The sequence below is a fragment of the Thalassospiraceae bacterium LMO-JJ14 genome, from assembly GCA_021555105.2.
Taxonomy (GTDB): domain Bacteria; phylum Pseudomonadota; class Alphaproteobacteria; order Rhodospirillales; family Casp-alpha2; genus UBA4479.
The window spans coordinates 2952501-3009653 of record CP134604.1; the positions used below are offsets into that span (position 1 = coordinate 2952501).

General features: G+C 58.9%; 61 protein-coding genes, 1 rRNA gene and 1 other RNA gene (2 of these 63 running past the window's edge). 21 read left to right on the top strand and 42 right to left on the bottom strand.

The window, feature by feature from the left end:
• Positions 1–191, bottom strand: a 16S ribosomal RNA gene (locus tag L2D14_13945); it reaches 1311 nt to the left of the window's first position.
• 729 nt (positions 192–920) lie between these two features.
• On the opposite strand from L2D14_13945, the gene L2D14_13950 reads away from it, so the two are divergent.
• Both L2D14_13950 and L2D14_13955 read left to right on the top strand, forming a co-directional pair.
• On the top strand, positions 921–2285 hold the full coding sequence (locus L2D14_13950; GenBank protein ID WNJ98966.1) for a peptidoglycan DD-metalloendopeptidase family protein: 1365 nt from the start codon (positions 921–923) through the stop codon (positions 2283–2285).
• Between the two features lie 15 nt (positions 2286–2300).
• On the top strand, positions 2301–3077 hold the full coding sequence (locus L2D14_13955; GenBank protein ID WNJ98967.1) for an alpha/beta fold hydrolase: 777 nt from the start codon (positions 2301–2303) through the stop codon (positions 3075–3077).
• Between the two features lie 6 nt (positions 3078–3083).
• Here L2D14_13955 and L2D14_13960 read toward each other — a convergent pair whose 3' ends face one another.
• From L2D14_13960 to L2D14_14000, 9 genes are all read right to left on the bottom strand, one after another.
• Positions 3084–4487: an SHOCT domain-containing protein gene (locus L2D14_13960; protein ID WNJ98968.1), complete on the bottom strand. Its 1404-nt coding sequence runs from the start codon at positions 4485–4487 to the stop codon at positions 3084–3086.
• Positions 4488–4686: 199 nt separating this feature from the next.
• Complete coding sequence (locus tag L2D14_13965) at positions 4687–5274, bottom strand: hypothetical protein (GenBank protein WNJ98969.1); 588 nt, start codon at positions 5272–5274, stop codon at positions 4687–4689.
• Positions 5275–5338: 64 nt separating this feature from the next.
• On the bottom strand, positions 5339–5827 hold the full coding sequence (locus tag L2D14_13970) for a GNAT family N-acetyltransferase (GenBank protein ID WNJ98970.1): 489 nt from the start codon (positions 5825–5827) through the stop codon (positions 5339–5341).
• On the bottom strand, positions 5824–6606 hold the full coding sequence (locus L2D14_13975) for a PhzF family phenazine biosynthesis protein (protein ID WNJ98971.1): 783 nt from the start codon (positions 6604–6606) through the stop codon (positions 5824–5826). The genes L2D14_13970 and L2D14_13975 overlap by 4 nt, the downstream gene beginning before the upstream one ends.
• A 3-nt stretch (positions 6607–6609) precedes the next feature.
• Positions 6610–7680: a tartrate dehydrogenase gene (locus tag L2D14_13980; protein WNJ98972.1), complete on the bottom strand. Its 1071-nt coding sequence runs from the start codon at positions 7678–7680 to the stop codon at positions 6610–6612.
• A gap of 26 nt (positions 7681–7706) precedes the next feature.
• On the bottom strand, positions 7707–8423 hold the full coding sequence (locus L2D14_13985; GenBank protein WNJ98973.1) for an alanyl-tRNA editing protein: 717 nt from the start codon (positions 8421–8423) through the stop codon (positions 7707–7709).
• Between the two features lie 122 nt (positions 8424–8545).
• Positions 8546–9508, bottom strand: coding sequence for a threonine dehydratase (locus L2D14_13990; GenBank protein WNJ98974.1), 963 nt, complete (start codon positions 9506–9508; stop codon positions 8546–8548).
• A 1-nt stretch (position 9509) separates the two neighbouring features.
• Positions 9510–10451 (bottom strand): DMT family transporter, encoded by a 942-nt coding sequence (locus L2D14_13995; GenBank protein WNJ98975.1) that lies wholly within the window; start codon positions 10449–10451, stop codon positions 9510–9512.
• Positions 10452–10493: 42 nt separating this feature from the next.
• Positions 10494–10679 carry a DUF1127 domain-containing protein gene (locus L2D14_14000; GenBank protein ID WNJ98976.1) on the bottom strand — a complete coding sequence of 62 codons (186 nt, stop codon included), beginning with the start codon at positions 10677–10679 and terminating at the stop codon, positions 10494–10496.
• Positions 10680–10828: 149 nt separating this feature from the next.
• Between L2D14_14000 and L2D14_14005 the strand changes: the two genes are divergently transcribed.
• Complete coding sequence (locus L2D14_14005) at positions 10829–12232, top strand: PLP-dependent aminotransferase family protein (protein ID WNJ98977.1); 1404 nt, start codon at positions 10829–10831, stop codon at positions 12230–12232.
• Between the two features lie 10 nt (positions 12233–12242).
• Here L2D14_14005 and thiD read toward each other — a convergent pair whose 3' ends face one another.
• The 21 genes from thiD to L2D14_14110 all read right to left on the bottom strand — a co-directional run bounded on the left by thiD (position 12243) and on the right by L2D14_14110 (position 30330).
• Complete coding sequence (gene thiD, locus L2D14_14010; protein WNK01686.1) at positions 12243–13049, bottom strand: bifunctional hydroxymethylpyrimidine kinase/phosphomethylpyrimidine kinase; 807 nt, start codon at positions 13047–13049, stop codon at positions 12243–12245.
• A gap of 18 nt (positions 13050–13067) precedes the next feature.
• On the bottom strand, positions 13068–14411 hold the full coding sequence (gene glmM, locus L2D14_14015) for a phosphoglucosamine mutase (protein ID WNK01687.1): 1344 nt from the start codon (positions 14409–14411) through the stop codon (positions 13068–13070).
• A gap of 140 nt (positions 14412–14551) precedes the next feature.
• Positions 14552–15391 (bottom strand): dihydropteroate synthase, encoded by an 840-nt coding sequence (gene folP, locus L2D14_14020; protein ID WNJ98978.1) that lies wholly within the window; start codon positions 15389–15391, stop codon positions 14552–14554.
• Between the two features lie 78 nt (positions 15392–15469).
• Positions 15470–17407, bottom strand: coding sequence for an ATP-dependent zinc metalloprotease FtsH (gene ftsH / locus L2D14_14025; protein WNJ98979.1), 1938 nt, complete (start codon positions 17405–17407; stop codon positions 15470–15472).
• A gap of 131 nt (positions 17408–17538) precedes the next feature.
• On the bottom strand, positions 17539–18831 hold the full coding sequence (gene tilS, locus L2D14_14030) for a tRNA lysidine(34) synthetase TilS (protein WNJ98980.1): 1293 nt from the start codon (positions 18829–18831) through the stop codon (positions 17539–17541).
• A 16-nt stretch (positions 18832–18847) separates the two neighbouring features.
• Entirely contained in the window at positions 18848–20020 is a 1173-nt protein-coding gene (ybgF, locus tag L2D14_14035; protein WNJ98981.1) for a tol-pal system protein YbgF, read from the bottom strand.
• Between the two features lie 174 nt (positions 20021–20194).
• Positions 20195–20716, bottom strand: coding sequence for a peptidoglycan-associated lipoprotein Pal (pal, locus tag L2D14_14040; protein WNJ98982.1), 522 nt, complete (start codon positions 20714–20716; stop codon positions 20195–20197).
• A gap of 196 nt (positions 20717–20912) precedes the next feature.
• Complete coding sequence (gene tolB / locus L2D14_14045; protein ID WNJ98983.1) at positions 20913–22253, bottom strand: Tol-Pal system beta propeller repeat protein TolB; 1341 nt, start codon at positions 22251–22253, stop codon at positions 20913–20915.
• A 9-nt stretch (positions 22254–22262) separates the two neighbouring features.
• Entirely contained in the window at positions 22263–23216 is a 954-nt protein-coding gene (locus L2D14_14050) for an energy transducer TonB (GenBank protein WNJ98984.1), read from the bottom strand.
• A 48-nt stretch (positions 23217–23264) separates the two neighbouring features.
• Positions 23265–23744 carry a protein TolR gene (gene tolR / locus L2D14_14055; protein WNJ98985.1) on the bottom strand — a complete coding sequence of 160 codons (480 nt, stop codon included), beginning with the start codon at positions 23742–23744 and terminating at the stop codon, positions 23265–23267.
• A gap of 9 nt (positions 23745–23753) precedes the next feature.
• Complete coding sequence (gene tolQ, locus L2D14_14060) at positions 23754–24470, bottom strand: protein TolQ (GenBank protein WNJ98986.1); 717 nt, start codon at positions 24468–24470, stop codon at positions 23754–23756.
• Between the two features lie 52 nt (positions 24471–24522).
• Positions 24523–24966, bottom strand: a complete 444-nt coding sequence (gene ybgC, locus L2D14_14065; GenBank protein WNJ98987.1) for a tol-pal system-associated acyl-CoA thioesterase — start codon at positions 24964–24966, stop codon at positions 24523–24525.
• Positions 24959–26014 carry a Holliday junction branch migration DNA helicase RuvB gene (gene ruvB / locus L2D14_14070; protein WNJ98988.1) on the bottom strand — a complete coding sequence of 352 codons (1056 nt, stop codon included), beginning with the start codon at positions 26012–26014 and terminating at the stop codon, positions 24959–24961. Before ruvB ends, ybgC begins: the two co-directional genes overlap by 8 nt.
• Positions 26015–26662 (bottom strand): Holliday junction branch migration protein RuvA, encoded by a 648-nt coding sequence (ruvA, locus tag L2D14_14075; protein WNJ98989.1) that lies wholly within the window; start codon positions 26660–26662, stop codon positions 26015–26017.
• Entirely contained in the window at positions 26659–27165 is a 507-nt protein-coding gene (gene ruvC, locus L2D14_14080; protein ID WNJ98990.1) for a crossover junction endodeoxyribonuclease RuvC, read from the bottom strand. The genes ruvA and ruvC overlap by 4 nt, the downstream gene beginning before the upstream one ends.
• A gap of 13 nt (positions 27166–27178) precedes the next feature.
• On the bottom strand, positions 27179–27922 hold the full coding sequence (locus tag L2D14_14085; GenBank protein WNJ98991.1) for a YebC/PmpR family DNA-binding transcriptional regulator: 744 nt from the start codon (positions 27920–27922) through the stop codon (positions 27179–27181).
• A 183-nt stretch (positions 27923–28105) separates the two neighbouring features.
• Complete coding sequence (locus tag L2D14_14090; protein WNJ98992.1) at positions 28106–28921, bottom strand: TIGR00282 family metallophosphoesterase; 816 nt, start codon at positions 28919–28921, stop codon at positions 28106–28108.
• Positions 28918–29523, bottom strand: a complete 606-nt coding sequence (locus tag L2D14_14095; GenBank protein WNJ98993.1) for a 5-formyltetrahydrofolate cyclo-ligase — start codon at positions 29521–29523, stop codon at positions 28918–28920. The genes L2D14_14090 and L2D14_14095 overlap by 4 nt, the downstream gene beginning before the upstream one ends.
• Positions 29524–29560: 37 nt before the next feature.
• Positions 29561–29719, bottom strand: a non-coding RNA gene (gene ssrS, locus L2D14_14100) — 6S RNA.
• A 10-nt stretch (positions 29720–29729) separates the two neighbouring features.
• Complete coding sequence (locus tag L2D14_14105) at positions 29730–30065, bottom strand: cell division protein ZapA (GenBank protein WNJ98994.1); 336 nt, start codon at positions 30063–30065, stop codon at positions 29730–29732.
• A 1-nt stretch (position 30066) separates the two neighbouring features.
• The gene (locus L2D14_14110) at positions 30067–30330 is read right to left on the bottom strand and encodes a hypothetical protein (protein ID WNJ98995.1); all 264 of its coding nucleotides are present in this window, start codon (positions 30328–30330) and stop codon (positions 30067–30069) included.
• Between the two features lie 269 nt (positions 30331–30599).
• On the opposite strand from L2D14_14110, the gene gap reads away from it, so the two are divergent.
• The 12 genes from gap (at position 30600) to L2D14_14170 (ending at position 42066) form a co-directional block, all read left to right on the top strand.
• Positions 30600–31604 (top strand): type I glyceraldehyde-3-phosphate dehydrogenase, encoded by a 1005-nt coding sequence (gene gap / locus L2D14_14115; protein ID WNJ98996.1) that lies wholly within the window; start codon positions 30600–30602, stop codon positions 31602–31604.
• Positions 31605–31617: 13 nt separating this feature from the next.
• The gene (locus L2D14_14120; protein WNJ98997.1) at positions 31618–32061 is read left to right on the top strand and encodes a hypothetical protein; all 444 of its coding nucleotides are present in this window, start codon (positions 31618–31620) and stop codon (positions 32059–32061) included.
• Complete coding sequence (gene thiE, locus L2D14_14125; protein ID WNJ98998.1) at positions 32058–32708, top strand: thiamine phosphate synthase; 651 nt, start codon at positions 32058–32060, stop codon at positions 32706–32708. Before L2D14_14120 ends, thiE begins: the two co-directional genes overlap by 4 nt.
• Before the next feature lie 125 nt (positions 32709–32833).
• Positions 32834–33403 (top strand): elongation factor P, encoded by a 570-nt coding sequence (gene efp, locus L2D14_14130; protein ID WNJ98999.1) that lies wholly within the window; start codon positions 32834–32836, stop codon positions 33401–33403.
• A gap of 16 nt (positions 33404–33419) precedes the next feature.
• Positions 33420–34226, top strand: a complete 807-nt coding sequence (locus L2D14_14135; protein ID WNJ99000.1) for an inositol monophosphatase family protein — start codon at positions 33420–33422, stop codon at positions 34224–34226.
• A 92-nt stretch (positions 34227–34318) separates the two neighbouring features.
• Complete coding sequence (locus tag L2D14_14140; GenBank protein ID WNJ99001.1) at positions 34319–35326, top strand: OmpA family protein; 1008 nt, start codon at positions 34319–34321, stop codon at positions 35324–35326.
• A gap of 71 nt (positions 35327–35397) precedes the next feature.
• Positions 35398–36558: a flagellar motor protein MotA gene (locus L2D14_14145; protein ID WNJ99002.1), complete on the top strand. Its 1161-nt coding sequence runs from the start codon at positions 35398–35400 to the stop codon at positions 36556–36558.
• Between the two features lie 11 nt (positions 36559–36569).
• On the top strand, positions 36570–37826 hold the full coding sequence (locus L2D14_14150) for a peptidoglycan -binding protein (protein WNJ99003.1): 1257 nt from the start codon (positions 36570–36572) through the stop codon (positions 37824–37826).
• Between the two features lie 3 nt (positions 37827–37829).
• Positions 37830–39008, top strand: a complete 1179-nt coding sequence (locus tag L2D14_14155) for an MFS transporter (GenBank protein ID WNJ99004.1) — start codon at positions 37830–37832, stop codon at positions 39006–39008.
• An 82-nt stretch (positions 39009–39090) separates the two neighbouring features.
• Positions 39091–39315, top strand: a complete 225-nt coding sequence (gene rpmE / locus L2D14_14160) for a 50S ribosomal protein L31 (GenBank protein WNJ99005.1) — start codon at positions 39091–39093, stop codon at positions 39313–39315.
• A gap of 226 nt (positions 39316–39541) precedes the next feature.
• On the top strand, positions 39542–41338 hold the full coding sequence (locus L2D14_14165; GenBank protein WNJ99006.1) for an adenylate/guanylate cyclase domain-containing protein: 1797 nt from the start codon (positions 39542–39544) through the stop codon (positions 41336–41338).
• Between the two features lie 272 nt (positions 41339–41610).
• On the top strand, positions 41611–42066 hold the full coding sequence (locus L2D14_14170; GenBank protein ID WNJ99007.1) for an Hsp20 family protein: 456 nt from the start codon (positions 41611–41613) through the stop codon (positions 42064–42066).
• Between the two features lie 64 nt (positions 42067–42130).
• On the opposite strand, the gene L2D14_14175 is transcribed toward L2D14_14170, so the two are convergent.
• The 3 genes from L2D14_14175 to L2D14_14185 all read right to left on the bottom strand — a co-directional run bounded on the left by L2D14_14175 (position 42131) and on the right by L2D14_14185 (position 43781).
• On the bottom strand, positions 42131–42574 hold the full coding sequence (locus tag L2D14_14175) for a thioesterase family protein (protein WNJ99008.1): 444 nt from the start codon (positions 42572–42574) through the stop codon (positions 42131–42133).
• Positions 42571–43017, bottom strand: coding sequence for a thioesterase family protein (locus tag L2D14_14180; protein ID WNJ99009.1), 447 nt, complete (start codon positions 43015–43017; stop codon positions 42571–42573). Before L2D14_14180 ends, L2D14_14175 begins: the two co-directional genes overlap by 4 nt.
• A gap of 581 nt (positions 43018–43598) precedes the next feature.
• On the bottom strand, positions 43599–43781 hold the full coding sequence (locus tag L2D14_14185) for a DUF1192 domain-containing protein (protein ID WNJ99010.1): 183 nt from the start codon (positions 43779–43781) through the stop codon (positions 43599–43601).
• A gap of 110 nt (positions 43782–43891) precedes the next feature.
• Between L2D14_14185 and L2D14_14190 the strand changes: the two genes are divergently transcribed.
• On the top strand, positions 43892–44890 hold the full coding sequence (locus tag L2D14_14190) for an NAD(P)H-quinone oxidoreductase (protein ID WNJ99011.1): 999 nt from the start codon (positions 43892–43894) through the stop codon (positions 44888–44890).
• A 117-nt stretch (positions 44891–45007) separates the two neighbouring features.
• A complete protein-coding gene (locus L2D14_14195) occupies positions 45008–45661 on the top strand; it encodes a DUF1013 domain-containing protein (GenBank protein ID WNJ99012.1) in 654 nt (217 codons plus the stop codon).
• 76 nt (positions 45662–45737) lie between these two features.
• Here L2D14_14195 and L2D14_14200 read toward each other — a convergent pair whose 3' ends face one another.
• From L2D14_14200 to L2D14_14215, 4 genes are all read right to left on the bottom strand, one after another.
• Positions 45738–46115 (bottom strand): c-type cytochrome, encoded by a 378-nt coding sequence (locus L2D14_14200; GenBank protein ID WNJ99013.1) that lies wholly within the window; start codon positions 46113–46115, stop codon positions 45738–45740.
• 128 nt (positions 46116–46243) lie between these two features.
• Positions 46244–47521, bottom strand: coding sequence for an aminotransferase class I/II-fold pyridoxal phosphate-dependent enzyme (locus L2D14_14205; GenBank protein ID WNJ99014.1), 1278 nt, complete (start codon positions 47519–47521; stop codon positions 46244–46246).
• 22 nt (positions 47522–47543) lie between these two features.
• The gene (locus L2D14_14210) at positions 47544–48314 is read right to left on the bottom strand and encodes an SDR family NAD(P)-dependent oxidoreductase (protein ID WNJ99015.1); all 771 of its coding nucleotides are present in this window, start codon (positions 48312–48314) and stop codon (positions 47544–47546) included.
• 183 nt (positions 48315–48497) lie between these two features.
• Entirely contained in the window at positions 48498–50408 is a 1911-nt protein-coding gene (locus L2D14_14215) for a propionyl-CoA synthetase (protein WNK01688.1), read from the bottom strand.
• A 131-nt stretch (positions 50409–50539) separates the two neighbouring features.
• Between L2D14_14215 and L2D14_14220 the strand changes: the two genes are divergently transcribed.
• Positions 50540–52171: an acyl-CoA synthetase gene (locus L2D14_14220; protein ID WNJ99016.1), complete on the top strand. Its 1632-nt coding sequence runs from the start codon at positions 50540–50542 to the stop codon at positions 52169–52171.
• Positions 52172–52318: 147 nt separating this feature from the next.
• Here L2D14_14220 and L2D14_14225 read toward each other — a convergent pair whose 3' ends face one another.
• Positions 52319–52486 (bottom strand): YdcH family protein, encoded by a 168-nt coding sequence (locus L2D14_14225; protein ID WNJ99017.1) that lies wholly within the window; start codon positions 52484–52486, stop codon positions 52319–52321.
• Positions 52487–52609: 123 nt separating this feature from the next.
• A complete protein-coding gene (locus tag L2D14_14230; GenBank protein ID WNJ99018.1) occupies positions 52610–53692 on the bottom strand; it encodes an ATP-dependent 6-phosphofructokinase in 1083 nt (360 codons plus the stop codon).
• A 96-nt stretch (positions 53693–53788) separates the two neighbouring features.
• Here L2D14_14230 and L2D14_14235 point away from each other — a divergent pair, with 96 nt between their 5' ends.
• Positions 53789–53995, top strand: a complete 207-nt coding sequence (locus L2D14_14235; protein WNJ99019.1) for a DUF465 domain-containing protein — start codon at positions 53789–53791, stop codon at positions 53993–53995.
• Positions 53996–54026: 31 nt separating this feature from the next.
• Here the strand turns inward: L2D14_14235 and L2D14_14240 are convergent, their stop codons facing one another.
• Positions 54027–54752 (bottom strand): GGDEF domain-containing protein, encoded by a 726-nt coding sequence (locus tag L2D14_14240; protein ID WNJ99020.1) that lies wholly within the window; start codon positions 54750–54752, stop codon positions 54027–54029.
• A 138-nt stretch (positions 54753–54890) separates the two neighbouring features.
• Between L2D14_14240 and purE the strand changes: the two genes are divergently transcribed.
• Both purE and L2D14_14250 read left to right on the top strand, forming a co-directional pair.
• The gene (gene purE, locus L2D14_14245; GenBank protein WNJ99021.1) at positions 54891–55391 is read left to right on the top strand and encodes a 5-(carboxyamino)imidazole ribonucleotide mutase; all 501 of its coding nucleotides are present in this window, start codon (positions 54891–54893) and stop codon (positions 55389–55391) included.
• Between the two features lie 10 nt (positions 55392–55401).
• The gene (locus tag L2D14_14250) at positions 55402–56490 is read left to right on the top strand and encodes a 5-(carboxyamino)imidazole ribonucleotide synthase (GenBank protein WNJ99022.1); all 1089 of its coding nucleotides are present in this window, start codon (positions 55402–55404) and stop codon (positions 56488–56490) included.
• Between the two features lie 44 nt (positions 56491–56534).
• On the opposite strand, the gene L2D14_14255 is transcribed toward L2D14_14250, so the two are convergent.
• Positions 56535–57153, bottom strand: the 3' portion of a protein-coding gene (locus L2D14_14255) for a hypothetical protein (protein ID WNJ99023.1). It continues 203 nt past the right edge of the window; only the last 619 of its 822 coding nucleotides appear in the window; the start codon falls outside the window, past its right edge; it ends in the stop codon at positions 56535–56537.

Genomic DNA, 57153 nt, shown 5'->3' on the forward strand with positions numbered 1-57153 from the left:
TTTCCTCCGTAGAGCGTATGCGGTATTAGCCTTCGTTTCCAAAGGTTGTTCCCCACTCCAGGGCAGGTTCCCACGCGTTACTCACCCGTTCGCCACTAGGCACCCGGAGCAAGCTCCGGACCTCGTTCGACTTGCATGTGTTAGGCATGCCGCCAGCGTTCGTTCTGAGCCAGGATCAAACTCTCAAGTTGATTTGCCGATGCCCTGCAAGCAAGACACCGAAAACCGACAAGAACCTGTCCTCGCACAATCGTGGCTGCTCAATACCGCCATCACTCCAATAAAGAAGCAACAACGCCAAAAAGCAGTTCCGATACGTGAGAAGACAAACTCCATAAGATGTCCTCGATGAACAACAAGCCGCCGCCCACGTATCTCTTCCGTATTCACAATGTATATCAGCGTGCGCCTGGATTTAAGCCCGAAACGCTCACGAGAAAGCCTAGAGCGGCACTCTCGCGTCTCGCGGGGCGTCGGAAGAAGATCCAACGCCCCGCGAGAGACGGGGTTATAGGCCCTCAGCATCGATACTGTCAAATCTTTTTCATATTCCCCAAAATACGCCTTAACTCATTGATAATAAATATTTTAATCCGCATCGAGATGCACTGGAAGCTGAAATAATAAAAGTTTTCCTTAAAAAAAATCAACAAGCGCCCCGCCGTACTCGAAAGAACGCCCCCCGATCTTGCGCAACTGTTTGTTAATCTGAACCCGATATAGTTGATTCCATTGACAGAATCGCCCTGAAACCGCTTGACAGGCAGGACCGGGGCGGGTCAATTTGGTGATAATCAATAAGGCGGGCCCTGGGCAAATACACGCAACAGCAAGATACGGCCTGTAAATAGTACGGCACACCGCTTCGGTGAGGCGGCTGATATGATTCTTGAGGGATTCTTGGGGCAAAAGCATAAGCTATGAAGAATAAAGGCATTTTCATCCTTGCAGCGGCCTCCAGCGTCGCCTTGCTGTTCGCATTGAATGTGCTTCAGCTCGATATCGGCGAAGATCTGACGGAAGCCGACACCATGTCCATGGCGCCGATCTCGCTCGGCAACCCGGCTGCCGCGGCAACACTGCAGACCCGCCGCCCGGTCGCACCGCATCGCGCCAGCATCGTCCCGGCGCAGCCGGCGATCTATAACCAGCGTATTGAAATCGGCCGTGGCGACACTCTTGCGGAATTGCTTGTCGGCGCCGGCGTCGAACGAACCGACGCGCATTACGCGATTAAGGCGCTGTCCGAATATTATAATCCACGCCGCATCCGCCGCGGCCAGGATGTCACTTTGACGTTCGAGAGCGCGCCGCTCTCCGTCGATGCCCGCACACAGACCAAGAACGACACCTTCATCGGCTTCGCCATCGAGCCCGATTACAAAACCGAAGTTCGCGTTGCCCGCACCGCCGACGGCGATTTCCGTGCCGAGCAGCACGCCAAGGAACTTGAACGGACACCGGTACATGCCGAAGGCAAAATCGAAAACAGTCTATATGTCGCCGGTCGCGATGCAGGAGTGCCCGCCGTCATTATTGCCCGCATGATCCGGCTGCTATCCTGGGACGTCGACTTCCAGCGCGATATCCGTACCGGCGACAGCTTCGAAGTTATGTACGAGCGCGTTCTCGATCAATCCGGCAAATCCGTCTACAACGGCGCCGTGACCTATGCCGCCCTGACGTTGAGCGGCAAGCGGATCAATATCTACCGCCATGAACTCAATGACGGCACCGTCGATTATTTCGACGAATCCGGCAAGGCGTCCCGAAAGGCGCTGATGCGTACCCCGATCGACGGCGCGCGCCTGTCGTCGACCTTCGGCAAACGCAAACACCCGATTCTCGGCTATACCCGGATGCATAAGGGCGTCGATTTCGCAGCCCCCACCGGCACACCGATCTACGCTGCCGGTAACGGCACCGTTGCCTTTGCCGGACGCAAGGGCGGTTATGGCAATTACATCCGGATCCGCCACAACGGCACGTTCGAGACCGCCTACGCACACCTCAAGGGGTTCGCGCGTGGCGTCCGCAGCGGCAAACGCGTCGAGCAGGGGCAGATTATCGGTTATGTCGGCACCACCGGGCGCTCGACCGGCCCGCACCTGCATTACGAGGTCCTGAACGGCGGCAAACAGGCCAACCCACTGCGCGTCAAGATGCCGTCCGGGCGCACCCTGGAAGGGAAAGAGCTTGCCAAGTTCCTTGAGCACCGCAAAGTGCAGGATCGTCTTCTGGCATCGCTCAAAGGCACCGAAGTCGCCGCCTCAAACAGCAATTAAGCGATCTCCCTTCTGATGCGCGCCCTTGCACTTTCCACCAGTGACCTTGGCGACGGCACACCTGTCATTATTGTGCACGGTCTGTTTGGTCGCCGCCGCAACTGGCAGGCGATCCAGAAACGTCTGGCCGAAAGCGCGCGCATCGTAACCGCCGACATGCGCAATCACGGCGATAGTCCCTGGGACGATGAAATGACCTACCCGGCCATGGCCGGCGACCTGGCGCGGCTCATCGGCGATCTGGATGCCGGTCCCTGCGTGGTCGTCGGCCACTCCATGGGCGGCAAGGCGGCAATGACGCTGGCGCAGAGCGAGCCCAGCCTTGTGCGCGGCCTGATGGTCGTCGATATCGCCCCGGTTGCTTATGGACATTCGCACCGTCCCTATATCGATGCCATGCGAGGCGTGCCGCTTGATGAACTGGCGCGCCGTTCCGAAGCCGAAAAGTACTTACAGGACGCCATCCCGGACCCCGGTATCCGCGCCTTTCTTCTACAGAATCTGGGGCAGGACGAGACAGGTATGAAATGGCAGGTCAATCTGGATGCCATTGAAAACGGTCTCGCGGACATTCTGGATTATCCGCAAGGGCTGGGAGCCCCCTACGACGGCCCGACGTTGTTTCTGCGCGGCGGCAAATCAGATTTCGTCTCGGAAGCGCACATGCCGATCATCGACAGCCTGTTTCCAATGGCGGTGCACGCTGAAATCGCCGATGCCGGACACTGGGTGCACGCCGAGAAACCGGAAGACGTCATCCGTCACATCCGCGACTTCGTGAAAAGCACCTAGACCCGGTCAGCCGTCGTTCATCACCGTGGTGTCACAGAACTGACGGCGCTTTTTCAACTGCGAGCAAAGCGACTTCGCTTCGGAAACCGACGGCAACGGCCCAGCCTTGAGGCGGTAATACGTGCCCTTGCTGCCGAGCGTCACGCGGCTGACCTCGTGATCGAGGCTCCCCAGCACATTGCCGTGCGCCCGCTTGATCTGCAGCCAGCCGCTCTCCGCCTGCTTGGCCGATCTGTAGGACGCCAGGTGCACCGCGGGTTGCGGCCCCGACGGCTTGGGTGCTGCCTTGGCCGCCATCGGCTGAGCCTCGGGCGCCGGTGCAGCCTTGGCCATTGTCCCCGCGGGCTGTCCCGGACCGGCTGCGGATTGCACGGAAAGTTCGATGGCCTGACGCTCACGGGCATATTCATCCGCCGTGATGTAGCCCGCATCGCGCAGCTTTTCGAGACGGCGGATAGCGTCCGCCCCTTCCATCAGCCCACGCGGCGGCGCCGTCGGCTCGGCAACCATAACCGGCGCCGAGGGCATCATCGCATCAAGGATCATGTTCCGCTCGGCGGAATGCTGCGAAACGCTGATCGCACGCATTTCAAGCGCACGGCCGATGGCCCGCAAGCGTGCAGAAATCTGTTCGGTTGTCGGCACCGGCCGGTCCAGTCCCGCCGCCGGCGGCGGTGATGTCAACGGCAGCAACGCGCCGATGCTCGACTGGCGGCGCTGATTATATTCATCCTGTGTGATAAGCCCCTGATCACGTAGCGCCTTCAGCGTCGCAAATCGGGACATGACGTTCGAATCGCCCCCCTGGAAACCGCCGATCATGCTCGGCGATTCCATCTGCATGCCGCCCTGCGCAGCGGGTGTGTTCATCGACATCGGCGTCGATGCGACTTCGGTGCTGGTACGGCCCAGCATCACGTCACCCTGCGGTGCGGCGCCGATCGGCACGCTGTTCATACCGGACCTCATCGCCGCTTGCGCCGTGCCGCCGGTTTCCAGCAGCGACAAATTGACGCTCGCCACCTGCGACGCAGGGCGCGTTGTCAATTCATTCCAGACCACGAACTGCTCGCTGTCATCGGGGCGGATCGCCAGAACGGCTTCATACATTTCACGCGCCTTCACCAGTTGACCGGTGTTCTGGTAAAGAATGCCCGATCCGAGAAGCGCATGGATATCGCGGGAGTTGGCCTTGAGAGCGCGCTGGAAAAATCCTTCGGCAGTGACGTAATTCCCCTTCGCCATCTCAGCGAGGCCGAGTTCCGCCTGATCGTTTTTCTTGAACGGGCTCGAAGCCCAGAAAGATTCTTCGAACACATTGCCGTCGAACACGGCGCAACCGCTCAGGAGACCGGCAGCCACACACAATGGCACGATCTTCTTGATTAAGCGTCCTGTTCTCTTGGTCATGCCGCCCCCTATTCGTAACCGGTCGTATACCCGGACGTATTTTGGCGGGCCGACGCGCGTTATGCGCAAATAGCTTCAAGCCCACAATACCTAGCGGCCTCCACCAGATATAGCCGTGGAGGCAGTACTAAAATACTAATCTTTGGTTAAAAAATCACAAGAAAAATGTATTAAGCGGTATTTTTCGGTGATTGTTCCGTTAGTGGGACTTTTTCGGTTCTTCCGCCGGCGCGCTGTTCTCAAGCTCCGCACAGCCGAGCAAGCTGGCAAACGGCAGCTTTGACATCGCACCGCCGCCCATTTGGCGGGTTCCTTTGATCACCAGAATATCGGTGATCAATTCATCGCCGAGCGCCTGGTTAATGGCATCGATCAGGCGCTTATCCTCGGCCTGCTGCTCGGTCGTCTTGGAAATCCGGTATATCTTTTCCTTGGTTTTATCGGGGTCGAAAATATAGCTGATGACCATCGGCTTTTCGTACCATGCACGCAGCAACGCATCACTGATGCGCGGCCCCAGAGTGCAAACATAGCCGACCTTGTCCTTGGAGATCACGGTGAGAACCGGTGTCACGGGAATATTGGAGGTGGACCGGCTTTTGGCGCTGCGTTTGACCGGCGCCAGCATGGACCGCATCTGAACATGCGATTCGCCACTGCCCCGAAGTCCGAAAGTGCGCTTCAATTTCAACTGATCGGCAATCGCTGTTGCCGGCTGAGCCGCTATCACAACGGCAACAGCCACAACGGCACAAAGTGCCGATTTCAAAAACCCATGATATTTCATAAATACATCCTTGGAGCACAATACGGCAATTTAATGATGCCGTTTATTCGTATTAGTACGGAGCTTAGAGGATTTTTTCCATGTAAACCACGCCTGGCAGCGGATTATCATAATAAGCTTTGGTTTCCAAAAAGCCCATGCGCAGATACATGTCCCTGGCCGTTTTCAATTGCGACAGGGTATCCAGGACCATGCGCCGGTAGCCGGCATTTTCAGCGAAGCTGAGCGCCAGTTCGGCAAGCGTGCGGCCCAGCCCCTGACCGCGCCATTGATCGCGTACATAAAGGCGCTTCATTTCGCAAAGCTTGTCATCCTGGTTTCCCACCGGCCTGACGGCAACGATGCCGGCAACGTCACTGTTATCCCGTGCGATAAATATATCGCCGCCCGGCGGCGCGTATTTGCCCGGCAGGTTCGCGATTTCATTTTCGAAATCCTGAAAGCACAAATCAACGCCCAGCCATTGCTGGTATTCGACGAACATTTCGCGCGTGTGCGCCATGTCCGCATCGGACCGGGCAGGCCTGATGTCGAACGATGCCTTGGTGCTCACAATCGGAACGTCCCCTCGACCACAAGCCGCGCCTTGCCGCCGATTTCCACCCGCGCGCCGGACATACGGCAGTAAAGATCGCCGGATCGGGCCGAGACCTGCCGGGCATGGATTGTATCCTTGCCCAGAATATCCGCCCAATACGGCACGATGGTGCAGTGCGCCGAGCCGGTCACGGGGTCTTCGTTGATACCGGCGTGGGGTGCGAAATAGCGCGATGCACAGTCAGAACTGTCGCCCGGCGCCGTGATGATCAGACCCATACCATCCATCTGCTTGATGAAATCGAAATCCGGCCGGATGGCCAGCACGTCCGCCTCTTTTTCGAATACAGCCATATTCTTGACCGCACGGAGAAACCGTACCGGGCTCGCGCCAAGCGCCTCTTCCAGGCCATCCGGCACAGGGGCATCGCTGGCCGCAAGGGCCGGGAAGTCCATCACCAGCATGTCGCCGTTTCGCCTAACGCCGAGTGTGCCGCTGCGGGTCTCGAACGCGACCTCTTCACGCGCCGTATCCAGTTTCTCCAGGATCAAGGCGCCGGTCGCCAGCGTCGCGTGACCACACAGATCGACCTCGATCTCCGGGGTGAACCAGCGCAGTCGAAACCCGTTTCCCTCCGGCACATAGAACGCGGTTTCCGACAGGTTGTTTTCAAGTGCGATCGACTGCATGACGTCATCGGGCAGCCACTCGTCGAGCGGACACACCGCCGCCGGATTGCCGCCGAACGGCCGGTCGGTGAAAGCATCGAGCTGATACAACGGGATCGTCGTCATCTTTTAGTTCCCAAGCTCCGCCTCGAGGGCGCGGCACATATCCTCGGTCGAAGCATTGCCACCCATATCCGGGGTTTTCGGCCCGTCACCCTTGAGCAGGTTTTCGATGGCCCGGATCATGTCCGCCGCCGCCTCTCCATGCCCCAGGTGATCCAGCATCATGGATGCGCACCACACCGTACCGATGGGGTTGGCGATCCCCTGTCCGGCAATATCCGGGGCCGAGCCGTGCACCGGCTCGAACATCGACGGATGTTCACGCTCGGGATTGATGTTCCCGCTGGGCGCGATCGCAATCGTACCTGTAATTCCCGGCCCAAGATCGGAAAGAATATCGCCGAACAGGTTCGAGCCGACGACGACGTCAAACCAGTCCGGGCTGGTGACGAACCGTGCCGCCAGAATGTCGATATGGAATTTCGCCGTTTCGATGTCCGGGTACTCCGCCGAGATCGCCTCGAAGCGTTCATCCCAATACGGCATCGAATGGATGATTCCGTTCGATTTCGTCGCCGACGTCACATGCTTGCGGGGCCGTGTGCGGGCCAGTTCAAACGCATAGCGCATGATCCGGTCCGTCCCCTTGCGGGTGAAGATCGACTGCTGCGAGACGAATTCGTCTGCGGTGCCGCGATACATGCGCCCGCCGATTTCCGAATACTCGCCTTCATTGTTTTCACGCACGATGACCATGTCGATATCGCCCGGCTTGCGTCCGGCAAGCGGACACGGCACGCCCTCGAACAGGCGCACGGGACGCAGTGAAACATACTGCTGATATTCGCGGCGGATCGGAATCAACAGCCCCCACAACGACACGTGATCCGGCACGCCGGGATAGCCGACGGCGCCCAACAGGATGCTGTCATGACCGGCGATATCGGCAAGGCCGTCTTCCGGCATCATGGCGCCTTCCTTGTGGTAGCGCTCGCAGCTCCAGTCCTTCTCGTCGAAGCTGAAGGCAATGTCATGCTTACGGCCGACGGCTTCGAGAATCCGGCAGGTCGGCGGAACGACTTCGTTGCCGATGCCGTCACCCGGAACGACTGCGATCTTGTATGCGTTGGTACTCACGTATTTTTCCCCTCAGGTTTTTTTATTCACGGATTGATAAGGTGCACATTGATGCGCCGGTTATGCTTGCCCTTGTTCTCGATCTTGCCGACGCGCAGCGCACCGATCTCTGATGTATTGGCGACGTGCGTCCCGCCGCACGGCTGCAGATCGACACCATCGTCGATTTCCATCAGCCTTACCCGTCCCGCGCCCATCGGCGGTTTGACGGACATGGTGCGGACGAGATCCTCGTTTGCCGCCATTTCATCGTCGGTGATCCAGCGATGGCCCATGGCGTGCGCTTCGTCGACCAGCTTGTTGAGATGCGCCTCAATGCCTTCCTTGTCGATATTGGTATCCGGCAAGTCGAAGTCGAGACGGCTTTTTTCCTCACCGATCTGCCCGCCGGTGACACCGCCGTCGACGACGGCGCACAACAGGTGCAGGGCGGAGTGCATCCGCATCAGACGATAGCGCCGGTCCCAGTCGATTTCGCACGTCACTTTATCGCCGGCAACAAGCGCCGGGGCGCCTTCGTCCGGGATATGCAGATGCCTGCCGCTCTCGCGGTCCTTGACGGTGTTCTGAATCGCCACTTCACGTCCATCGGCTGTTCTGAGCACGCCTGTATCGCCGGGCTGACCGCCCCCCATGGCATAAAAGATCGTGCAGTCGAGTTCGATACCGCTGTCATCTGCTGCTATGACCATGGCGTCACAGGTTCTCAGATAAGAATCTTCGCGGAACAGTTCTTCGGTCATTGAATTCCCTTTGTCGTAAACCCCTACTCGTCATCCTCGCGAAAGCGGGGATCCAAGGCATCCGTAATCCTGGGTTCCCGCGTGCGCGGGAATGACAATATAGAATGGCTGCATGTGCCGTGTCATTCCCCGGCCATCGCCTGCAGAAATTGCTCTTTGTCGGCGTTGCCGCCGCTAAGAATCACGGCGACTTTCTTGCCGGCCATCTTGTCCTTTTCCTGCAGCAAACCGGCAAGCGGTCCGGCCCCGGCACCTTCGGCAATATTGTGAGTGTCGAAGAAATAGGCCCGCATCGCGGCACGGAATTCGTCCTCGGCCAGGCGCACGATCCGCTCCGCACCGCCGTTGATGATCTCGACAGCCTCAGGGTCAGGGCTGCGGCACGCCACACCGTCGGCGAACGTCGCGGCATCGTTGGTTTCGACCGGCGCACCTTTCTCGAACGACAGGGCATAGGCCGGCGCCTTGTCGGCGACGATACCGACGATCCTGGTCTTCAGGCCCAGCCCGTCGCGGACCGAAATCAGGCCGCAGATGCCGGATCCCATCCCGATCGGCACATAGATCGTATCCAGGTCGGGATGCGCGCGCATCAACTCCAGCCCATAGGTGCCGACACCCGCGACCAGATTCGGATGAAACGGCGGGATCATGTGCAGGCCCTCGGCGGCGCCCACACGCCCGGCTTCCTCGCGGCTTTCCTGAAAATCATCGCCGTGTACCATCAACTCGGCACCATAAGCCTGCATCGCCAGATTCTTCTCGGGATTATTACCGTGCGGCACATAGATGACCGAACGCATCCCCATCGCCGTCGCCGCGCGTGACACCGACTGCCCATGATTGCCACGGGTCGCGGTGATCACGCCCGGGCAATCCGGCTCGGCCTGCTTCAGCAGCGTCAGGTAGTTGAGCCCGCCCCTGATCTTGAAAGCCCCGATCGGGGTATGGTTCTCGTGCTTGACGATAACCTCGGCACCGATGCGCGCGTTCAAAAGCGGCCATGATATCTCGGGCGTCGGGCGCATATGCCGGTAAACCACTTCGGCGGCGGCCTCGATGTCTCTTAAAGGTATGACGGGCATTTTAATTCCTCTCTTTAACGGCAGCGGGTACACGCTGCGCCCGGCTGGCCAGCACAATACCGCCGAGGATCAGCGCCGTCGAAAACACAATCGGCAATGTGATCGCCTCGCTCAACAGCAGCACGGCGAAAACCAGACTGACCACCGGCTGTGCAAACTGCACCGGCGCGATACGCACCACCGAGCCGTGATTCAGCGCCCAGTACCACGCCGCATACGCCAGGACGGTCGCGAACATGACCAAATACAGCGTCGATCCCCAACCGACATACGTCAACCCGCCCCAGGCAAAGTCATGCGACAGCCAGATCAGCAACGGCACCTGCGCCAACCCGGCAATCGCAACCCCCCAGAAGGTCGTCGACCAGGTCCCTATCTTGGCCGTCGCACGGCTGCCTGCGACATAGCCGCTGCCGGAAATAACCGCCGCCGCAATGCACAGCAGATCACCGCCGAGAGTCGCAACGCCGGTACTGTCACGCGACGTGATCAGGATCGTCTCGCCGGCCATCGCCAGCGTGGCGCCCGCGAACCAGCCGCGGCGCGGCATGCGTCTGTCGAGCATGGCCGCCATCGCGCCGGACACCACCGGCATACAGGCAAGGATCAGCGCCGCGTGCGATGTTGCCGTCCGCGACACACCCAGCGTAAACAGGATCGGAAATCCGCAAAATGCCGCGAAGCCGGCCAAAAGCAGCCAACTCCATGTCGCTTTGTCGGCCGGCAAGCGGAGCCGCAGGAAAAAGATAAACGCAACGGCCGCCGGCACGGCTAGGACCGAGCGCATCAAGCCCGCCTGCAAGGCCGGAATTTCCGACACTTGAAACGCCGTCAGTGCAGGCGTGATCCCCCACGATAAGACGGCGAAGGCGGCAAGCCCGAAAGCTGCCGCCGACACCTGACCCGGTTGCGTCGTCGTTGTCATGCCGAGATGAGACGCCATCCCGCCACTGCTTTCAATGCCGATCCCGTCACCGGACGCAATTTACGCTTTCCAGAACGGTTTAGCGGCTTCGGCATCGACCTGTTCGCGGTTCAGTCCGACATCATCGAGCATGCGGTCATCAAGCCGGGCCATCCGCGCACGCATTTCTGCGCGTTGCTGCCATTCACACTGGGTCACGAAATGCGCCATTGCGGCTTCGGCAAGTGCCGGTGCAACTCGCCGCATCGCACGCCACCCGCTGTTGTCCAAAGACCATCTGGGGGCCTGCATTGTTCCGTTACAATTTAAGTTCTTCATAGCTTTGTTTCCTTGTCTCAAGCTTATTGTGTCTAATATATTGACAATAAATTTGATACAATATAGGAATTGTTCCCATGACAAATTGGCTTCCAGATATCACCGAACGCAAGGGCGCCAAGTACCTGCGCATCGCAGATGCCATTGACGATGCCATCCAGGAAGGTGAGTTGAAGGCAGACACAAAATTGCCGCCGATGCGTAATCTGGCCTATGACCTCGGCGTGACATTGGGAACAGTGTCACGTGCCTATCAGGAAGCAGAGCGGCGCGGTCTCGTCGGCGGCGAGGTCGGGCGCGGCACCTATATCAAGGGCAATGGCCGCTATCCGCAGCCACAGACTCCCCGCGCCTTCGCATATGGCGGGTCGCGTGAGAACGGCATCAATCTTAGTATGGCCGTCCCGCCTTTGGGCGATGGCGGCACTTACCTTGCCGAGACCATTCGCGAAATATCCAAGGACACGTCCCTGTGCGGCGAACTGATGGATTATCAGGCCCATTCCGGACTGGAACGGCACCGCCAGGGGGGCGTGGACTGGGTCGCGCGCACCGGCGTCGAGACGAACACCGATTGCCTGACGCTGACCAACGGGACGCAGCATGCGATCCTTGTCGCGGCCATGGCGATTGCCCGCCCCGGCGACACCCTCCTCGTCGAAAGCATCACCTACCCCGGCATCATTCATATCGCGTCGCAGTTGGGTCTCAAGCTCGCGCCGGTGGAAATCGATGACGAGGGCGTTTGCCCCGATGCACTGGAAAAAGCCATTCTCGAACACCGCCCACGCTGCGCGTACATGGTCCCGACCGTGCAAAACCCGACGACGGCCGTCATGTCCGATCAGCGCCGACGCGATATCGCCAACGTCATCATGCGCCACAATCTTCTGGTCATCGAAGACGACATATGGGGGTTTCTGCCGACAGACCGCGCAGCGTCGCTTGCGGCTTATGCCCCCGATCAGGTGATTCATGTGACCGGACTTTCCAAGGCTATGTCGCCGGGTCTTCGGATCGGCTACATCGCCACGCCACCGGGGGCGACGGACGCCATCCGCTCGGTCGCACGCATGTCGACATGGATGACGCCACCGCTGATGGCCGAAGTCGCAACCCGTTGGCTTGCCGACGGCACGGGTGACGAAATGATACGGTGGCAACGCGCTGAAGCAGAAGCCCGCATGGAAATCGCCGTCGATGCGCTGGGGGAATTCAGCATTCGCGGGCATAAACACAGCTATCAGATCTGGCTGGAACTGCCCGATCCTTGGCGGGCGGAAGCGGTTCGCGATCAGGCGGCACGCCGGGGCATCTATTTCCTTTCCGGCGACAGCTTCGTGTTCGGACGCCAGCAGGCCCCGCATGCCATCCGGTTATGCGTCGGCAGTTGCCGCACCCGCGACGAGGTCCGTCAGGGCGTCGAAACTGTCCGCGATATTCTTCGTGGCCCGGTTGCGGGCACACCAGTCATCGCCTGACGGGGCCCTTTTATCCCTTGAAGTCCGCAACAGTAACGGCGTGATTAAGCGGCCCATGCCCCGAGCCGAAACCCGGATTGGTGCGGATCGCCGCCAGCACATAGGCTTGCGCACGATTGACGGCATCGGCCATCGGCAGCCCCTGGGCGATGCCACAGGCGATTGCCGACGCCAGCGTACAGCCGGTGCCGTGAGTGTTCGGCGTATGAATCCGTTCTGCCTCGAAAGCCCAGGTGCTGTCACACGTCGCCAGGTGGTCGCAAAGGATATCCGTCCCTTCTAGATGCCCACCCTTGACCAGCACCGCATCCGGTCCCAACACCAGAAGTGCATCCGCGGCACGCGACATATCGTCGACGCTGTTGATCGATATACCGCTCAGCACTTCCGCTTCGGGAATGTTCGGCGTGATCAAGGTGGCGGCCGGCAGCAGCTTTGTTTTCAGCGCATCCTGTGCCGCATCCGCAAGCAAGGACGCGCCCCCCTTGGCAATCATCACCGGATCGGCAACAACCGGCACGCCCGGAACCAGTTCGGCTAAAAGCGATACAACCGTTTCAATGATTTCCGCGCGATGCAGCATACCGATCTTGATGCAGTCGGCGCCGATGTCTTCAAGTACGGCCCGCATCTGCTTGGCGACGAAGTCTTCAGGGATCTCGAAGATGTCGTGAACGCCAAGGGTATTTTGCGCCGTCAGCGCCGTAATCGCCGTCATGGCAAAGCCGCCGAGCGCGGTCACGGTCTTGATGTCCGCCTGAATACCGGCACCGCCGCCACTGTCCGAACCGGCAATTATGAGAACCCGGCCTTTCATTTCGGCCATGCTGTCTTCCTAAGCCTGTTCGGAAATTGCCACGCAAATGCCGTCGACGACGGACTCGACGAGCGTCAAATCCTCCCCTTCCGCCATGACGCGGATCAGGGGTTCGGTGCCGGATTTGCGAATAAGAATACGGCCGGACCCGCTGAGGCTGGCCTCGGCATCTGCAATCGCCTTCTTGACGCTGGCCGCTTCGAGAGGCGAGCCGCCGTTATAGCTGACGTTTTTGAGCAATTGCGGCAGGGCCACGAACTTGTCGCAGATTTCGCTCGCCCGCTTGTTGGATGCAACCAGTACCGCAAGCACCTGGAGTGCTGCGATCAGACCGTCGCCGGTGGTCGCGTAATCGTCAAAGATCAGATGCCCCGACTGTTCGCCGCCAAGATTATAAGCCTCCGCGCGCATGGTTTCCGCGACATAACGATCGCCGACCGGGGTACGCTTGAGATCAAGCCCCATACCGTTCAGGAAATGCTCAAGGCCGAGGTTCGACATCACCGTCGCCACGACACCACCACCCTTGAGCCGCCCCGTCATATGCCAGTCATGGGCAATCAGCGCCATGATCTGGTCGCCGTCGATAACACGGCCGTTTTCGTCACAGACAATCAACCGGTCGGCATCGCCATCAAGGGCCAGTCCGATATCCGCCCCCGCCGCAACCGTCTGCGATTGCAGCGCGTCCAGTTGCGTCGAACCGCAATCCTTGTTGATGTTGGTGCCGTCAGGCGTAACGCCGATCTTGCTGATTTCCGCACCCAGTTCCCAAAGCACCTCGGGAGCGACTTTGTAGGCCGCGCCGTTGGCACAATCGATCGCCACCTTCAGACCGTCGAGCCGCATCCCGCGCGGGAATGTTTGCTTCACATATTCCGTATAGCGGCCGCGCGCATCGTCCAGCCGTCGGGCGCGGCCGAGCATGTCGGCGGGTTCCAGATCAACGGACAGATCGCGGTCCATCTTGGCTTCGATTTCGGCTTCGACCTTATCGGAAAGCTTGTAGCCATCGGGCCCGAACAGCTTGATGCCGTTATCCTCGAAAGGGTTATGCGACGCCGAGATCATGACGCCGAGATCGGCACGCAACGAACGGGTCAGCATCGCCACTGCCGGGGTCGGCATCGGCCCGACCAGCACAACGTCCATTCCCATGGCAACGAAGCCCGACGTCAGCGCCGGCTCGATCATGTAACCTGACAGTCGCGTATCCTTACCGATAACGACGTGATGGCGATGATTGCCACGGCGGAATTGCAGTGCCGCCGCCATGCCAAGCCTGAGAGCCACCTCGGCCGTCATCGGGTGGCGGTTGGCGCGGCCGCGAATACCGTCGGTGCCGAAGTACTTTCGCGTCATTGGTGATCCGTCCATGTAATTCCCTGGCTCCGCATATCCCAAGTCATAATCGATAATTATGCAAAGAAAAGGGTTTCCGAAGCGTTTATGGCCTGTAATCGCACAGATAAAGGCTTTTAAACCGCTAAATCAGGCTCCCTTTACAGGTCTTCGGCTTCCTCGATGGCCTGCCACACGGCAAGTGCCTGACGGGTTTCGGCGACATCGTGCACGCGGAAGATCTGCACGCCCCGGTCCCAGCCGGCAATGGCGGCGGCGATCGATCCTGCTACGCGTTCCTTGGCGGGAACATCCCGGTCGATTTTCGAGATAAAGCTTTTCCGCGACACCCCTAACAGCAACGGGACGCCTAGCGTGTGAAATGCATCTATGCCGGACAGGATACGCAGGTTGTGATGCAGGTTCTTGCCAAAACCGATGCCCGGGTCGATGCTGATTCTTGAGCGCGCCAGGCCGGCTTCTTCCAGCACCTCAAGACGGTCGCGCATGTAATCGAGTATATCCAGTGCCGCGTCTTCATATGTCGGATTGTCCTGCATCGTTTCCGGGGTGCCCTGCATATGCATCAGCACGACATCGACATTGCTCCCCGCACAGACCGCCGCACTTTCCGGATCGCCCGTCAGGGCCGTCACATCGTTGACGATGGAAGCCCCGGCATCGATGGCCCGGCGCATCACATCGGCGTGGCGGGTATCGACGGAAATCAGGACACCGGTATTCGAAATTCCTTCGATGACCGGCAGGATACGTGCACATTCCTCGTCGATGGTGATCGGCCTGGAACCGGGGCGCGTCGACTCACCGCCGATATCGAGGATATCCGCACCGTCGTCGATCAGTTTCAGGGCATGATCAATGGCAACCCGGGAATCGAGAAAATCACCGCCGTCGGAAAAACTGTCAGGGGTCACGTTGACCACCCCCATCAGGCGCGGGCGGTCGAGCGTCAGGCCGGCAAACGTCAAAGGTTCGGGCACCTAGAGACTCCCCTCACCCGGCGCGAAAACGCGCCGCCCCCTCCCAGAGGAGAGGGCAAGCAAACAACACGTGCGAGATCACTGTCCGGGTTGCGGTTCGGGATCGATCCCGCCGGCACTGCCGGGCCCCTTTTTCGGGCGGGTTTTACCACCCGTCGGAATAGAGGTACGGCGCGGCGCATCGGCACCGGCATCGCCATCATGATCGCGGTGGATATCCTCGCCGTTCAGCAGCGCCTTGACCTCGGCACCGCTGAGCGTTTCGTATTCCAGAAGACCTTTGGCGATCGTTTCCAGATCGTCGCGTTTTTCGGTAAGGATCTTGCGGGCATTCTCCTCCGCTTCCTCGATCAGGCGGCGGACTTCTTCGTCGATCATCGTCGCCGTCGCATCCGAGACGTTTTTGTGACGCGCAACCGAATGCCCAAGAAACACTTCTTCTTCATTGTCGGCATAGCGCAGACGGCCCAGTTTGTCTGAGAAACCGAACTCGGTGACCATACGTCTGGCCATGGATGTGGCCTGCTGGATATCGTTCCCGGCACCGGTCGTGACGTTTTCCTTGCCGAACACCAGTTCCTCGGCAATCCGCCCGCCGTACATGACGGCAAGACGCGACAGCAACTGGCGCTCGGATTGGCTGAGTTGATCGCGTTCCGGCAGGCTCATGGTGACACCGAGTGCGCGACCACGCGGAATGATCGTCACTTTGTGCAACGGATCGGTTTTCGGCATTATCAGGCTGACAAGAGCATGCCCGGCCTCGTGATAGGCGGTCAGTTTCTTTTCTTCCTCGGTCATGACCATGGAACGGCGCTCGGCACCCATCATGACCTTGTCCTTGGCTTCCTCGAAATCTTCCATGGTGACGACGCGCTTCGATTTACGGGCCGCAAGCAACGCCGCCTCGTTCACAAGGTTGGCGAGATCGGCACCGGAGAACCCAGGTGTGCCGCGCGCGATGACGTGCGGATCGACGTCGGGCGCCAGCGGCACCTTGCGCATATGCACCTTGAGAATTTTCTCACGGCCCAGGATATCCGGGTTCGGCACCACGATCTGGCGGTCGAAACGGCCGGGTCGCAGAAGTGCCGGATCAAGCACATCGGGACGGTTCGTCGCAGCGATCAGGATCACCCCTTCGTTAGCTTCGAAGCCATCCATCTCGACCAGCAACTGGTTCAGGGTTTGCTCGCGTTCATCGTTGCCGCCGCCGAGACCGGCGCCGCGATGACGTCCGACAGCGTCGATTTCATCGATGAAGATGATGCAAGGGGCATTCTTCTTGCCCTGCTCGAACATGTCGCGGACACGCGACGCACCGACGCCGACAAACATTTCAACGAAGTCGGAGCCGGAAATGGTGAAGAACGGCACATTCGCCTCACCGGCAACAGCACGCGCCGTCAGCGTCTTACCGGTGCCCGGCGGGCCGACAAGCAGACATCCCTTGGGGATGCGTCCGCCAAGGCGCTGGAATTTCTGCGGGTCTTTCAGGAACTCGACGATTTCCTCAAGCTCCTGCTTGGCTTCGTCGATGCCGGCGACATCCTCGAACGTGACGCGGCCCTGCTTTTCGGTCAAAAGCTTGGCCTTCGATTTACCAAAGCCCATGGCCTTGCCGCCGCCGGACTGCATCTGGCGCATGAAGAATATCCAGACACCGATCAGAAGCAGCATCGGGAACCATGAAATCAGCACGCCCCAGAGCGTCGGCGAGCCGTCATCCGCCGGTTCGGCACGGATCGTCACGCCCTTGTCCTTGAGGCGTTGCACGAGCTGCGGATCATCCGGCGCATAGGTCTGGAACGCACCGCCCGACTGATACTGGCCGAAAATCTGATTGCCCTTGATAGTGACACCCTTGACGTCGCCGCTTTCGACACGGCCGAGGAAGTCCGAGAACGCCATTTCATTTATGCCCGGACGCTGCGCCGTTCCCTGGAACAGGTTGAACAACGCTAACACCAGCAGGCCGATAATGATCCAAAGGGCGATATTCTTAGAAAAATTCACAGGGTTACTTCCTTTTCGGCGCCGCCGTAACAAGGCTTTTAGAGGCTTTTTATGTCCGGTCCGGCCATGCGATTCCGATTACGGTCCCAGGCGCACCACATTCCACTCTTAGAAATAGTGCTTTTCAGCGCTTACGCAACGGAAAATCCACCACCCGACAGCGGCATTGTTGGTGCAAATCGCACTGAAACGCCATTATTTTCAATGCAACCGGGCTTCGGCACATGATAACCGTCGTGATTTCGGATCACCGGCACCCCCGGGCGGGCCTTGGCCGGCAATGCGCGATACCATGCCGGACGTGCCGATTTGGGCCAGTCTGCCCCCAACACCGGCGACCAGGGATGCGCAGAGGCCCCCGTCAGGCTTTCCGGCAACTGAATAATGAAACGGCCGTCCCAGAATGTTATTCCCGCCATCAGGGGCCGGGATGCGGGAAGATTTCGCGCCTCGCGGTAAACACTCAAAATCCGCGCCGCCGGCTCGAAGCGCGCGCCACCGAGCGTCCCGCCCTGCCCTGCGCCCATCTTCGCCATCAAACGTTCTACGGCGGCGATTTCCGGCGCATAGGTTTTGCCGCCGATACAATGTGTCATGCGCGCCAGCACACGCAGGCGAATGTCCTCGTCCAGCTCGAATAATGCCGCGCGCTCGCATCGTATGAAACCGGCGGGATCCAGTTCCGCATATTGCGCCAGCCAGCGCGCCGTTTCCGTCTCCAGTGCCCGGCGTGCCCGGGCAAAACGGCGGGTGCCGATAACGATATCGCCGACGTCCGCGCCGCTTGCTGCGAGTTCGTTGCGAATGGCGGTACGGGCGTATTTCGGATTCACATTCGACGGATCTTCGAGCCAATCGATTTTTTCCGCTTCAAGTGTGGCGTTAAGACGTGATTTCGGGAAACCCAGTAACGGCCGCAGGACGCGGCAGGCGCTCAGCATGCGGACCGGCGCCATCGCCGCAAGACCGTCCGGCCCGCTGCCGCGCCGAACCCGCATCATGAATGTTTCCGCCTGATCGTCGGCATGGTGCGCCAACATCAAATGCAATACGCCTTGGCGGCGGCACCAGTCGTCCATAAGGGTGTAGCGAGCCTGGCGCGCGGCAGCCTGAATGCCGGTATCCGGCTTTGCCCCTGTCCATTCGAGAATATGCGCCCGGATCCCGCGTGCGCGCAGGCGTTCCGCCGTCAGTGCGGCTTCACCAGCCGATTCCGGCCGCAGACCGTGATCGACGATCAGGGCGCTGAGGTATCCGCCCAGTTTTTCAGCCCAGGCATGCGCCAGATACACAAGCGCCGTACTGTCGGCGCCGCCCGAAACCGCGACGGCCACATGCGGCGTGCGCTCGAACGGCGCGAACGCCCGCATCGCCTGATCGAATTCATCAGCCGTTACGGGACGGGACCGCGGGGGCGTGGACATTAGGGATACCGGCTGCTCAGACGCAGCCGTTTTTCTGCCATTCGCGCTGCAGGGTATTTTTCAGACCGGCCGGAGCATCCGGATAGTCAGAGCGCAGTTTCTGGAAGGCGGCGCAGGCTTCGCTCTTTTTCTCGAGACTGGACAACGACATGCCAAGCTTGAGCAGCGCATCGGGGGCTTTCGGCCCCTGCGGGTCCGTTTGATAACCTTCCAGGAAGGTTTCCGCCGCTTCGACGAAGGCACCGCGCACGTAATAGGTTTCGCCCAACCAGTAGCGGGCATTGCTGGCCAATTTATCGGTGCCGTGCTGCTCAATAAACTGCCTGAGCGAAGACGCCGCCAGATCGTATTTTCCCTGCCGCAGCAGACCAAAGGCATGCATGTACTGTTCTCGCGGCGTACCTTCCGGCAGCGCCGCTGTTTCCGCAGACGGGACCGCGGAAGGCTGCGTCGCCGCAGTATTCACGCTTGCCGGTGCCGGTGCCGCCAAAGGTGCGGGCGCTGCCGGTGCAGGCGCCTCGCCCGTCAACTGGGCCAACAGGGCATCGGCTTCGCTCTGCGGCGCGGGTGCGGGCGTTGCCGTCGCATTCGTTTGCGGATTGCTGAGGTCGGATGCGCTCAACTGACCCAGCACCTGACTGCCATCGGGCGTACCCGCCGGCATATTCTGTGTGCCATCCGATGGCTGTCCGCCAGGCGGCAACGGATTGGCGGCAATATTAGATGGGCTCGTCTGCATCGGCTGCGGCTGCGCCATGGACGTCGTACTGCCCGTCATCGGCTGGCCCATCGACGTGGCGCCGCCACCATGCTCCAGTTGCTTGAGCCGGAAGTCGACATCGGTGACCAGCTTTTCGAGGTTTTGCGAAATCTGATTGACCTGATAGGTCAGTTCCTCGATCCGGCCGGTCATCCCGCGCAGGTCGTTTTCGACTTGCGACATGCGCACACTCAGACGTGCATAGGCCGGATCACCGTTGCCCGAAACAGGTGCCGTAGAGCCGGCCTGCGCCGTTCCGGAACCGCCCCGGGCAATCTGCACATTGAGCGTTCTGATATCGCGTTCCAGGCGTTCGATGCGGTCCATCAGGGCGCGGGCATCCGTATCCTGCGCATGCGCCGACGGCATCGCCACCATCACAACCACGGCGCACAGTGCAGCGCCGGTCCATGCCCCTTTGAACGTCATCGCTATCTCCGGTCCATCCTTCAAATAACAAAACGTCCGGCACTGAATTAAGCATCGTCCGCTTCAGATCATCTTAAGCCGTAATCTCGCCAACATATTAGGCAAAATTAAGGCGCTTGCCCATCCGGCATAAACCGGCGAGCAAACGCCCTAACTAACTCGTTTCGGCGAGGATCAGCTGCCGGTGCTGTCGACAACCGTCACGCCACGGCGATTTTGCGCCCAGGCGGTTTCGTTGTGACCCAGCGCGGCCGGGCGTTCCTTGCCGTAAGAGATGGTCTTGATGCGGGCCGGGTTGATTCCGAGCGCAACAAGATAATCCTTGGAGGCATTGGCACGGCGCTCGCCAAGAGCAAGGTTGTATTCACGCGTGCCGCGTTCGTCGCAGTGACCTTCGATAACGACACGGACACCGCCGAATTTTTTCATCCAGGCAGCCTGCTTTTCGAGCGAGGCGCGTGCTTCGGCGCTCAGATCAGAGCTGTCGAAAGCGAAGAATACGCGGTCACCGACATTAACGACCAGATCTTCCTGGCTACCGGCCGGGATCTGAACTTTAGCCATCGGGGCACCGCTGCCGCTCGACGTCGACGCTGTGGCGCCGGACGACTGGGCGTTACCACTCGATTCCGGCGCTGTTTCACAGGCTGCAAGCAATGCAACTGCGGCCAGCACACTAAAAAATTTGAAACGCATAGGAAATACTCCTCAACGGGTGATATCTCATTAACCCAATCGCCGAACGCTCGGCACAATAACACGCGCGTTCGCGAAAACGCCGGTTGGGGGTATCTTTAAAGAGTGACGGGCTTGATTCCAAGTCCTTTTTTGGAAAATGCAGACATCCACAATAGTTTTATATTTACCAGATTCCGCACTGCGGCATGCAAAATCAAGGGATCAAAGGCGACCACGCCGGGTCCGATGCACCAACCGGCGTAATAATCTCGCGTTCGTTGTATCCGGTCAGGTCAATGGAATAGAGCCTGGGTTCTGTGACATTTTCACCGTTTTTCGATTGCCGGAAGTAAATCAGCACCCGTCCGTTCGGCGACCACGTCGGTGCTTCGACCAGATAATCCTGTGCCAAAAGACGCTCGCCGGTGCCGTCCGGACGCATCACGCCAATATAGAACGTGCCCCGGGAAATCTTTGTAAAAGCAATCAGATCGCCCCGCGGTGACCATACCGGGGTCGCGTACCTTCCTTTACCGAAGCTGATACGACGCACGTTTTGCCCATCACCGTCCATAACATAAAGCTGCTGCGAGCCGCCACGATCGGAGTTAAAGACGATCTGGCTGCCGTCCGGAGCAAAGCTCGGCGATGTGTCGATGGCACCGGAACGGGTTAGCTGCCGCGACTGGCGGGTGCGCAAGTCCATCACATGGATGTCCGTATTGCCGTTTTGCGACATGCTCATGATGATGCTTTGCCCATCCGGCGAGAAGCGCGGCGCAAAGGTCATGCCTGGGTAATCCCCCAGAAGTTCCTGACGTCCGGTATCGATATTGAAGATATAAACCCGGGGCGTATTGCCGCGATAACTGAGATAGGTGATTTCCTGCAGCGTCGGCGAAAATCTGGGCGTTAAAACCAGTTCCGAGCCATCCGTCAGAAAGCGGTGATTGGCACCGTCCTGATCCATGATCGCCAGCCGCTTGATGCGGCGGCGCTCCGGTCCGCTTTCCGCAATATACACAATACGGGTATCGAAATAGCCGTCTTCACCGGTGATCCGCTTATAGATCGCATCGGCAATGATGTGCGCGACGCGGCGCCAGTTGTCCGGCACAGTGAAATAGGCGAGACCCACCATCTGCTGTTCGGCGAACACATCCCAAAGCCGGAACTCGACCCTGAGCCGGCCGTCGGGCACCAGTTCCGTGCGTCCCTGAACCAGTGCCTGGGCATTGATTATGCGCCAGTCGCCGAATCGCGGCAGCGCGTTTAATGCCCCGTCCGTCTGGATGAAAGCGCGGCTGTCGATCGGCTTGAACAGGCCGGAGCGCTGCAGGTCGGCCGCTATGACGCCTGCCATGTCGCGGCCGATGCTCGCTTCCTCACCCCCGGCACCGAAAAAATCGGTGACGGCAATGGGCAACGGCTCCGCCTTGCCCTGCGTGATATCGACCCGTAGTTCGGCGCGCACCGTGCCAAGCGTGATTGCTGCCATGAATATCGCACACAGCAGGACCGGCATCGCTTTTCGCATCATCGAACGGACAAACATGGAAGCTCCTTACAGTAGCTCTTTCGGATCGAAGTTGATCACGATCTCGCGCCATACCTGATATTTATCAGGCGGCAGTTTGATGGGATTGCAGCGCGGATTCAATACGGCACGCTTCGCCGCATCCGCTGCCGACTGAAAATAGGCGTCGGAAAAATATCTCGCCTGGTCCTCGATCCCCGCCGATTGCACGGTGCCGTCGGGATTCATGCTGAGTCGAACCAGCACGGCAAGGTTCTCGGCATTTTTCGCGCCCGCAGGTACGTTCCAACATCCGGACACCCTTTCGATCACCTGGCGGCGCATGGCATCCAGTTCCGTCATCGTCACCTTCTTGGTCGGATCGGCGTTCTGATCGGGTGCCTTGGTCTTAAGCGCGGCACGCATCTGCGCGGCGAAATCGGGTTTCGGTTTTTCTTCCTTTTCCGGCTCGGCGGCCTTGGTTTTCTTGATTTCCTCAAGCGTCTTCAACAGCGATGCGACCTGGAATTCCTCAGGCGGCTTCGGTTTCTTCATGATCTTGGCCTTGGCCGCCAAGGGTTTCGGCGGCGCCGGCTTCGGCTCGGGCTTGGGTTCCGGCTCCGGCTTGGGTTCCGGCTTGGCCTCAGGCACGGGTTCGGGTTCCGGCTCCGGCTCCTTTTTCGGTTCCGGTTCGGGTTCAGGCTCCGGTTTCGGCGGCAAGGCGGCGACTTCGGGCTCAGGCGCGGGCGGTGGTGGAGGCGGCGGCGCGGGTTCCGGTTCGGGCTTGGCTTCCTCGACCGGTTTCTCCGGCTCCTTCTCGGGTTTCTCTTCCGGTTCGGCTGCGGGCGTCGGGGCGTTCCGAACTTCGTCGATTTCAACCAGCTCGACAAACACCGGCGTTTCCTCAAGCAGTTCCGGCGGATTGATAAACGGCAACCCAAGGAAGCTCATCGCGGCAACCGCCACGTGAAAAGCTATCGAGATGATAAAACCGGTCCGCATAAGTATTGACGTGCCTAAGTCTGTAATTCCGGGTTCAGGACATCCCCATTACGGGGACTTCTTGTTCTTCTTGGCTTCTTTCTTCGGGGACGTATCGCCGCTGCGCGTGATCAGGGCCACGCGGCGGTAACCGGCCTTGTTGATTGTCCCCATGACTTCCATGACGCGGCCGTAATTGATTCCGGCATCGCCGCGCACGAAAATTCTCAGATCGCGGTTTTCGCCGGTGATGGCGCGCAACCGCGGTACCAGAACCTCCAGCGGCACCGACGTGTCCTGCAGGAATATCTCGCCGCTTTCGTTGATCGATATCGCCAGCGGTTCGTCTTCGCCGGCGATGGCGCCAGCCTTGGTTTCCGGCAGATTGACCTCGACACCAACAGTCAGCAGCGGCGCCGTCACCATGAAGATGATCAGCAAGACCAGCATCACGTCGACGAACGGCGTGACGTTGATATCGCTCATCGGGCGGCGGCGCTGACGGCCGAACCTGCCGCCGCCGCTCAGGCGTTGGGTTATGATCGCCATGGGCTGCTCCTAGGTATCCATCTCGCGCGACAGGATCGCTGAAAACTCACCGGCAAAGCTTTCCAGCCGCCCGGCATAACGGTCCAGGTCCCTACTCAGCTTGTTGTAGGCGACAACCGCCGGAATTGCAGCCAGCAGGCCAAGCGCGGTCGCGAACAGGGCTTCGGCGATACCCGGCGCAACCACCGCCAGCGATGTGTTCGATGAAATGGCGATGGACTGGAAGCTGTGCATGATCCCCCAGACAGTCCCGAACAGGCCGACGAAAGGCGCCGTCGCCCCGGTCGTCGCCAGAAATGTCATGTATTTTTCGGCGCGGTCCATTTCCCGGTGCACGGTGATCTGCATGACACGGTCGATGCGTTCGCTCAGGCCCAACTTGATATTTGCCGACGCGCTGTTGGACACCCGGCGCCATTCACGCATGGCCGCAGAGAACACAGCGGCCATCGGATCGCGCGGGTTCGCCGCAACACGATCGAACAGATCGTCCAGCGACTTGCCCGACCAGAAAGCCTGCTCGAACTCGCTTGAGCGCTTGTTGAGCCGACGCACGGTCAGAAGCTTCTCGAAAATGATCGCCCAGCACCAGATCGAAGCCAGCACCAGTATCACCATAACCGACTTCACAACGATATCGGCACGCAGGAACATCGATATGATCGTGAACTGATCCGCACCGACCGATCCGGCCATCATCGCGGCGTCTACTGCTTGATTTTCCATTCCTGTCTCCGCTCGTCCTTCAATCTCGTGTCATCGCCCTTTTCAAAGGACCTCATGTAAGCGCCTGTGTGATCTGCAGGCATTCCCTGACCACTTGGGGCAGGCGTTTCGGCGCGCCGCTGGAAATATCCATACAGGCCAGTCTGATGTGAATTGCGACCAGGACCTCGCCATCGCGGCAGATATCCTGATGCATGCGCACGCTGGCGCCGCCCAATTCGGTAATTCGGGTGCGAACCTCAAGCATGTCGTCGAGCCGCGCCGGCTTAATGTAATCGGCATGGCATTCGCGGACGGCAAAAGCGAGCTTTTGCGTATTCATCATATCGCCGTTTTCTATGCCGTTCTCGCGCAGCAGTTCGGTACGCGCACGTTCGGCAAATTTCAGATAATTGGCGTAATAAACGATGCCGCCGGCGTCCGTGTCCTCGTAATAGACGCGGACCGGAAGAACATGCACCGAGGCATTTCCGGCTTTCGGTCCGGCGTCAGGCATCTTTTGCTTCCTCGGGATCTTCGGCGATCAGCTCAAGCTGGCTCAGGTTCGCCGGCGCTTTCAGCCCCAAGTGTTTGAAACCGTCGCCCGTCAAAGCACGGCCACGCGGTGTGCGCATCAGCAATCCTTGCTGGATCAGGTACGGCTCGATGACTTCCTCGATGGTGTCACGCTGTTCGGACAAGGCGGCCGCCAGTGTCTCCACCCCGACCGGCCCGCCACCATAATTATCGGCGATGCATCCGAGATAACGACGGTCCATGGCATCAAGACCGCGCTTGTCGACATCCAGCCTGTTGAGGGCTGCATCGGCGGCCTCGGCATCGACCGGCGAACGTCCGTCAACGGCGGCGAAGTCGCGAACCCGGCGCAGCAACCGCCCGGCGACGCGCGGTGTGCCGCGGGCGCGCTTGGCGATTTCGCGCGCCCCGTCGACGGTCAGTTCCATGTTAAGCAACCCCGCACCCCGCGAAATGATCTTCTGCAGATCCTCGATACCGTAAAATTCGAGGCGCATCGGAATACCGAAGCGCTCTCGAAGCGGTGTCGTGATCAAGCCGGACCGGGTCGTCGCGCCGACCAGCGTAAAGCGCGGCAGATCAATCCTGACGGAGCGTGCAGCCGGGCCTTCGCCGATAATCAGGTCGAGCTGAAAATCCTCCATCGCCGGATAAAGAATTTCCTCGACCGCCGGGCTGAGACGGTGAATTTCGTCGATAAACAGAACATCGCCCGCTTCAAGGTTCGTCAGGATTGCCGCCAGATCCCCGGCCTTGGCAATGACTGGCCCGGACGTGGCGCGAAAACCGACACCCATTTCCCTGGCCACGATTGAGGCCAGCGTTGTCTTGCCGAGCCCGGGCGGCCCGAAAAACAGCACGTGATCCAGCGCTTCGGCGCGGCTGATGGAGGCCTCGACAAACACCTTGAGATTGGAGCGCACATGCGGCTGGCCGACGAAATCATCGAGCCGCTGCGGCCGCAAAGCCGCGTCCTGGCCATCGCCGGGCAGGTTTGCAGGTTCAAGAATGCGATCACCCTCGGCCATCTAGCGGCGCGCTCCGGCATGTGTATCCGCAGGCGCCAGCTTTGAAAGCCCGGCCTTGATCAGACTGCTGACATCGGCGCCCTCGCCGATGTCATTGGCGGCTTCGGCAACGACGCCCAGGGCCTGAGACGGGCTGTATCCGAGATTGACCAGCGCCGACACCGCGTCGGAAACGGCCCCTTGTGCATGATTTACCGGCGCTGAGGATTTCACCCCGACTTCGGTCTTCAGGGCCTGGCCGAGTGTAATCGTGCCGACCTTGTCCTTGAGTTCGGAAATAATACGCGCCGCCAGCTTCGGCCCGACACCTGGCGCGCGCGTAATCGCCCCCTTGTCGCCGGACAGGATGGCGCGGCTGACTTCGTCGGTGCTGAGCACGCTCTGAATGGCGAGGCCGACTTTGGCGCCGACGCCCTGCACCGTCGTCAAAAGCTTGAACCAGTCACGCTCCAGCGTATCGGCAAAGCCGTAAAGATGGATGTGATCTTCGCGGACATGGGTCTCGATAAAGAAAACCGCCGCCTCGCCGACGACCAGTCTGCCGAGGGTGCGCCCCGATGCGAAGACCAGATAGCCGACGCCGTTGACGTCGATCACCGCCCAGTCGTCACCGATGTCTTCTATGAGGCCTTTCAGGCGTGCGATCATTGTGCCGTCCTCGCAAGCTGGCGGACTTTTTCGGCAGTGCCGCGATGATGCGCATGACAGATCGCGACGGCCAGCGCATCGGCGGCATCCGCGCCGGCGACCTTGGCCCCCGGCAACAGCATCTTGACCATCACCTGCACCTGTTCCTTTTGCGCATGACCGGATCCGACTACGGTCTTCTTGACCAGGTTCGGCAGGTATTCGGCGACATACAATCCGGCCAGCGCCGGGACCAGCAACACGATGCCGCGTGCCTGCCCGAGTTTCAGGGTCGATACCGCGTTCTTGTTGACGAAGGTCTCTTCGACGGCGGCTTCCTCGGGTGCGTATTCGGCGATGACCTCCCTGAGACCGGCATGCAGTTCAACCAGCCGCTCGGAAAGTGCCGCTTTGGGCGACGTGCTGACCAAACCGTCCGCGACATAACTCAGGCGGTTGCCAACGGCTTCGATGACGCCCCATCCCGTTGTCTGCAATCCCGGATCGAAACCGATCAAGCGCACGTAATACTTCCCCTCAGGCGCTCAGCGCCGCCATGATTTCGTCGGAAACGTCAAAGTTCGACGACACCGTCTGTACATCGTCATTGTCTTCCAGCACCTCGATCAGCTTGAACAGCGTGCTTGCCGTATCGGCATCGACCTCGATGGTGTTCTGCGGTTTCCATTCCAGTCCGCCGCTTTCCGGATCGCCGAATTTTTCGGCAAGTGCCTCGCGCACATCGGCGAAGTCGTCCGGGTCGCAGGAAACGGCATGTCCGTCCTCGTCGCTCGCGACGTCCGTCGCGCCGGCTTCAAGCGCCGCTTCGAACATATCCTCGGCGCTCGCGGTGTCGGCCGGATAAACGATGCTGCCGATGCGATCGAACATGAAATTGACGCTGCCGGTTTCGCCGAGATTGCCGCCGTGCTTGGAAAACGCCGAGCGAACTTCGGATGCGGTACGGTTGCGGTTATCGCTGAGCGCCTCGACGATCATGGCGACACCGCCGGGGCCGTAGCCTTCGTAGCGGATTTCCTCATAGTTCTCACCGTCGCCGCCGACGCCGCGGGCAATGGCGCGTTTGATATTGTCGTTCGGCATATTCAGGGATTTTGCGTTGGCGATCGCAAGACGAAGCCGCGGGTTGAAGCCCGGGTCTTCACCCGCACGCGCGGCGATGGAAAGTTCCTTGCCGAGCTTGGCGAATACTTTCGCCCGCTTGGCGTCCTGCGCACCCTTGCGATGCATGATGTTCTTGAATTTTGAATGGCCGGCCATGGTTTTTTATTCCGTCTCTTTCTTCCATCTGCAAAAGCGGCCACGCCGATGCGCACCGCGAATCGCTTCATATTACATTTGAGGCGGGCAAATGAATACCGCGCCGAGCCTTCTGGATCATCATTCAGAGGCAATATGTCAAGAATTGGGCGGACTTATAATTATTCGATGCCCGAATTCCGCTCAGGCTTTGGGAATAGTCTCGGAAAGCCGGGCGCCGACGCGGACCGGCTCGATCCGTTTGGCAAGACCGGTTTTATCGTCCAAGACGACAAAACAGCCGCACAGCGTGCCGTCCTCACCTGCCGGCTCCAGGCGGATTCGCTCTCCCTTGGTTATAAACCGCTGCACCGACAGGCCCTTCTTCATGCCGATAACCGAGTCATAATCGCCGGTCATGCCAAGGTCTGTCTGATACGCCGTGCCGCCCGGCAGCACCCAGGTGTCGGCTGTCGGCACGTGCGTGTGCGTGCCGACGACGACGCTGGCGCGTCCGTCGACATAATGCGCGATGGCTTGTTTTTCGCTGGTTGCCTCGCCGTGCACATCGAAGATGATGGCATCGACATCGCGGCCGATGCGATAGCGCTTTAAAAGATCGTCGAGGGCGCGGAACGGATCGTCGAGCAGTTCCATGAACAGGCGGCACATGACGTTCGCTACAAGAATGCGCTTACCGGCTTGCGTCTTGTATATGCCATGCCCCTTGCCCGGTGTTTCCGGCGGGTAATTGATCGGGCGGAGGATTTTCTCGTCACGCTCCATCTGCGACAGCACATCGCGCTGATCGAAGACGTGATTGCCCGTCGTGATACAGTCGGCACCGGCCTGGTAAAAACTGTCGCAGATATTGCCGGTGATGCCGAAGCCGTGTGCCGCATTTTCGCCGTTGACGATGACGAAGTCGGTTTTCAACCTCTCGCGCAATGCCGGCAGATTACCGTTAAGCACAGCGCGCCCGGAACTGCCGACAACATCCCCGATAATCAGAATTCTCATAACGTTCCTTTACCGTCGAACCGCATCAGTCCCGCTTCCGTCGCGATCCCGTCCAGAGGCTGGTCGTGCGGTCCGCGGGCCACGGTGTCTACCCGTTGGCCGGAAAAAGCAACACCTATGGCAAGCACACCGGCTTTGAGCGCGCGCAATTTCTCGAGCGTGCGGTCATAAAAACCGCCGCCATAACCGAGCCGGTAGCCAAAGCCGTCGAAGGCCAGCAAAGGCACGAACAACACATCCGGCAGAACTTCCTCGTAATCCGCAGACGGCACCGAGGTGCCGAACCCGCCGTCGATGAGGTTGTCTCCGGGGGACCAGACACGGAAAATCAGCGGTGACGCCTTGGCCGCAACCACGGGCAAAGCCGTCCGGTGGCCGGCCGCTTGAAGTGAAGCCAGTAAGGGCCGGGTGTCGATTTCCGTACCCATCGACCAAAACGCCGAAACGGTTCTTGCCGTGCCATCTAGCCCCAGCGCAGCGGCCCCGGCCATGACGTGACGGGCAAGTTCGCTCCCGGCATCGACATGCGCCGCGAACAGGTCTTTGCGGCGTTTTGCAGCGGCTTTGCGCTCTTGGTCTTTCTGGATTGTTGGTTCTGACATAAACGCAGCACTATCAGGCTGACAGGACGAAAACAAATGACGGGCCGCATAAGCCGTTGGCCGTGAGATCCTCCGTGGCCTGCTCTAGCAGGTGGGCGCCGTGAATACCGGCCCCAAAGGGCCGACAGGGACAGCTCCCGTACGGTGGATTTAGGCCCCAGGGATAACGTTGGCCTGACGCACTCCGCAGCCCGCCAAGACCCAAGTTAGGTCTGTTCCAGACTTTCGGCAATGCTTTCGATGCGTGCGGACAATTTTTCCAGACTTTCACCAAGCCGGCCCTCGGCTTCCGCCGCCGCCGCCGCTCCTTTACCACCCGATTTCAGTGTGTCCATTTCGGCATATGCATCGGACAGTTCGTCGGCAATCAGCAGCGACACCATCACCAGAAGCTTGGCATCCCCGATCTGACCGACAGCGGCGACCAGTTCACCGACGCGGCGGTCGATGTAGGCGCCAAGCCTGGAAAGGTGTGCTTCCTGACCATCGTCACAGGCAACATTATAACGCCGGTCGTTAATCGTAACGGTCACTTGCGCCATATCAGGATGCCGGCTTGTCTAGAAGGGTATCAAGGCGCTGGATAGTGCTCGCCAGACGCTCTGCGGCACGCCGGTTGAGGTCTTTCAACTCGGTATTTTCAAGGCGCAGACGATCAAGCACCTCGCTATCCGTACCATTACCCTGCTCACTGTCCACCGTCAGGTTTCTGGAACTTACCGCAACATCGAGACGGTCAACGGCGGCTTCCAATCTTTCGAAAGCACGTTCCACCCGCGACGCCTTGGCGATGGTCGATGTCGACAACGAGTTGCCCCCCAGAATCGAGCACGTTTGTATGATAACAGACGAGACCCTAATCCCGTTCAGTGATTAAGGTCAATTATTACCTGAGAAATTCCGGCTAGAATTATGAGATTGCGCGTATTTTTCCGATTCTCCACCTTCACGTACGGACCGAAGATGTAATCAGACGTTGACGTTTCCGGGGAAACCCGTTTTTTTGCCCGCGAAACATCGTCTTTAACCACTTATGCCGCGCCTGTTTCAGGCTGCGGCCAACTCAGGAGGAAACAATGGCCGTACGCGTTGCCATTAACGGATTTGGTCGGATTGGTCGTCTTGTTCTGCGCGGCATCATGGAAAGCCGTCGTAACGACATCGAAGTTGTTGCAATCAACGATCTCGGCTCGGTGGACATGAACGCGCATCTGTTCCGTTACGATTCAACGCACGGCCCGTTCCCGGGCACCGTCACCACCGACGGCGACAGCATCGACGTCGGTGCCGGCCCCATGAAGGTCACCGCCGAACGCGATCCGGCGAACCTGCCGTGGGGAGATCTCGGGGTTGATATTGCTTTCGAATGCACCGGCTTCTTCACCGATATCGCGTCGGCCGGCAAACACATCGAAGCCGGCGCCAAGAAGGTTCTGATCTCGGCCCCCGGTAAAGACGTGCACAAAACCATCGTCTATGGCGTCAACCACGACACACTGACCGCGGATGACACCATCGTGTCGAACGCATCGTGCACGACCAACTGTCTGGCGCCGGTTGCACATGTGCTGCACCAACTGGTCGGCATCGAAAAGGGTTACATGACGACGATCCACGCTTTCACCGGCGACCAGCGGACGCTCGACACACTGCATTCCGACCCGCGCCGCGCCCGTACGGCATCGGCATCGCTGATCCCGACCTCGACCGGGGCTGCGAAGGCTGTCGGTCTCGTGCTGCCGGAACTGGTCGGTAAGCTCGACGGCACCTCGGTCCGCGTGCCGTCACCGAACGTGTCGCTGATCGATCTGACGTTCGATGCCGGGCGCGACACCACGGCGGAAGAAATCAACGAAGCCATGAAAGCCGCTTCCGAAGGCCCGCTCAAGGGGGTCCTCGGCTACAATACCGAGCCGCTGGTTTCCATCGACTTCAATCACAATCCGAACAGCTCCACGTTCGATGCCACGCAGACCCAGGTCATCGGCGGCAACTTCGTCCGCGTGCTGAGCTGGTATGATAACGAATGGGGCTTCTCGAACCGCATGCCGGACACCGCGAAGGTGATGGCCAGCATTTAATGACCTCCGTCCAATGAACAAGGTCCCCGGGCCTTTCGTCATTGTTCACAATATCGGCGATGTGCATAACGCCGTCGCCGCAGCATCGAAACTCGGCCGCCCGGTAACGCTCATCAGCCCGCCGGGGGCCGGGGCTTCGATGGGCCCCGAGGTTTTCAAACACATGGTCGAAGCCGGTATTGATGCGCGTATCGGCAGTTCCAGCCGGGACAGCATCACAGCCGTTTTCGATTGTGCTTCCGAGCCCGGCCAGGCCATGGCGGCAATCCAAGCAGGTATTCGCCACATCCGTATCGATGCCGGAGATGACGTACGCCGAAAACTGTGCGACATGGTAGGCGAAGACGGCTCAGTCCTGGATGGCACGCCCCTTTCGGCATTCGATCCCGGCTCTGCAAACAAGAATAACGACACCTTGCTGAACTGGCTCAGCTCGCAATCGGAGACCACGACATGACGAAAAATGCGCCGCCCGAGCCCTGCAAGCTTTACCTGCTGAGCCCGCCGGAAATAGAACCGGTTGCTTTTGCTGCCCTGCTTGAGCGCAGTATTGCCGCCAAACCGGAAATCGTCGGCGCCGTTCAACTTCGGCTCAAGAACGTCAGCGATGATGACTTTCTGCGCGCCGCCGAGACGCTGCGTCCGGTCTGCCATGGCTTCGATCTGCCGCTGATCATTAACGACCGCCCGGATATTGCCGCCGCGACCGGTTGCGACGGTGTCCACATTGGCCAGGAAGATGCGAGCTACGACGAGGCGCGCAAGTTATTGGGCGTTGACGGCATCATCGGCGTGACCTGCCACGACAGCCGCGATCTCGCCATCGAAGCCGGAGAAAAAGGCGCTGATTATGTCGCCTTCGGTGCCTTTTTCCCGTCCGACAGCAAGGAAACCAAACATCACGCTGATCCAGAGATCATCGAGGTCTGGTCGCAGATGACCACACTTCCCTGTGTTGCCATCGGCGGCATCACGGCGGACAACTGTGCACCGCTGGTTGCTGCCGGTGCAGATTATCTGGCGGTCATCGGCAGTGTCTGGAACCATCCTGAAGGCCCTGAAGCAGGCGTTGCCGCCTTTGCAGGCATACTTTCCGGCGCCTGAAACACGCCTCGCCATTCCCTGCCGAACGGGTTTGCGTCAAGTTTTCGGTGACATGCCCCCTAACGACCTGATAGAACCCGCGCCGGGCGTGGCCCATACGATATTATTTTCAGGACTAGATCGACATGAAGATTGACGGAAACGCCATCCGTCCCGGGATGGTTATCGAACATCAGGGACGCCTCTGGCGCGCCACGAAAATCCAGCACACCCAGCCCGGCAAAGGTGGGGCGTATCTGCAGGTTGAATTGAAAGACATCCGCGACGGCACCAAGCTGAACGAGCGCTTTCGCTCTTCGGAAAAAGTCGAACGCGCGCGTCTCGAGCAGACCGAATTCCAATACCTGTTCTCCGACGGCGATATGCACACCTTCATGCATGGCGATACCTATGAACAAATCGCGCTCTCCTCGGAAGCGGTCGGAGAGAATGCCGTACCGTTCCTGCAGGATGGCATGAATGTGATGATCGAAACCTTCGAAGGTGAACCGCTTGGCGTCGAACTGCCGCAACACGTCACTCTTGAAGTGACCGAGGCCGATGCGGTTGTCAAAGGGCAGACGGCCTCGTCGTCCTATAAGCCCGCCATGCTCGAAAACGGTGTGAAGGTTCTTGTGCCGCCGCACATCGAGGCAGGCACCCGCATCGTCGTCGACACGCGCGACGTTTCCTACGTCGAACGTGCAAAAGACTGATCGGTATTAAAGCTTTATGTCCAATCGCCTGACCCCGCTCCTGACCATCATGGTGAATGCCGCGCAAAAAGCGGGGCGTGCGTTGAGACGCGACTTCGGTGAAATCGAAAACCTGCAGGTCCTGAAAAAAGGGCCCGCGGATTTCGTCACCAAGGCCGACACCAAGGCCGAAAAGATCCTGATCGAGGAACTTCAGCAGTCGCGTCCGGCATATGGTTTCATCGTCGAAGAAGGCGGCGTCATCGAAGGCTCCGATATTTCCAACAAGTGGATCATCGACCCTCTGGACGGCACCACGAACTTCCTGCACGGCATTCCGCATTTTGCCATTTCCGTGGCGCTGGAGCGCGACAAACGTATCGAAGCCGGCGTGATCTACAATCCGATTACCGACGATCTGTATTATGCGGAACGCGGCAAGGGCGCTTTCCTGCGCGATTCCCGCCTGCGCGTCTCGGGCCGCGCGCATATTCAGGAATCCCTGTTTTCAACCGGCATTCCGTTTCTGGGCCGCGATGGCCACGAACCTTTCATCGCAGAACTGCAAACCGTGATGGGTGCATCGGCGGGCATCCGCCGCTTCGGCGCAGCTTCACTCGATCTGGCGTTCGTTGCCGCCGGGCGCTACGACGGCTTTTGGGAGCGTGGCCTCTCGAGCTGGGACATGGCTGCCGGGGTTTTGCTGGTTCGCGAAGCCGGCGGTATCGTCAGTGATTTCCAGGGCCGCGACCGCATGTTGGAAACCGGCGAGATCATTGCGACGAACGCTTCCCTTGACCGCGATTTCCGGCAATTATTGAAGAACGCGGCAAAAAACGCGTAAAGCGGTTGAGGCCGGGCCTCCGGTTCGGTATTTTCGTTTACGATAATTCAGCGTGCAAAAGCGCGCGGCTCTTTCAGGGCAGTGGAGGCACTATGGATCGCCAACAGGATATTCAACGACCCCGCATTTCCGCCACCGGCTTTTTCGGCAGCGCCGCACTTGCGGTTGTGGTCATGGCCACTATCCCGGCGAGCGCACAGACATCCTCCTATCAGCCGGCAACGGATAACGTTTACATCAACTGGGGCGCCTTGAACGGCGCTGATATATCCCAGGCACCGGCTCGGCAATCCTACGGCTATGCGCCGGCGCCGATGGCAACCGGCGGACTTTTGATGCCGGGGCCGGTCATGCCGCGCTCGACGCTGCATGTCACACCGCCGAAAGGCAGCACCGGCGTGACCCTGCGCAAGCCTGGCACGGGACCGAAGATGGCCGCAAAGCCTGCTGCACCGGCAGCCGCCGCACCTGCGCCTGCACCGAAGATCGCCGCAGCACCGCCGCCGGCACCAGCCCAGGCTGCCCCGCCGCCGGCACCAGCTCAGGCAGCGCCGAAGCAGCTCGCGCAAAAGAAAGCCGCTCCTGCGCCCACACCCGCGCCGCCCCCTGCTCCTGCACCGGCCAAGACGGTGACGGCTTCCGCGCCGCCTCCGCCACCGCCCCCCGTGTCGACCGGCGCACCGCCACCGCCGCCGATGCCGAGCGAAGCAGCGGCCATAGCACCGCCAGCCCCCCCAGCTGCATCGAAACCTGCCGAACAGGCTTCCACCAGCACGGCAACCCCTGCGGATGGCCCTGTAAAAGTCGTCTTCAACAACGACGACACAAAACTATCGGCCGATGGTCAAAGCGCGCTTGAAAGCGTCCTTGAGAAATTGTCCGCCGAGGAAAAAAGCCGCGTTCAATTGATGGCTTATGCCGCCGGTGACGATCTGACATCCAGCAAAGCCCGCCGGATTTCCCTGTCGCGTGCACTTTCCGTGCGCTCATACCTGATCGAAAAAGGCGTCCGCTCGACGCGTATCGATGTCAGGGCACTGGGGGATAAAAGCGAAGGCGAGCCAAAGAACCGCGTCGACGTCAATGTGATTGAGCGTTAAGACCGGATGTCCGGTCTTGCGTTCGCCCTGATCCGCTTGACGGGTCCGGTTCGGCCCGAGGATGGACACGCATGACACGCCCTACCGTTTTCCTGTTCCGTATGATCGCGTTTCTCGGGTGCGTCGCCGCCGCCTGTTTTTTCGTCTTCGATCCGCTGAAGGACGCCTTTCTGGCAAACGCCGCACTGAACGGCCTGATTCTCGGTGTCCTCGTGCTCGGTATCTTTTACAATTTCCGCCAAGTGGCGCTGCTTTATCCTGAAGTGTCATGGCTCGACAGCTTCCGCGACACGATAGCCGAAACCGACGCCGGTCTTCAGATCAGGCTGCCCGAAAGCCGCGACAATCCGAAATTGCTGGCGCCGATGGCAACCATGCTGTCGGACCGCCGCGGCAGCCGTTTCAGCCTGTCGGCGCTCAGCATGCGTTCGATCCTGGACGGCATTGCGGCGCGTCTGGATGAAAGCCGCGATCTGTCGCGCTATAATATCGGCCTGCTGATCTTTCTGGGCCTGCTCGGGACGTTCTGGGGCCTGCTCGAGACCGTCGGCTCCATTGGCGAGGTGATCGGCGGCCTCAATGTCGATGGCGGCGAAACGGCGCTGGTCTTCGAAAAGCTGAAAACCGGCCTTGAAGCCCCGATCGACGGCATGGGTACGGCCTTTTCATCCTCCCTGTTCGGGCTTGCCGGTTCGCTGGTCCTGGGCTTCCTGGATCTGCAGGCAAGCCAGTCCCAGAACCGCTTTTTCAACGAACTGGAAGAATGGCTGTCGAGCGTTACCCGCTTGTCCAGCGGCGCACTCGGCGCTGAAGGTGAACAGGGCGTACCGGCCTATGTGCAGGCGTTGCTTGAACAGACCGCCGAGAGCCTTGAAAACCTGCAGGTCATTATTTCCAGAAGCGAAGAAGGCAAGCACGCCGTCAATCATTCGCTGAGTGAGTTGGCCAACAAGGTCGAAACCCTGACGGATCATATGCGCACGGAACAGGCCGTGATGCGTCACCTGGCCGAAACTCAGGTCGAGATGAAACCGATCCTGGAACGGCTGGCAAACGGCAGTGTCGGTAATAATGCCGATGAGGTCATGTCAGGGCATCTGCGCAATGTCGACAAGAATATGCAGCGCCTGGTCGACGAAAGCGCACTGACCCGCAACGAAATCACCGACGCCCTGCGCCGGGAAATCCGGTTGCTTGCCAGGACCATCGCCGCAACCGGCGACAGCAATTGAGACCCTAGCGCATGGCCTCCCTAAGCCGCCGCGATAACCGCTCCAGTGTCATTTGGCCGGGCTTCGTCGATGCCCTGGCGACGCTGCTGATGGTCATCATATTCCTGTTGCTGATCTTCGTGCTGGCGCAGTTCTTTCTGGGGCAGGCCCTTTCCGGCCGTGACAAGGCATTGCGTGCACTGGAAAACGATCTGAGCGAATTGTCGAAAGTACTGGCGCTGACCAAATCCGAGAACCAGCAATTGCAGCTTGGCGTCGACAGCCTGCGCGATCAGCTTTCGGCTTCGCTGGAAAGTCGCGCCACGCTGGAGCAGCAGCTTTCCGGCCTGCGTGCCGATTATGCAAGTGCACAGGCGGAACTGTCGCAGATGCGCGCCCGCTCGGCTGCCGACAAGGAAGCCATCGACCGCCAGCTTGCCGAAATAGCCGATCTCAGCGGCGATGTCGCCGCTCTTCGTGCGCTCAAGGAGGAACTCGAAAAAGAGGTCTCCACCCTGTCCTTTCGCGCTGCAGAAGCGGAAAAGCAGCGCGACGACCTGGAGCAGTCGCTGGCGAATACGGTTGCGTCCTTGACGAAAACCGAGGCAGAACGGGACGATCTGAAAGTCGGCCTCGCCGAAAAGCAGGAAATCGCCGACAGCGCCCGCGCCCAACTGGCCCTGATGAACAAGCAGATGGCCGCATTACGTCAGCAACTGAATTCCCTGAACGCTGCGCTCGACGCCGCCGAAGCGGAAGCCGAGAAGAAAGACGTGCAGATCAAGTCACTGGGGCAGCGCCTGAATGCCGCGCTGGCCTCGAAGGTTCAGGAGCTGTCGCGTTACCGCTCCGAGTTCTTCGGCCGTCTGCGCCAGGTGATCGGCAACCGCGACGACGTCAGGATCGTCGGTGACCGCTTCGTTCTACAGTCCGAATTGCTGTTCGCCAAAGGCTCTGCCGCCCTTGGGGACCGCGGCCGTGCCGAGCTTGCCAAGCTGGCGACGACATTGCTCGAAATCGCCATCAAAATGCCCGATGACATCGACTGGATTTTGCGGATCGACGGTCATACCGACAGCGATCCGATCGCAACGTCCACGTTTCCGTCGAATTGGGAACTATCGACGGCCCGCGCACTTTCCGTCGTCCACTTCCTGATCAGCGAAGGCATACCGGCCAAACGGCTCGCCGCCACCGGGTTTGGCGAGTACTACCCTATTGAAACCGGGAAAAGCGAACTGGCGAAGGCGAAAAACCGCCGTATCGAACTTAAGTTCACGCAGCGCTGACAGATGCCCGTCCTTTTTCTCATCGTCGTTGTCGACCTGATCGGTTTTGGGATCATCATCCCGCTGCTGCCGTTCTATGCCGAGCATTATCAGGCCTCACCGGCTCAGGTCGGCCTTTTGATGGCCATATACTCGGCGGCACAGTTTATATCGGCGCCGTTCTGGGGCCGGCTCAGCGACAGGATCGGACGCCGCCCGGTGCTGCTGGGGACGATATTCGCCGCCGCGCTGTCCTATATCTGGCTCGCTTTCGCAGACACCCTGATCATGCTGTTCATGGCGCGTGCCGTCGGCGGGCTGATGGCCGGCAACATTTCAACGGCCTTTGCCTATGCCGCGGATAAAACAACCAAAGAAAATCGTGCCATGGGCATGGGCATGATCGGCGCTGCATTTTCCATAGGCTTTATCCTGGGGCCGGCACTTGGCGGCATTCTCGCGGGCGCCGATCCAGCATCCGCCGATTTCAAAACCCCGAGCCTTGCCGCCGCCGGCCTGTCGGCACTGGCCTTCCTGCTGGGCCTGTTCGTGCTCAAGGAAAGCCTGCCCGCCGAAGCCCGCGCCAAGATCGCCGGTCAAACGCGTACCGCCCGGATGAAGGCCCTTATGGATGCCCTCAAGACACCCGGCATCGGCATCCTGCTGATTCTCTCTTTTCTGGCAACTTTCGTTTTCGCCGGACTGGAATCGACATTCGCCATGTGGTCGCGCCGCCAGTTCGGGTGGGGTCCCGAACAAAATGGCTATCTTTTTGCCTTTATCGGGTTTTTTGCGGCCCTCATCCAGGGCGGTCTGATCGGCCGTCTGGCGGCCAGGTTCGGCGTTGAACGGCTGATCTTCTTCGGGGCGCTGGCCTTGAGTCTTGGTATGGCGTGCGTCCCGTTCGTCACCACGGTGCCACAACTTGTCGGCGCCATGACCATTGCCGCGATCGGCTTCAGCATTACCACCCCGGCCCTGAACACGGCGATCTCCGTCAAAGGCGAAGCCGATATCCAGGGCGGATTGATGGGCGTCACCCGATCCGCCACGACCCTGTCGCGCATGACCGGACCTGCCGTGGCAGGGGCCGCGTTCGGTTTTATCGGCCTGAATTCGCCGTATTTCTCCGGGGCCGTCATCATGTTGGGCGTGGCCCTGATCGCATATCTCGCGCTGCTGAAGGGCACGCGAAACAACTGATTTCAATTGCATGCAACAGCGGGCTTGAAACACAGCCAGCGACTGGGTATAAGGCCCGCCTGTTTCAAGCGGAGCGAAAGCCATGAAAAAAGATACGCACCCGGAATATCACGAGATTACGGTCCAGATGACCGACGGGACGACCTTCACGACGCGTTCAACCTGGGGGAACCCGGGCGACACGCTCAAACTCGACGTCGATCCGACGTCACACCCGGCGTGGACCGGCGTGCACCGCCTTCTCGACAGTGGCGGCCAGCTCGCGAAATTCAACAAACGTTTCTCGGGTATCGGCCTGAAAAACTAATACCACGTCCGGTAACGAACAATAACGCTCCTTCATCTTGAAGGGGCGTTTTTTGTTGCCTGACGTATACGCCGCAATGGGAATATTGCATTGCAAAATCAAATTGTTATCGGATTCCTATTTTGTTATTCTGATTTTTGGAAGCAACCGAATGGCCCACAGTGGCGATCCGGTTGTTAGGCGGTGAGCGAATACGACACATGTCGTATTCGTGAGGAGGTTTAGCGTGCCCGGGATTACTCAGTTCGAGGTCCAGGTCCAGCAGGGACAGCGGTGGAGCATTCACGCGCAGTTCGGTTCCTTTCAAAAGGAAGCCGCTGTCGAGGAAGCCCGCGGACTCGAACGCATGCCGGGCATCAGTGCCGTCAAGGTGGTCCGCGAGGTCTATGACCCGGATCGCGGTACATCCCAGGAATTCGTGATCTACAAAAGCGCCGGGGTATCGACGCTTGATCCGCATGAAACCGATGCCACCGATACATCCAAAAGCAAATCTGGCTGGGCCAGGGCAGAGGATGAGGATGCCGACGACGAAGAACTGTCCAACACCTTTTCTTCTCTGACCGATGACGACGCGCACAAGCGCCGCAAGAAAAGCAAAGGCAAGCCCAAGGAAAGCACGCTGACGCTTGTCGTCGTTAAGCTGTTGATGGTCGCTTTGATCAGCCTGACAATCGCCGGCTTTTTCACATTCATGGCGTCCAGCTTGATCAGCGGCAAGGTGCTGTTCGGCACGACCATGAAAGGCAATGCGGAATCCAATGTTCTGTTCGTCGTCTTCGTCGGCACGTTCCTGCTGTCGGCCCTGATGATGGCATCGAGCCTGCTGAAGAAAACCCAGATCAAGGACAACAAACCTCTGTTCAAGCCCAAGGCCGCAGCCGCACCACCGCGCAAGGTCAAGAAGGTCAAGAAAAAGCGGCGGAAAAAGGCTCCTGCGCCCGGACGCGACCTTGAAGGCGCCGACAGCAGCGGTGGCTCGGGAGACGATGCTGCTTCGAACGAGCGCCTGCGTGGTGAAATGGGCGGCGAGAAAGAAGGCGATGGCGGCGGGTCCACACCTCCCGGGGCGGACGCCAAGGGGACCCCGGGTTTGTCGCCTAAGGAAGAAAAGCAAAAGGCATTTATGATGAAGGCGCTCGGCGCCGCTCTTGAAGGGTCCAACTTCAACAAGGAGAAGCTGGATAACTTCAACAAGTTCGGCGTCAATCTGTGGGTTGCCGGCGCCACTGAGGCATTGATGCAAAGCCGCGGTATCGACCAGAAGGCCGCCAACAAGATCCTCGGCGACAGTGTCCAGGTGCTGGGCTACAAAAAATCCCACGCTGAAAATTTCGCCGGCAAATACGAAGAATACCTTCTCCAGGACAGCCGCTATATGCAGATGTTCCAGGCAGGCAGAAACGCCATGAACACCTTTATGACCGACGAGACGCATATCGCGCGGCACATGGACAGCGCGCTCGAAGAATGGAACAAGCCGAAGCAGAAGGAAGAACAGCCACGCGTTATCACCGTTCTGTTCACCGACATCGCCGGCTCAACGGCGATGACACAGGCGCTGGGCGATGCCGGGGCCCAGGAGGTCGTCAGAGCGCACAACCGCGTTGTACGGGAAGCCCTGACGCAATTCCGGGGCCGCGAAGTCAAGCACACCGGCGACGGTATCATGGCGTCGTTCGAACAGGCTTCCGACAGTGTCGAAGCGGCAATCATGATGCAGCGTGGTGCCAATGAGCATACCCAGGGCAATCCGAACCTGCCGCTATATCTGAAGATCGGCATTAACGCCGGTGAGCCGATCCAGGAAGACAACGACCTGTTCGGATCGACCGTGCAGATGTCGGCGCGTGTTGTCGACAAGGCACAAAAGAACGAGATTTTCGTGACCGACGTGGTCAAGGGGATCTGCTCGGGCAAGTCATATCGCTTCGTCAATCGGGGCGGCTTCGAAATGAAGGGCTTTGATGGTCCGGTGACGCTTTGGGAAGTCGATTGGCGTCGAGCGCAAGCCGCGGAATAACAAGAGCGCAAGCCGCGGAATAACAAGAGCGCAAGCTGTGAAATAGCGGCCCAGCCCCGGTTTCAGGCAGTCGTGCTGCCCCAGAATATCCGAAAAAAATCAATCTCGAACCCTTGCAGTACACCTCAGCAGGATTATCTGATTCATGGAAAGAGCGGATGCCGTTTGGGTTCGCTCTGCTTAACGGAGCCCGACATGGGGGCCGTATTGGCTGCTCACCTGAATATTCAGGGTGCGGGCTCATGATCAAATCGCTCAAAGGAGGATTTGCTATGCGTACGATCGACTTTTCACCCCTTTTCCGCCATTCCGTCGGTTTTGACCGCATGCAGCGTCTACTCGACGCCGCCGCCCAGACCGAACAGAACAACGCCTACCCGCCCTATAACATCGAACAGCTTGGCGAGAACGGTTACCAGATTACCCTGGCCATTGCCGGTTTCTCCGATAACGATATCGATATCACACTGACCGACCGCACCCTTGTCGTTTCCGGGAAGATGAACGACGGTGAGGAAGAGCGTACTTTCCTGCACCGTGGTATTGCCGGACGTGCATTTGAACGCCGCTTCGAGCTTGCCGACCACATTAAGGTCAAAGGTGCGAACCTTGAAAACGGTCTTCTGCACATCGCGCTTGAGCGTTCGGTTCCGGAAAGCGAAAAACCGCGCAAGATTGAAATTGCAGGCGCATCAGGCAACAAGGCAATCGAACAGAAAGCCGCCTGATACCCGCTTATCAGATTGAAAAAGGGCGCGCCCGCCATGCGGGCGCGCCTTTCGTTTTCTGGGCTTATTTGCCGTGGATACCGTGCATCTCGATACGTTCACGGATGGCTTCGGGGATTTGCACCGAGCGATGCGTATCCCGGTCGATGAAGACATGTACGAAATGACCGGTCGACGCCGGAATATCGTGTCCCTCGCCGAACAGGGCGATTTCATAAGTTACACTGGTGCCGCCGAGCCGGCCTGCTCTCAGCCCCGCCGTAACGGTTTCCGGAAAGGACAGTGGCCGATGAAAGCGGCAGAGCGATTCCACCACCAGCGGATAGCTGGGCGCATTTTGCCAATCGATTTCGAGCGGTCCCATGGTAAAGCGGACGACGACAGTTTCGATCATCCGGTTATATACGACGTTGTTCAGATGCCCGAGCATGTCGTTGTCCCCCCAACGGGTCGGGATATCCGTTCGGAACGGAAACTCGGAGATTCGCCAATCGAGATAATCGCTCATGCCCCGCCTCCCGTAACAATGCCTTCAAAGGCGCTGCGGATTTGTGGCGGGATCGGCACCGGTTTGTTGCTTTCTCGTTCGACGAAAACATGAATGAAATGTCCGGCCGCGCAGGCCTCGTTCTCGCCGTTGCGGAAGATTCCGACTTCGTAGCGTACCGACGAATTGCCAAGATGACCGAGCCGGAGACCGCAATCGATAAGGTCCGGATAGGCTACGGAGCGCGTATAATTACAGTGGCTTTCGACGACGACGCCGATCGTCGGAGCATTGTGAATATCAAGACCACCCTTTTCGATCAGGAAATAATTCACCACGGTATCGAAATAGGAATAATAGGTGACGTTATTGACATGTCCGTACAGGTCGTTGTCCATCCAACGGGTCTGCAGACTCAGGAAATACTTGTAATCGTCTCTGATCTCGATTTTCGCAGCAGCCATCACTTCTCACAATTCGCCTTGTCGCATATAATTTTGGGGGCCACCGGATGTCCGGTAGCCCCCATGTTTAATTGCCTCAACCCTGTAAAACTCGCCAGCAATCTTTTTTTTAATTGTGGCAGAATTAAAGCGATCTGCTTGCTCCACGTCAAGTGGGTCTTTTGCTTGAAAAATACTCATACATGTGGATGAAAAAGACCGCCCCCGGAGGGGCGGCGAGTTTTACAGGGAGGCGTCAAAGTGTGTGCCGGATTGCCCGGAACACCCTTAAAGCGTATCGCCGAGGCGTTAATTTTAGTTTAATAGATAGCAGTATAGGGACCTGTGATTCCCTTGCCTCTGAGGCGCGAAAGGCTTGATTTTGTTACCTGTATGGCTGGCCTGGACAATTATTCTGATCGGTTTCGTATTGCCGATGCTTCATGTTGCCCTCAGCCCTTCCGCGGGGCCGTGGCGGATGCCTGCGGGATCGCGGTGCCCGTTCAGTCCGCGTATTGGCTGGCTGGTTATCGTGCTTTTTCTGGGGCCGATCGGCTGGATCTTGTTCGTGACCCGCAAACAGCGCAGACCGACCTGAAATTTCAACGCTTAAAGAACTGCTCCGCGCCTTCACGGGCCGCCTGTTTGTGTTTGATGGCATCGCGGGTGCGGGCGATTTCCGCTTCCAGTTCCTCGATATATTCGCCCAAGGCCTCAATCGACATGATCTCAAGATCTTTTTTAGGCTGTTTCTGTTTTTTCGGTTCCAGGTCTTCGATATCCATCTGCCCCTCCCCAACACTGGTCCGGAATGTTAAAAGAGACCCCACCCCATGAACAAGCCCCATCGACAAGCCCCTGCGGGGTGTCACATCAAAGGCAGAGAACTGAACACATGAGCATTCCCACCGAGATGAACTGCATCGAAATCACAGAACCCGGCGGCCCCGAGGTTTTAAAGCCGGCAACGCGCCCGGTGCCGGCACCCGAGGCCGGAGAAGTACTGATCCGGGTGCAGGCCGCCGGCGTCAACCGGCCGGATTGCATCCAGCGCGAGGGCAATTACGCGCCACCGCCGGGCGTGACGGATATTCCGGGCCTTGAGGTTGCAGGCGAGGTTGTCGCCCTTGGCGGTGGCGTCACAGCCTTGAATGTCGGAGACAGCGTCTGCGCACTTGTTGCAGGCGGCGGCTATGGCGAATACGTCACGGCGCCGGTGCAGCAGGTCCTGCCGGTCCCGGGGGGGCTTTCCATCGTCGAAGCGGCGGCCCTGCCCGAGACCTGCATGACGGTATGGACCAACGTTTTCGAACGCGCGCATCTGTCAGCGGATGATACGCTGCTGGTTCACGGCGGCTCGAGCGGTATCGGCACCACGGCGATTCAGATAGCATCCGCGCTGGGATCAAGGGTCATGGTCACCGCCGGCAGTGCCGAGAAATGCCAAGCTTGCCTCGACCTTGGTGCCGAGCGTGCCGTGAATTACCGCGAAGAAGACTTCGTAGCCGCAGCCAAGGAATTCGGTGGCAAAGGCGTGGATGTCATCCTCGACATGGTTGGTGGCGATTACATAGCAAAGAACATCAAGGCTGCGGCACCGGATGCACGGATCGTCAACATCGCCTTTTTGCGGGGCGCCAAGGCCGAGGTCAATTTCATGCCCCTGATGCTGAAACGCCTGACCTTGACCGGCTCAACGCTCAGATCACAATCTATTGAACGCAAAGGCGAAATCGCCCGTCACCTGAAAAAGACGGTGTGGCCCCTGATCGAGGCCGGGCGAGTGAAACCGGTCATTTTCAAGGTCTTCCCGCTTTCCGAGGCCCGCGCAGCGCACGAACTGATGGAATCCAACGCGCATATCGGCAAAATCATGTTGAAGATCGCAGAATAAGCGTCTGTAAAAAATCGCGATGATGTTTTGACCCGGGGGCAACGGTGACGTTATAAAGGCGCCGAGTTTAACCGGAGTGCCATCCGGTCAATCCCTGATGTTCGAGAGGAAAGTGTTATGGCGCATCCATTGATGCCAAAGGGTACTGCCGTTTGGCTTGTCGATAATACGACACTGACATTCAACCAGATCGCCCAGTTCTGCGGCCTGCATGAGTTGGAAGTCCAGGCCATTGCCGACGGTGACGTCGCGGTTGGCATGCAGGGCCTCGATCCTGTCAAGGCCGGCGCGCTGACGGCTGAAGAGGTCGAGCGCTGCGAAGGCGATGTAAACGCGGTTCTGCAGATGGTCAAGCCGAACATTCCGCAGCCGAAAGTCCGACAGAAAGGCGCCCGCTATACGCCTGTATCGAAACGCGGCGACCGCCCGAATGCCATTTCGTGGCTGGTTAAAAATTATCCGGAACTGTCCGATGCTCAGATTTCCAAACTGATCGGCACCACCAAACCGACGATCATGTCGGTTCGTGACCGCTCGCACTGGAACTCGCCGAACATCAAGGCGGAAAATCCGGTTGGACTGGGCCTCTGCGCGGCAACCGATCTGGAAAAAGCCGTCGCCGTTGCCCGCGCGCGGTCGCGCACCGTGCATGCACCGAAAGCAGAACCGGCCCCGGCTGCGACCGAGATTCCGATTGCCGCACCGCCGGCCATGAATACGCCTGTTAGCGCCCCGGCAGATACGTCCGGTGAACCATCGGGCGAAAACTGATCGCCGCTGAACAGCAGACATAAAAAAAACGGCCGATCCAAGATCGGCCGTTTTTGATTCCATACCCTGAACAGGGTCAGTGTTCTTTCAGATACTCGATTACCGCCTTGCGCTCGTCTTCTTTTTTAAGCTTGAAGGCCATGGCCGAACGCTGACCGTTTTTGGCCTTGGTGAACTTCGACGGGTTTTCCAGATAGGCCATCAGGTCGTCTTCGGACCAGGTCCAGTCTGCGCCCTTAAGGCCCTTATAACGTTTATAGCCATCAGCCGTACCGGCCTTGCGGCCAACGACACCTGCCAGCGACGGGCCGACCTTGTGTTTGCCGGCTTCCAGGCTGTGGCACGCCTTGCATTTTTTGAAGACCTTCTCACCATCTGAGGCAGTCGCTGCGCCCGGCAAAAGGCTCAGCGTCAGTGCGCAAGTGGCTACACATCCAAGAAATAATTTCGTCATTTTCATCGTTTCAACCTTTATCCATTCGCCTTATCGGGACAGCATCCCGATACCAAGTCCCCCAGCGGGAAAACTAGCTAATCAGAGCTACGAAGAAAAGGATTCCCGCGTAAAAAATGTAAATACCGCTACCCTTCAAGAAGCTTCTGCGTGCAGACTTCCTCGATTGCCGCCGTCAGAACGGTCATAGCCGCCTTGATCTCGTCAACCCCCGGCAACGTCGGCGCAATACGGATATTCTTGTCGTAAGGATCGCGGCCATATGGATATGTCGCACCTGCCGGGGTGATCTTCACACCGGCATCGGCACAGCGTGCAATGACCTTGGAAGCACACCCGTCGAGCACGTCAACACTGACGAAATAACCGCCTTCCGGCTTGGTCCATGTCGCCAGACCGCTGCCGCCCAGGTGCTTTTCCAGCGCGTCTTCAACGGCGGCAAACTTCGGCGCCACGATCTCGGCGTGTTCTTTCATGTGCGCCAGTATGCCGTCCATATTCTTGAAGAAACGGACATGGCGGAGCTGGTTGATTTTGTCCGGTCCGATCATGGCATAGCCGATCTTGTCCAGATGGTCCTTGATGTTCTCGGGGCTGGACGCCAGCATCGCAACGCCTGCACCGGCGTGGGTCATCTTCGACGTCGAGCCAAGCACGATTGCCCGGTTCTTGTTTCCGGCTTTTTCACAGGCTTTCAGGATATCGGCCAGACGCGCCGGCCCATCGCCCAGATGATGCACAGCATAGGCATTGTCCCACATGATGCGGAAGTCCTTGGCCGCCGTCGGCATCGATGCCAAAGCCTCGACGGTTTCGTCCGTATAGGTTTCCCCCGACGGATTGGAATACTTCGGCACGCACCAGATCCCTTTGACCGATGTGTCGTCGGCAACGAGCGCACGTACCGCGTCCATGTCCGGGCCTTCCGGAGTCATATCGACCGTCAGCATTTCGATTCCGAGCCGTTCGCAAATCGCGAAGTGGCGGTCGTACCCCGGCACCGGGCAGATGAATTTTGCCCCCTGATCGCGCCATGCGCCCTCGCCGTCCGGCATGCCGAATGACATCGCATTCGACAGCACATCCCACATCATCGACAGGCTGGAATTACCGCCAACAATGATCTGCTCGGGTACGGTGCCGAGGAATTCAGCAAACAGGCGCCGCGCCTCGGGAATACCTGCAAGACCGCCATAGTTGCGAAGGTCGGTACCGTCCTCACCCGTGGTGTCGCCCGGCTGCACGGCAACCAGCAGATCGTCGCTGAGGCTGAGTTGTTCGGGTGACGGCTTGCCGCGCGTCATGTCGAGGCTGAGGTTTCGACCGCGCAGTTGCTCCATGCGACCGGCAGCGTCCTTGTGGCGTCCACGAATGACGTCAGGATCGGCGGCTTTCGTCAGGTCCATTTTCAATTCCTTTGCTCTTAACTTATTCGACATCCAGCGGATAGTTCTGCGGCAGCCGTCCACCATCGCAATAAATCGTCTCGCCGGTAATGTAGCTGGCATCGTCACTCGCAAGAAATACGCAGATCGAGGCGATCTCATCAGGTTCGCCGGGCCGTCCCAGTGGCGTCCGTGACAGCACGCGGCGGCGCGCCGCATCGTTGGCCATCATGGTTTTGCCCATCTCGGTCGCGATTGTGCCGGGGCCGACCGCATTGACGCGAATGCCGTGCGGTGCCAGCGACAACGCCATCGATTTGGTCAGCTGCAGGACACCGCCCTTGCACACCGTGTACGGGGTTGCCGATGGAATCGCCACAACGGCATTGATCGACGACATGTTGATAATGGTGCCGAAGCCCTGCTTGACCATCTGTTTCGCCGCCGATTGCCCGGCATAGAAAAAGCCGGTCAGATTGATGTCTATGGTTGTCGTCCAGTCTTCCTCGGTCAGTTCCAGGAAGTCCTTGGCAATCAGGATCGCGGCGTTGGACAGATGTACATCGACTTGGCCATAAGCCTCGACGGCAGCGGCAATCAGATCGTCGCAGTCCGATTTCTTGGAGACATCGCAGGCAAAATACATTGCCTCGCCACCGGCTTTACGAATGGCGCCGGCCACGCTTTCGCCCTTGCCGTCCTGAACATCGGAAATCACGACCTTGGCGCCTTCGCTGGCAAATCTGTGCGCGCAGGCCTCACCAATACCTTGTGCTGCGCCGGTTATGACGCAGACCTTGTCTTTCAATCGCATGCTGTTCCTCCGTTGCGGACACGTTCCGTCGCGGCATCAGCTGCGCGAAACGTAAGTTTTCATCGCCCGTGTATAACATCCATTTTCAGGCGAGGAAAAACGCTTCCGACAGGAGAACCGTGAAGTTTCGGTAAAAACAATGTCCCTGCCGTCTCGCGGCGGCCACTTTGCCGAACGACGCGGCTATTTCCGTTCCGATGCGTAACCGACGCCTTCCAGCGCATCCGTAATTTCGTCAAGGATTACCGGATCGTCAATGGTCGCCGGCATTTTCCATTCCTTGTTGTCGGCGATCGCCTGCATGGTGCCGCGTAGGATCTTGCCGGACCGGGTCTTCGGCAGGCGCTGCACCACGGTCGCCTGCTTGAAGGCGGCAACCGGACCGATCTTCTGGCGCACAAGCTGTACCACGTCCGAGACGATGTCGTCGGCATCACGCGTCACACCGGACTTGAGAACCAGGAAACCGAACGGCAATTGGCCCTTCATCTGATCCTCAACACCGATCACGGCACATTCGGCGACATCCGGGTGCGAGGCCAGAACTTCTTCCATCCCCCCTGTCGACAAACGGTGTCCGGCAACGTTAATGATGTCATCGGTCCGTGCCATAATGTAGATATAGCCGTCTTCGTCGAACATCCCGGCGTCCGCAGTTTTGTAATAACCGGGGTATTCCTCGAGATAAGCATCGATATAACGCTGATCGGCATTCCACAGCGTCAGCAGGCTCGATGGCGGCATCGGCAGCTTGACACAGATGGCGCCGATATCCCCCGCCGGCACAGGCTCATGCGTTTCTTCATGCAGAACCTGAACATTCCAGCCCGGCACCGGTTTCGTCGGCGAGCCCGGCTTCACCGGATATTCATGCAGCCCGAGGCAGTTGGACGCGATGGGCCAGCCGGTTTCCGTTTGCCACCAGTGATCGACCACCGGCACCTTCAGAACCTCAATCGCCCAATTGAGGGTATCGGGATCTGTCCGCTCTCCCGCCAGGAAAAGCGCATCAAGACTGGTGAGGTCGTATTTATTCAACAGTTCCGCATCCGGGTCTTCCTTGCGGATGGCACGGAAAGCCGTCGGTGCGGTAAACAGGGTTTTGACCTTGTGATCCGCAATCACCCGCCAGAATGCGCCCGCATCGGGCGTGCCCACGGGCTTGCCTTCATACAGCAAGGTCGTGCAGCCGTGCAGCAACGGTGCATAGACAATATACGAATGACCGACCACCCAGCCGACATCCGACGCCGCCCAGTAAACATCACCGGGATCGACGTTATAGATATTCTTCATCGACCATTGAAGCGCCACCGCATGGCCGCCGTTGTCGCGCACCACGCCTTTCGGCTGACCTGTTGTCCCCGAGGTATAGAGGATATATAGCGGATGGCTGGATTCCACCGGCACGCAGTCGGCATGTTCGGCTGCGTCACGGGCTTCATGCCAATCGATATGACGTACAGCCGTTACCTCTGCCTCGCACTCGGGCCGTTTCACCACCATGCAGAACTCGGGTTTGTGCTTGGCGGATTCTATCGCCTCGTTCAGCAAAGGCATGTACTCAATGACGCGGTTGACCTCTATGCCGCAGGTCGCCGACAAGATCGCCTTCGGCTTGGCATCGTCGATACGGACCGCAAGCTCGTTCGCCGCAAAACCACCGAACACCACGGAATGAATTGCGCCGAGCCTGGCGCAGGCCAGCATGGCAATGGCGGCTTCCGGGATCATCGGCATGTAGATAACGACGCGGTCGCCTTTTTCGACCCCTTCCGCCTTGAGCACGCCGGCAACACTCGCGACTTCCTCAAGCAACTCGATATAGGTGAATTTTTTGACGGTTCCGCCGGTCACCGGGCTGTCGTAAATCAAAGCCGTCTGATCGCCACGGCCGCTTTCGATGTGGCGGTCCAGACAGTTGTAGCACGTGTTCATCTCGCCGCCGGCAAACCAGCGGTAGAACGGCTTGTTGCTGTCATCCAGGACCTTGTCCCATTTCTTGGTCCAGGTGATGCCTTCAGCGGCATCCCCCCAAAACCCTTCCGGATCGTCAATCGAACGAGCGTAGGCTTCTTCAAAGGCATTGGTCATCATGATCTCTCCCGGTACGGCGCGTTTTGTTCATGAACCGCGCTCTTTAACTTGCCGAAGGTCTTCGGCATTATGCAAAAAAACAATTACGCGTGCACGCATCAAACATGCGTTTTACAGGGAGCCATACCATGGGTGACGTCAGCATTTATGACATTGATCTAGATCAGACCGAAGCGAACTATACCCCACTGTCACCGCTAAGTTTCATCCGCCGCACAGCTGCCGTTTATCCCGACATCACCTCCGTAATTCACGGCAAGCGGCGCTATACGTGGGCCGAGACCTACAAGCGCTGCAAGCGTCTGGCTTCGGCGCTGGCCAAACGTGGCGTCAAAAAAGGTGATACCGTCGCCGTGATGGCATCCAACACCCCTGAAATGTACGAATGCGCCTTTGGCCCCGCAATGATCGGCGCCGTGGTCAACACCCTCAATGTGCGGCTCGATGGGGATATCATCGGCTTCTCTCTGGATCACGCCGACACCAACGTCCTGATCACCGATACCGAGTTTTCACCGACCATCAAAGCGGCGCTGGAAAAGATCGGCCGCGATATATTGGTCATCGACATCAACGACAGCGAATACGACGGTGAGGGCGAGCTTCTCGGCGAAATGGATTACGAGGCATTCCTCGCGACCGGCGATGAGAACCTTGAATGGGATCTGCCGGATAACGAGTGGGATGCCATCAGCCTGAATTACACCTCAGGCACCACTGGCGACCCTAAGGGTGTCGTGTATCATCATCGCGGCGCGTATCTGAACGCGGTAAGCAACGTTCTCGGCTTCAACATGACGCACCATCCGGTCTATCTGTGGACCCTGCCGATGTTCCATTGCAACGGCTGGTGCTTCCCCTGGACCATCGCCGCGATGGCCGGCACCAACGTCTGCCTGCGAAGCGTCAACGCCGGGGAAATCTTTGCCGCAATTGCCGATCACGGGGTCACGCACTTCTGCGGGGCGCCGATCGTGCTCAATTTCGTCATCAATGCGAGCGACGAAGAACGCCGCCCCTTCGATCATACCGTCAACATCATGACCGCCGCCGCCCCGCCGCCGGCAACAACGTTGTCACGCATTCAGGAGCAGGGCTTCAACGTCACGCACGCCTATGGCCTGACAGAGACCTATGGCCCCGCCGTGATGTGTGCCTGGAAATCCGAATGGAACGATGAACCCATCGAGAAACAGGCGTATCTCAAGGCACGCCAGGGTGTGAAATACCATATGCTTGAGGATCTCTGCGTCATGGACCCGGAAACCATGCAACCCGTTCCCGCCGACGGCGAAACAATGGGCGAGGTCATGTTCAAGGGCAACATCGTCATGAAGGGCTATCTCAAGAACAACAAGACCACGAGCGCTTCGCTTGCCGGTGGCTGGTTCCATTCAGGCGACCTCGGCGTTTTGCAGCCGGACGGTTATATTCAGCTCAAGGACCGCTCGAAGGATATCATTATCTCGGGCGGCGAGAACATTTCATCCATAGAAGTCGAGAGCGTGCTGTTCAAACACCCAGACGTTCTCTCCGCCGCCGTCGTTGCCAAGCCCGACGACAAATGGGGGGAAACGCCTTGCGCCTTTCTTGAGATGAAAACCGGCTCAACCGCTACGCCCGAAGACATCATTCAGTTCTGCCGCGACAATCTTGCACACTACAAGTGTCCGAAAAACGTCGTCTTTTCGGAACTGCCGAAAACATCGACGGGTAAAATTCAGAAATTCAAGCTGCGCGAGCAGGCGAAGGAAATCTGACCGCGACAAGCCGACAAAAAGCGCCCTCGACATCACGAGGCTGCTTCATGAAGACGGCGATGCTGTTCTAGAATTAGCCTGAAATAAACAACAAGGCCGCTCCTCGCAGGACGCGGCCTTGCTTGTATCAGAGTGTCACCACGTTATTTACGTGGCGCCCATACTCATTAATTCGTCCTTGATCTTAAGCTTTTGCTTCTTGAGGTCGTGAATGGTGATTTCATCAGGAAGGGATTTTCTTTCTTCGTTTTCGATCTTGCTTTCGAGATCGTGGTGTTTTGTCTGCAGGGCATCAATCCGCTCCGACATACCCATTACTTAATCCTCCTTTTCTGATTACCTGAAACGTTCCTACTTTCTTTCTCACTCCCAGTCAGTCGTAATATTACCGCAACAGACGTCGAATTGCCACAATGAACCGATTAAAAATAGTTCATATTAGGGTCTGTCACCCATACAGATGTCGAGACCGCGCGCTGCCTGCATCCTCGCGCCGGTCAGGTTAACCGGTTTTTCCCGGCCCACCACGTCATCCAACGCAACATCGCAAATAGCACCGTCCCACCACGACACCATTCGCCCGTTAGCTCCCCTCGACAGCAGGTCGACGGCGTGAATCCCGAATGACGACGCCAGCACCCGGTCGAAACTCGACGGTGTGCCGCCGCGCTGGACATGACCCAAAACAGTGACCCGGGTGTCCGCGCCGGTGGCGTCATGAATCTCACGTCCGAGCTGCTGCGCAATCCCACCGAAGATGATCCTGCCCGACTGTTCGCTGAAGACCTGCTCTCCGCCCAAAGGCACAGCGGCTTCGGCACAAACGATGAGTGCGTGATTGCGCCCTTCTTCTTCGTGTATGTCGCGCAGTTTGGCGGCTATGACATCGATGTCGTAGGGAATTTCGGGGATCAGAATAACATCGGCGCCGCCGGCAATGCCGGCACTCAGCGCGATATGACCGGCCTGCCGTCCCATGGTTTCCAGAATCATCACGCGATGGTGGCTGGCCGCCGTCGGCTGCAGCCTGTCCAGGGCTTCGGTCACGACGCCGACAGCGGTATGAAAACCGATAGTAAATTCGGTCATCGGAACGTCATTGTCGATTGTCTTTGGAATGCCGATAAACGGGACCTTCGCCTTTTCCATCAGGGCATGAAGGATTCGCATGGAGCCGTCACCACCAATCCCGATCAGGCCGTCGATGCCGAGCCCGTGAATGGCATCGACGACACTTGCCGAACGGTCTGCTGTCTTGCCGTCCGGCATCGGATAACTGAACGGGTTGCCCTTGTTCACGGTGCCCAGCATGGTACCGCCGCTTCTGAGCACCACTCCTGAAAACACATCAAGGGTCAGCGGCACGGTGCGGGGCGGCGTTGTCAAAAGCCCCTCGGTGCTGTCGAGGATTCCCACCACTTCAGCACCGTACCCTTGCACGCATCTTTTAACGACAGCGCGAATGGCCGCGTTGAGGCCTGAACAATCGCCGCCGCTGGTCAACACACCCACCCGTTTCATGCTATACTTTCCCATTGAGACATCATGTGGAACCTCCTATTGCAGATAGGTGGATTTTGATATCCACTGTCAATACAGTCTAATCCATTGGGCGCCATGACCGACAACGATACCGAGTCACTTAAAACACAGTTGAACGACCTTCAACTAGAGCACCGCGATTTGGACGATGTTATCGAGCACCTGATCGAAACGCGGCCGTTTGACCAGTTGCAAATTCAGCGTCTGAAGAAGCGCAAGCTGTCGCTCAAGGATCAGATCAGGAAGATCGAAAGCCAGTTGCTACCCGATATCATCGCCTGATTATCTCGGCTGATTATTTCAAACCGATTTTTCAGATATTCGCCAGCAGATTGCGGTCAGCGGCATGGATCGCCGCATCTGAAGATGTCCCGGGGCTGAGCTCAGCCGTGCCAAACAGCAAGTTCAGCGGCATCGTTTCGCCTTGTTCCTGAAACGGCGATTTCGCGGCACTGTTGACGATCGCGTCGGCACGCTCACGCGCCAACTTCGTATCCGCCCCTAGCAGGATAACGGCAAAATCACTGCCGCCCAGGCTGCCCAGCACATCGTTCGGCTGCAAGGTCCGCGAAATCGCATTCGCGGCATGAACAAGATAGCGGTCCAGCGCATCCCGGCCGTATGCCCGGCGGACATGTTCCGTATTGGACACGTACAAGACACAAAGCGACGGCATCACCGCCAGATCGCCCAGATGATTGAGCACATGGTTCAGTTCGCGGACAAATTCACGCCGCCCCGGGACCGGCAGATAGGCATGCCGCGCCAGGTCTTCGCGCAGATTCTGCTCTCGCTCGCGTGACATTTCGAGCTGACGGCGCAGGGGTTCGATCTCACCGGCCAGCCTGTCCAGCACCTGCTGTGCGGCGGGCGTTATTTCCGCCGCCAGCCCATCGATTTCAAACGCATCGGCCTCGCCTTTGCGTTCATCCTCGAATTCGCCCGAATGATCCTTCGCGGGATGATCCTTGCCGGCGTTACCGCCCGAATTATTGGCAACGGGAACAATCCCTTGGGCCCGGTTAACGTCCATCGACATAACCCCCAGTTTCCTGCCCCCAAAGTATAGCACATATGGTTAACGCAAGGTTGACGTAAAACGATGATAACCTTGCGCAAAGCGCCGCCGGACCTATAATGCCGCGCTTTCCCGCCCCAGCCAGAAGGAAAGCAAAAGATGGCGGCGCAACAAAATCCTGACGTCGGTATCATCATGGGCAGCCAGTCCGACTGGGAGACCATGAAGAATACGACAGATACCCTGGACGCGCTCGGCGTAACCTATGAAACACGCATCGTATCCGCCCACCGCACCCCGAAACGACTTTACGAATATGCCGAAACGGCCAAAGGCCGGGGCCTCAAGGTGATCATTGCCGGAGCCGGCGGCGCCGCGCATCTGCCGGGCATGGCCGCTGCCATGACGACACTGCCGGTATTCGGTGTGCCGATCGAAAGCAAATCCCTGAAGGGCATGGACAGTCTTCTGTCCATCGCACAAATGCCGGGTGGCGTGCCGGTGGGGACACTGGCGATCGGCAAGGCAGGCGCTATCAACGCGGCGCTTCTGGCGGCTTCCGTGATCGCGCTCGGCGATGCCGATGTGGATCAGGCCCTCGTACAGTGGCGGCAGGCACAAACCGATGCCGTCGCTGACGTACCGCGTGACGATGCCTGAGAACAAAATCATGAAAAACACCCACCCGCTGGCACCCGGAAGCACCATCGGCATCATGGGCGGGGGGCAATTGGGCCGTATGACGGCGCTGGCCGCCGGTCAGCTCGGCTATAAATGCCACATATACTGCCCGGATCAAGACAGCCCTGCGTCACAGGTCTCCGCCGCCACGACGCTCGGCAGCTATGACGATACCGGGGCGCTCCGCAAGTTCGGCGAAGCGGTTGATGTGGTGACGTTCGAATTCGAAAACATCCCGCATGAAAGCGTGCAGTTGCTGTCCGAACATGCGGTGGTGCGGCCGGGCTGGAAAAGTCTTGCCGTTGCGCAGGACCGGTTGGTCGAAAAGGAATTCATCAACACCATCGCAAAAACAACGCCGTTCCGCCGCGTCACCTCGCCGGCCGAGCTTGAAGCTGCCGCCGCCGAGATCGGCCGCCCGGCGGTGCTCAAGACCGCGCGCATGGGTTATGACGGCAAGGGCCAGGTGCTGATTGCGCCCGATTGCGATTACGCCGCCGCATGGTCGGAAATGGGCGCCGATATCGGCATCCTCGAAGCGTTCGTCGATCTCTCCCGGGAAATTTCGGTGATCGTCGCGCGTTCACCGGGCGGCGGCTGGGCGACCTATCCGCCGGTCGAAAACCGCCATGTGAACCATATTCTCGACACCACCATCGCCCCCGCCGTGATGCCGCCCGAAATGGCCAGGGACGCGGTCGATATCGCGCACGCCATCGCCGACGGGCTCGATCTGGTCGGGCTTCTGGCGGTCGAGATGTTCATCACCCGTGCGGGCGAATTGCTGGTCAATGAGATCGCACCCCGGCCACACAATTCCGGGCACTGGACCATGGATGCCTGCCCGACCAGTCAGTTCGAACAGTTCGTCCGTGCCGTCTGCGGTCTGCCGCTGGGCGATGTCACCCCTCACCACGATGCGGAAATGAAGAACCTGATCGGTTCCGCCGTTCGCGGCTGGGCCGACCTGATGTCAGACGCGGGCGCACGGCTTCATCTTTACGGCAAAAAGGAAATCCGCGAAGGCCGCAAGATGGGTCACGTCAACCGGTTGTATCCCAAGGGTCACTGGAAGTAACGCCATCATCGTCACCCCCGCCACGCGGGAATGACGAAAGCGGCTCACATCACGCTCTGGCGCAATCCCGCTTCGATATCGCTTAAGGACAGCCGGTTTTGCTTGAAGGTCTCGAGCAGTTCGATTTCGACCACCACGCTTGGTTCAAGCTCCGCCATGATCAGGCCGCGCACGAAGCTGACCAGCTCCTGTGACTGGCCGGGATAGACAAGCAGGTTGGTGATCAGCTCGCGGCGGATCAGCGGCGGAAACTTGACGGTTTCAATCGCCAGCAGCTTCTTGACCTTCATCGGGATGCGCGGATTGCCGAAGATGCGGTCGAGACAGAAGCTGTAGATGCCGAAGTCCAGTTTGCCGGCGACGGCCTTGGTGAATTCATTGAATTCGTCCAGAAACGCCGGTGCGGAAATCTTGTTTTCCAGCATCTGCCGAACGACGCCTAAAAAGGCGCGATAGCGTAGCCGAGCCGGAGACAGCTTGTCGCCGAGATCCGCCTCGATGGCCAGTATTTCGGCTTCACGAAAACCGCTCTGCAGGATGTGCTGTGCTGACTTGGTAACTGTCGGATCGAGAGCCTGTGCCTCGATCAGTTCGAAAAGCCGCTCATAGGAACGGCGTTTCTTGCGGCTGATGCCGCCGCTCCGCCCCAAAGGCAGCAACGCC

Coding starts and splice junctions, on each gene's coding strand:
- L2D14_14085 (WNJ98991.1), bottom strand. CDS start 27,922: ATGGCCGGCCATTCAAAATTCAAGAACATCATGCATCGCAAGGGTGCG.
- pal (WNJ98982.1), bottom strand. CDS start 20,716: ATGCGTTTCAAATTTTTTAGTGTGCTGGCCGCAGTTGCATTGCTTGCA.
- L2D14_14005 (WNJ98977.1), top strand. CDS start 10,829: ATGACAAATTGGCTTCCAGATATCACCGAACGCAAGGGCGCCAAGTAC.
- rpmE (WNJ99005.1), top strand. CDS start 39,091: ATGAAAAAAGATACGCACCCGGAATATCACGAGATTACGGTCCAGATG.
- ybgF (WNJ98981.1), bottom strand. CDS start 20,020: ATGACGTTCAAAGGGGCATGGACCGGCGCTGCACTGTGCGCCGTGGTT.
- thiE (WNJ98998.1), top strand. CDS start 32,058: ATGACGAAAAATGCGCCGCCCGAGCCCTGCAAGCTTTACCTGCTGAGC.
- L2D14_13985 (WNJ98973.1), bottom strand. CDS start 8,423: ATGACCGAAGAACTGTTCCGCGAAGATTCTTATCTGAGAACCTGTGAC.
- L2D14_14190 (WNJ99011.1), top strand. CDS start 43,892: ATGAGCATTCCCACCGAGATGAACTGCATCGAAATCACAGAACCCGGC.
- L2D14_14105 (WNJ98994.1), bottom strand. CDS start 30,065: ATGGCGCAAGTGACCGTTACGATTAACGACCGGCGTTATAATGTTGCC.
- L2D14_14205 (WNJ99014.1), bottom strand. CDS start 47,521: ATGGACCTGACGAAAGCCGCCGATCCTGACGTCATTCGTGGACGCCAC.
- tolQ (WNJ98986.1), bottom strand. CDS start 24,470: ATGGAAAATCAAGCAGTAGACGCCGCGATGATGGCCGGATCGGTCGGT.
- purE (WNJ99021.1), top strand. CDS start 54,891: ATGGCGGCGCAACAAAATCCTGACGTCGGTATCATCATGGGCAGCCAG.
- L2D14_14145 (WNJ99002.1), top strand. CDS start 35,398: ATGACACGCCCTACCGTTTTCCTGTTCCGTATGATCGCGTTTCTCGGG.
- L2D14_14120 (WNJ98997.1), top strand. CDS start 31,618: ATGAACAAGGTCCCCGGGCCTTTCGTCATTGTTCACAATATCGGCGAT.
- L2D14_14235 (WNJ99019.1), top strand. CDS start 53,789: ATGACCGACAACGATACCGAGTCACTTAAAACACAGTTGAACGACCTT.
- L2D14_13975 (WNJ98971.1), bottom strand. CDS start 6,606: ATGACGACGATCCCGTTGTATCAGCTCGATGCTTTCACCGACCGGCCG.
- L2D14_14215 (WNK01688.1), bottom strand. CDS start 50,408: ATGACCAATGCCTTTGAAGAAGCCTACGCTCGTTCGATTGACGATCCG.
- L2D14_13960 (WNJ98968.1), bottom strand. CDS start 4,487: ATGACCAAGAGAACAGGACGCTTAATCAAGAAGATCGTGCCATTGTGT.
- ybgC (WNJ98987.1), bottom strand. CDS start 24,966: ATGCCTGACGCCGGACCGAAAGCCGGAAATGCCTCGGTGCATGTTCTT.
- L2D14_13965 (WNJ98969.1), bottom strand. CDS start 5,274: ATGAAATATCATGGGTTTTTGAAATCGGCACTTTGTGCCGTTGTGGCT.
- tolR (WNJ98985.1), bottom strand. CDS start 23,744: ATGGCGATCATAACCCAACGCCTGAGCGGCGGCGGCAGGTTCGGCCGT.
- L2D14_14180 (WNJ99009.1), bottom strand. CDS start 43,017: ATGGCTGCTGCGAAAATCGAGATCAGAGACGATTACAAGTATTTCCTG.
- L2D14_14250 (WNJ99022.1), top strand. CDS start 55,402: ATGAAAAACACCCACCCGCTGGCACCCGGAAGCACCATCGGCATCATG.
- L2D14_13990 (WNJ98974.1), bottom strand. CDS start 9,508: ATGCCCGTCATACCTTTAAGAGACATCGAGGCCGCCGCCGAAGTGGTT.
- L2D14_14200 (WNJ99013.1), bottom strand. CDS start 46,115: ATGACGAAATTATTTCTTGGATGTGTAGCCACTTGCGCACTGACGCTG.
- L2D14_14225 (WNJ99017.1), bottom strand. CDS start 52,486: ATGGGTATGTCGGAGCGGATTGATGCCCTGCAGACAAAACACCACGAT.
- L2D14_14195 (WNJ99012.1), top strand. CDS start 45,008: ATGGCGCATCCATTGATGCCAAAGGGTACTGCCGTTTGGCTTGTCGAT.
- L2D14_14140 (WNJ99001.1), top strand. CDS start 34,319: ATGGATCGCCAACAGGATATTCAACGACCCCGCATTTCCGCCACCGGC.
- tolB (WNJ98983.1), bottom strand. CDS start 22,253: ATGTTTGTCCGTTCGATGATGCGAAAAGCGATGCCGGTCCTGCTGTGT.
- L2D14_14230 (WNJ99018.1), bottom strand. CDS start 53,692: ATGAAACGGGTGGGTGTGTTGACCAGCGGCGGCGATTGTTCAGGCCTC.
- L2D14_13995 (WNJ98975.1), bottom strand. CDS start 10,451: ATGGCGTCTCATCTCGGCATGACAACGACGACGCAACCGGGTCAGGTG.
- L2D14_14220 (WNJ99016.1), top strand. CDS start 50,540: ATGGGTGACGTCAGCATTTATGACATTGATCTAGATCAGACCGAAGCG.
- efp (WNJ98999.1), top strand. CDS start 32,834: ATGAAGATTGACGGAAACGCCATCCGTCCCGGGATGGTTATCGAACAT.
- L2D14_14170 (WNJ99007.1), top strand. CDS start 41,611: ATGCGTACGATCGACTTTTCACCCCTTTTCCGCCATTCCGTCGGTTTT.
- tilS (WNJ98980.1), bottom strand. CDS start 18,831: ATGTCCACGCCCCCGCGGTCCCGTCCCGTAACGGCTGATGAATTCGAT.
- L2D14_13955 (WNJ98967.1), top strand. CDS start 2,301: ATGCGCGCCCTTGCACTTTCCACCAGTGACCTTGGCGACGGCACACCT.
- L2D14_14185 (WNJ99010.1), bottom strand. CDS start 43,781: ATGGATATCGAAGACCTGGAACCGAAAAAACAGAAACAGCCTAAAAAA.
- L2D14_14150 (WNJ99003.1), top strand. CDS start 36,570: ATGGCCTCCCTAAGCCGCCGCGATAACCGCTCCAGTGTCATTTGGCCG.
- L2D14_14210 (WNJ99015.1), bottom strand. CDS start 48,314: ATGCGATTGAAAGACAAGGTCTGCGTCATAACCGGCGCAGCACAAGGT.
- L2D14_13950 (WNJ98966.1), top strand. CDS start 921: ATGAAGAATAAAGGCATTTTCATCCTTGCAGCGGCCTCCAGCGTCGCC.
- L2D14_14135 (WNJ99000.1), top strand. CDS start 33,420: ATGTCCAATCGCCTGACCCCGCTCCTGACCATCATGGTGAATGCCGCG.
- L2D14_14175 (WNJ99008.1), bottom strand. CDS start 42,574: ATGAGCGATTATCTCGATTGGCGAATCTCCGAGTTTCCGTTCCGAACG.
- L2D14_14095 (WNJ98993.1), bottom strand. CDS start 29,523: ATGTCAGAACCAACAATCCAGAAAGACCAAGAGCGCAAAGCCGCTGCA.
- thiD (WNK01686.1), bottom strand. CDS start 13,049: ATGAAAGGCCGGGTTCTCATAATTGCCGGTTCGGACAGTGGCGGCGGT.
- L2D14_14155 (WNJ99004.1), top strand. CDS start 37,830: ATGCCCGTCCTTTTTCTCATCGTCGTTGTCGACCTGATCGGTTTTGGG.
- ruvB (WNJ98988.1), bottom strand. CDS start 26,014: ATGGCCGAGGGTGATCGCATTCTTGAACCTGCAAACCTGCCCGGCGAT.
- L2D14_14090 (WNJ98992.1), bottom strand. CDS start 28,921: ATGAGAATTCTGATTATCGGGGATGTTGTCGGCAGTTCCGGGCGCGCT.
- glmM (WNK01687.1), bottom strand. CDS start 14,411: ATGACGCGAAAGTACTTCGGCACCGACGGTATTCGCGGCCGCGCCAAC.
- L2D14_14050 (WNJ98984.1), bottom strand. CDS start 23,216: ATGCGGACCGGTTTTATCATCTCGATAGCTTTTCACGTGGCGGTTGCC.
- gap (WNJ98996.1), top strand. CDS start 30,600: ATGGCCGTACGCGTTGCCATTAACGGATTTGGTCGGATTGGTCGTCTT.
- L2D14_14000 (WNJ98976.1), bottom strand. CDS start 10,679: ATGCGGCGAGTTGCACCGGCACTTGCCGAAGCCGCAATGGCGCATTTC.
- ruvA (WNJ98989.1), bottom strand. CDS start 26,662: ATGATCGCACGCCTGAAAGGCCTCATAGAAGACATCGGTGACGACTGG.
- L2D14_14240 (WNJ99020.1), bottom strand. CDS start 54,752: ATGTCGATGGACGTTAACCGGGCCCAAGGGATTGTTCCCGTTGCCAAT.